44 protein-coding genes are annotated in these 44304 nt (G+C 41.1%); 22 read left to right on the top strand and 22 right to left on the bottom strand.

Features of this window, described 5'->3' with window-relative positions:
* Positions 1 to 117: 117 nt before the first annotated feature.
* The 7 genes from HMPREF9444_RS10035 to HMPREF9444_RS10005 all read right to left on the bottom strand — a co-directional run bounded on the left by HMPREF9444_RS10035 (position 118) and on the right by HMPREF9444_RS10005 (position 6449).
* Entirely contained in the window at positions 118 to 573 is a 456-nt protein-coding gene (locus tag HMPREF9444_RS10035; protein ID WP_009144333.1) for a NanQ anomerase/TabA/YiaL family protein, read from the bottom strand.
* A gap of 98 nt (positions 574 to 671) precedes the next feature.
* A complete protein-coding gene (yfcE, locus tag HMPREF9444_RS10030) occupies positions 672 to 1247 on the bottom strand; it encodes a phosphodiesterase (RefSeq protein ID WP_009144332.1) in 576 nt (191 codons plus the stop codon).
* Positions 1248 to 1265: 18 nt separating this feature from the next.
* Positions 1266 to 1748 (bottom strand): PTS sugar transporter subunit IIA, encoded by a 483-nt coding sequence (locus tag HMPREF9444_RS10025; protein ID WP_009144331.1) that lies wholly within the window; start codon positions 1746 to 1748, stop codon positions 1266 to 1268.
* Positions 1749 to 1894: 146 nt separating this feature from the next.
* Complete coding sequence (locus HMPREF9444_RS10020; protein ID WP_009144330.1) at positions 1895 to 2755, bottom strand: L-ribulose-5-phosphate 3-epimerase; 861 nt, start codon at positions 2753 to 2755, stop codon at positions 1895 to 1897.
* A 27-nt stretch (positions 2756 to 2782) separates the two neighbouring features.
* Positions 2783 to 3790: a galactose ABC transporter substrate-binding protein gene (locus HMPREF9444_RS10015; protein WP_009144329.1), complete on the bottom strand. Its 1008-nt coding sequence runs from the start codon at positions 3788 to 3790 to the stop codon at positions 2783 to 2785.
* 152 nt (positions 3791 to 3942) lie between these two features.
* On the bottom strand, positions 3943 to 5016 hold the full coding sequence (locus HMPREF9444_RS10010) for an alcohol dehydrogenase catalytic domain-containing protein (protein WP_040909536.1): 1074 nt from the start codon (positions 5014 to 5016) through the stop codon (positions 3943 to 3945).
* A 431-nt stretch (positions 5017 to 5447) separates the two neighbouring features.
* Complete coding sequence (locus HMPREF9444_RS10005) at positions 5448 to 6449, bottom strand: LacI family DNA-binding transcriptional regulator (RefSeq protein WP_009144325.1); 1002 nt, start codon at positions 6447 to 6449, stop codon at positions 5448 to 5450.
* A gap of 406 nt (positions 6450 to 6855) precedes the next feature.
* Here HMPREF9444_RS10005 and HMPREF9444_RS10000 point away from each other — a divergent pair, with 406 nt between their 5' ends.
* The 4 genes from HMPREF9444_RS10000 to HMPREF9444_RS09985 all read left to right on the top strand — a co-directional run bounded on the left by HMPREF9444_RS10000 (position 6856) and on the right by HMPREF9444_RS09985 (position 11871).
* Positions 6856 to 7773, top strand: a complete 918-nt coding sequence (locus HMPREF9444_RS10000) for an ABC transporter substrate-binding protein (RefSeq protein WP_009144324.1) — start codon at positions 6856 to 6858, stop codon at positions 7771 to 7773.
* Positions 7774 to 7852: 79 nt separating this feature from the next.
* A complete protein-coding gene (locus HMPREF9444_RS09995; protein WP_009144323.1) occupies positions 7853 to 9349 on the top strand; it encodes a sugar ABC transporter ATP-binding protein in 1497 nt (498 codons plus the stop codon).
* A 2-nt stretch (positions 9350 to 9351) separates the two neighbouring features.
* Positions 9352 to 10329, top strand: a complete 978-nt coding sequence (locus HMPREF9444_RS09990) for an ABC transporter permease (protein WP_009144322.1) — start codon at positions 9352 to 9354, stop codon at positions 10327 to 10329.
* Between the two features lie 72 nt (positions 10330 to 10401).
* Positions 10402 to 11871, top strand: a complete 1470-nt coding sequence (locus HMPREF9444_RS09985; protein WP_009144321.1) for an FGGY-family carbohydrate kinase — start codon at positions 10402 to 10404, stop codon at positions 11869 to 11871.
* A gap of 69 nt (positions 11872 to 11940) precedes the next feature.
* On the opposite strand, the gene HMPREF9444_RS09980 is transcribed toward HMPREF9444_RS09985, so the two are convergent.
* Entirely contained in the window at positions 11941 to 12447 is a 507-nt protein-coding gene (locus tag HMPREF9444_RS09980; protein ID WP_009144320.1) for an HD domain-containing protein, read from the bottom strand.
* Positions 12448 to 12595: 148 nt separating this feature from the next.
* On the opposite strand from HMPREF9444_RS09980, the gene HMPREF9444_RS09975 reads away from it, so the two are divergent.
* The gene (locus HMPREF9444_RS09975) at positions 12596 to 13222 is read left to right on the top strand and encodes a histidine phosphatase family protein (RefSeq protein WP_009144319.1); all 627 of its coding nucleotides are present in this window, start codon (positions 12596 to 12598) and stop codon (positions 13220 to 13222) included.
* A 60-nt stretch (positions 13223 to 13282) separates the two neighbouring features.
* Here the strand turns inward: HMPREF9444_RS09975 and HMPREF9444_RS09970 are convergent, their stop codons facing one another.
* Positions 13283 to 14902 carry a TerC family protein gene (locus HMPREF9444_RS09970; RefSeq protein WP_009144317.1) on the bottom strand — a complete coding sequence of 540 codons (1620 nt, stop codon included), beginning with the start codon at positions 14900 to 14902 and terminating at the stop codon, positions 13283 to 13285.
* A gap of 165 nt (positions 14903 to 15067) precedes the next feature.
* Positions 15068 to 16090, bottom strand: a complete 1023-nt coding sequence (gene rluB, locus HMPREF9444_RS09965) for a 23S rRNA pseudouridine(2605) synthase RluB (RefSeq protein WP_009144316.1) — start codon at positions 16088 to 16090, stop codon at positions 15068 to 15070.
* Between the two features lie 313 nt (positions 16091 to 16403).
* On the opposite strand from rluB, the gene HMPREF9444_RS09960 reads away from it, so the two are divergent.
* Entirely contained in the window at positions 16404 to 17567 is a 1164-nt protein-coding gene (locus tag HMPREF9444_RS09960; RefSeq protein WP_009144315.1) for an MFS transporter, read from the top strand.
* 29 nt (positions 17568 to 17596) lie between these two features.
* Positions 17597 to 18472: a LysR family transcriptional regulator gene (locus HMPREF9444_RS09955; RefSeq protein ID WP_009144314.1), complete on the top strand. Its 876-nt coding sequence runs from the start codon at positions 17597 to 17599 to the stop codon at positions 18470 to 18472.
* A gap of 149 nt (positions 18473 to 18621) precedes the next feature.
* Here the strand turns inward: HMPREF9444_RS09955 and HMPREF9444_RS09950 are convergent, their stop codons facing one another.
* Positions 18622 to 19233, bottom strand: a complete 612-nt coding sequence (locus HMPREF9444_RS09950) for a hypothetical protein (RefSeq protein WP_009144313.1) — start codon at positions 19231 to 19233, stop codon at positions 18622 to 18624.
* Positions 19234 to 19720: 487 nt separating this feature from the next.
* Between HMPREF9444_RS09950 and HMPREF9444_RS09945 the strand changes: the two genes are divergently transcribed.
* The 4 genes from HMPREF9444_RS09945 (at position 19721) to HMPREF9444_RS09930 (ending at position 21750) form a co-directional block, all read left to right on the top strand.
* A complete protein-coding gene (locus tag HMPREF9444_RS09945) occupies positions 19721 to 20125 on the top strand; it encodes a Fur family transcriptional regulator (protein WP_009144312.1) in 405 nt (134 codons plus the stop codon).
* 27 nt (positions 20126 to 20152) lie between these two features.
* Positions 20153 to 20719 carry a 6-pyruvoyl trahydropterin synthase family protein gene (locus HMPREF9444_RS09940; protein WP_009144311.1) on the top strand — a complete coding sequence of 189 codons (567 nt, stop codon included), beginning with the start codon at positions 20153 to 20155 and terminating at the stop codon, positions 20717 to 20719.
* A gap of 139 nt (positions 20720 to 20858) precedes the next feature.
* On the top strand, positions 20859 to 21167 hold the full coding sequence (zapA, locus tag HMPREF9444_RS09935; protein ID WP_009144310.1) for a cell division protein ZapA: 309 nt from the start codon (positions 20859 to 20861) through the stop codon (positions 21165 to 21167).
* Entirely contained in the window at positions 21151 to 21750 is a 600-nt protein-coding gene (locus HMPREF9444_RS09930) for a 5-formyltetrahydrofolate cyclo-ligase (RefSeq protein WP_009144309.1), read from the top strand. Before zapA ends, HMPREF9444_RS09930 begins: the two co-directional genes overlap by 17 nt.
* Positions 21751 to 21805: 55 nt before the next feature.
* Here HMPREF9444_RS09930 and secG read toward each other — a convergent pair whose 3' ends face one another.
* The 5 genes from secG to rlmE all read right to left on the bottom strand — a co-directional run bounded on the left by secG (position 21806) and on the right by rlmE (position 27204).
* Positions 21806 to 22159: a preprotein translocase subunit SecG gene (gene secG, locus HMPREF9444_RS09925; protein WP_009144308.1), complete on the bottom strand. Its 354-nt coding sequence runs from the start codon at positions 22157 to 22159 to the stop codon at positions 21806 to 21808.
* 70 nt (positions 22160 to 22229) lie between these two features.
* Positions 22230 to 23573, bottom strand: a complete 1344-nt coding sequence (gene glmM / locus HMPREF9444_RS09920; RefSeq protein ID WP_009144307.1) for a phosphoglucosamine mutase — start codon at positions 23571 to 23573, stop codon at positions 22230 to 22232.
* A 29-nt stretch (positions 23574 to 23602) separates the two neighbouring features.
* The gene (locus HMPREF9444_RS09915) at positions 23603 to 24445 is read right to left on the bottom strand and encodes a dihydropteroate synthase (protein ID WP_009144306.1); all 843 of its coding nucleotides are present in this window, start codon (positions 24443 to 24445) and stop codon (positions 23603 to 23605) included.
* A 62-nt stretch (positions 24446 to 24507) separates the two neighbouring features.
* Positions 24508 to 26505: an ATP-dependent zinc metalloprotease FtsH gene (ftsH, locus tag HMPREF9444_RS09910; protein WP_009144305.1), complete on the bottom strand. Its 1998-nt coding sequence runs from the start codon at positions 26503 to 26505 to the stop codon at positions 24508 to 24510.
* 12 nt (positions 26506 to 26517) lie between these two features.
* Positions 26518 to 27204, bottom strand: coding sequence for a 23S rRNA (uridine(2552)-2'-O)-methyltransferase RlmE (gene rlmE / locus HMPREF9444_RS09905; protein ID WP_009144304.1), 687 nt, complete (start codon positions 27202 to 27204; stop codon positions 26518 to 26520).
* A gap of 132 nt (positions 27205 to 27336) precedes the next feature.
* Between rlmE and yhbY the strand changes: the two genes are divergently transcribed.
* Positions 27337 to 27627, top strand: coding sequence for a ribosome assembly RNA-binding protein YhbY (gene yhbY / locus HMPREF9444_RS09900; RefSeq protein ID WP_009144303.1), 291 nt, complete (start codon positions 27337 to 27339; stop codon positions 27625 to 27627).
* Between the two features lie 40 nt (positions 27628 to 27667).
* Here yhbY and HMPREF9444_RS09895 read toward each other — a convergent pair whose 3' ends face one another.
* From HMPREF9444_RS09895 to grpE, 5 genes are all read right to left on the bottom strand, one after another.
* Positions 27668 to 27979 carry a 7(1) septoil knot domain-containing protein gene (locus HMPREF9444_RS09895; protein ID WP_009144302.1) on the bottom strand — a complete coding sequence of 104 codons (312 nt, stop codon included), beginning with the start codon at positions 27977 to 27979 and terminating at the stop codon, positions 27668 to 27670.
* 40 nt (positions 27980 to 28019) lie between these two features.
* Complete coding sequence (gene greA, locus HMPREF9444_RS09890) at positions 28020 to 28511, bottom strand: transcription elongation factor GreA (RefSeq protein WP_040909542.1); 492 nt, start codon at positions 28509 to 28511, stop codon at positions 28020 to 28022.
* Positions 28512 to 28644: 133 nt separating this feature from the next.
* A complete protein-coding gene (dnaJ, locus tag HMPREF9444_RS09885; protein ID WP_009144300.1) occupies positions 28645 to 29826 on the bottom strand; it encodes a molecular chaperone DnaJ in 1182 nt (393 codons plus the stop codon).
* A gap of 186 nt (positions 29827 to 30012) precedes the next feature.
* On the bottom strand, positions 30013 to 31947 hold the full coding sequence (gene dnaK / locus HMPREF9444_RS09880) for a molecular chaperone DnaK (RefSeq protein ID WP_009144299.1): 1935 nt from the start codon (positions 31945 to 31947) through the stop codon (positions 30013 to 30015).
* A gap of 118 nt (positions 31948 to 32065) precedes the next feature.
* Positions 32066 to 32737 carry a nucleotide exchange factor GrpE gene (gene grpE, locus HMPREF9444_RS09875; protein ID WP_009144298.1) on the bottom strand — a complete coding sequence of 224 codons (672 nt, stop codon included), beginning with the start codon at positions 32735 to 32737 and terminating at the stop codon, positions 32066 to 32068.
* Positions 32738 to 32965: 228 nt separating this feature from the next.
* Between grpE and HMPREF9444_RS09870 the strand changes: the two genes are divergently transcribed.
* The 4 genes from HMPREF9444_RS09870 (at position 32966) to HMPREF9444_RS09855 (ending at position 37665) form a co-directional block, all read left to right on the top strand.
* Positions 32966 to 33400, top strand: a complete 435-nt coding sequence (locus HMPREF9444_RS09870; RefSeq protein ID WP_083801158.1) for an outer membrane protein assembly factor BamE — start codon at positions 32966 to 32968, stop codon at positions 33398 to 33400.
* Positions 33401 to 33406: 6 nt separating this feature from the next.
* Positions 33407 to 34126 (top strand): hypothetical protein, encoded by a 720-nt coding sequence (locus tag HMPREF9444_RS09865; protein WP_009144296.1) that lies wholly within the window; start codon positions 33407 to 33409, stop codon positions 34124 to 34126.
* Between the two features lie 131 nt (positions 34127 to 34257).
* Positions 34258 to 36372: a polyphosphate kinase 1 gene (gene ppk1 / locus HMPREF9444_RS09860; RefSeq protein WP_009144295.1), complete on the top strand. Its 2115-nt coding sequence runs from the start codon at positions 34258 to 34260 to the stop codon at positions 36370 to 36372.
* A 324-nt stretch (positions 36373 to 36696) separates the two neighbouring features.
* Positions 36697 to 37665 (top strand): C-terminal binding protein, encoded by a 969-nt coding sequence (locus HMPREF9444_RS09855; protein ID WP_009144294.1) that lies wholly within the window; start codon positions 36697 to 36699, stop codon positions 37663 to 37665.
* Positions 37666 to 37754: 89 nt separating this feature from the next.
* Here the strand turns inward: HMPREF9444_RS09855 and HMPREF9444_RS09850 are convergent, their stop codons facing one another.
* On the bottom strand, positions 37755 to 38465 hold the full coding sequence (locus HMPREF9444_RS09850; protein WP_009144293.1) for a FadR/GntR family transcriptional regulator: 711 nt from the start codon (positions 38463 to 38465) through the stop codon (positions 37755 to 37757).
* A gap of 506 nt (positions 38466 to 38971) precedes the next feature.
* Here HMPREF9444_RS09850 and HMPREF9444_RS09845 point away from each other — a divergent pair.
* The 6 genes from HMPREF9444_RS09845 to HMPREF9444_RS11355 form a co-directional block, all read left to right on the top strand.
* Complete coding sequence (locus HMPREF9444_RS09845; RefSeq protein ID WP_009144291.1) at positions 38972 to 39970, top strand: DctP family TRAP transporter solute-binding subunit; 999 nt, start codon at positions 38972 to 38974, stop codon at positions 39968 to 39970.
* A 70-nt stretch (positions 39971 to 40040) separates the two neighbouring features.
* Complete coding sequence (locus HMPREF9444_RS09840) at positions 40041 to 40556, top strand: TRAP transporter small permease (RefSeq protein WP_187363668.1); 516 nt, start codon at positions 40041 to 40043, stop codon at positions 40554 to 40556.
* A gap of 12 nt (positions 40557 to 40568) precedes the next feature.
* A complete protein-coding gene (locus HMPREF9444_RS09835) occupies positions 40569 to 41849 on the top strand; it encodes a TRAP transporter large permease (protein ID WP_009144289.1) in 1281 nt (426 codons plus the stop codon).
* A gap of 68 nt (positions 41850 to 41917) precedes the next feature.
* Positions 41918 to 43588 (top strand): dihydroxy-acid dehydratase, encoded by a 1671-nt coding sequence (ilvD, locus tag HMPREF9444_RS09830; RefSeq protein ID WP_009144288.1) that lies wholly within the window; start codon positions 41918 to 41920, stop codon positions 43586 to 43588.
* 88 nt (positions 43589 to 43676) lie between these two features.
* Positions 43677 to 43991 carry a PD-(D/E)XK nuclease family transposase gene (locus HMPREF9444_RS11360; protein ID WP_009144287.1) on the top strand — a complete coding sequence of 105 codons (315 nt, stop codon included), beginning with the start codon at positions 43677 to 43679 and terminating at the stop codon, positions 43989 to 43991.
* The coding region (locus HMPREF9444_RS11355) for a PD-(D/E)XK nuclease family transposase (protein ID WP_009144286.1) at positions 43985 to 44304 on the top strand (320 nt) is incomplete at its 3' end. The genes HMPREF9444_RS11360 and HMPREF9444_RS11355, both read left to right, overlap by 7 nt.

Genomic DNA, 44304 nt, shown 5'->3' with positions numbered 1-44304 from the left:
GTATTGACACCGGTCACTTCATATCAGTTTTTAATCTTTTTGGCTCTAGCTTATATTTTTACAAATAAAAAAAGCCCGGAGACCAAACCGAGCTTTTCTAAAGAAAACCAGCAATAATTATTTAACTGCTACTTTTACTACTACTTTTACAACCGGCATTTCTTTACCCTGATAAGCAGCACGCGGCTGGTGAACCTCTTCTGGAGGAACAACGACGAAATCGCCTTTCTTAAGATTTACCGGAGTATAGAACTTAGGAGCCTTGAAGAAAATGCAATCATTTTCAAGTTTCTCTTCTTCTACTTCGCAGTCAGAACGCAGGGCAACGCCAAAAGACTCTTCACCTTCTGCAATATACTGAATATCAAAATAATCGTTATGGGCTTCAAAACGAGCCTTTTCAAACGGCATGGTGGTATAACGCTGAACTAAAGCGAACACTCCATCACAAATATCATAACGACCATCTTCCATCTTGGTAACGTCATTGTTGGCAAGCCAGTCATAAGCTTTAGTGAACTTTTCGGCAAGATAATCATATTTTTTAGCCAAGGCAATATTTGACGCGAACATTTTATTCTCCTAAATTAATCAGATGAGTTGATAATACCCGATCTGGTATTTTTGAAAACAAGAAAAATTCAAAAATACTATTTACTTCTCAAAAACATTTACCAAAGCTTAAATTCTTTGATTTTTGTACCGTTTAATTCATATAAAGAGATCTGATCATTATCAATAACACCAAAGCCTGCAGCGGTCCCTCCTTTAGGAATTGAAATAGAACCAGGATTGATATTAATGATACCGTTCGCATATTCAAAAACGCCTGAGATATGAGTATGTCCGGACAAAACAATATCTCCGCGCTTTAAACCTAATTTTTTTATTCCATCTTCAGTCTTAAAATCATAAAGATGTCCGTGAGTATAAAAAATTCTGCGAATTTTTCCGTCTTTTTCTATAAACAAATAACCGTAAGGGGCATTACACGGGAAGGAAAACATCATTCCGTCAACCTCCCCGTCACAATTACCCCTTACTGCTACAATCTTGTCCTTATAAAGATCTAAAAGTGTAGTTACTTCCATCGGCGCGTAACTGCCGGGAATTTTATTACGCGGACCATGATTTAAAAGGTCACCTAAAAGGACAATTGCATCACAGGAAAACTTTTTATAAAACTCTAAAGCAAGAGCAGTTTCCTCTGCTCCGCCGTGAATATCAGATAAAACTAAATAGCGCATATTTAAACCCGTTATTGACTATCTTACGACATAACGCATGCACACAGTTTCTCCTGCCACTGCCTGTCCGGTTCTTAAAGTTAAACGCTTAATTCTGTCAACAGAGCCTGATGTAATAATCAGCGGAGAGGTGATATCAAAACGCTTCTGTCTTAAAAAATCCAAATCAACTTTACAAATAGGCTGACCTGCCTGAACTCTCTCACCCTTTTTTACTAATGGAGTAAAACCGTTTCCTTCAAGCTTAACAGTATCAATACCAATATGCAGCAAAACTTCAATACCGTTATCTCCGGTAATACCGTATGAATGTTTTTGATCTGAGATAAACGAAATAACACCTGAAATCGGAGCTACAGCATCACCGTCAGCAGGGATGATCGCAACACCGTCACCTACGACTTTTCCTGCAAAAATCGGCTCATCAACATCACCTATAGATACGACATGACCGCTCATCGCTGCATATATGGGCTCGCCTTTATCTTTTACAAAAAACATGACCGACTCCTAAAATTTACTATTTGACTTAATTTTCACTACTGAATTATACCAATTTGCATAGCAACAAAAGGATACTCAATACGTAAAAAAGCCGAATGAGACTCCCGTTCGGCTTAGTACTTAATCGTAAAACAAATTTAAAATCAAGGCTGGTAATTTGCCTCAGCCATCTTCTGTTCAATATACTCGCGGGCTTTTACTATCTTACCGATAGGGTCATCAACTTTGTCCCCCCACATCTCAAGCATAAAGCTGCCGCGATAATTTAATTTCTTTAATATCTTAAAAATATTAACAAAATCAACAGTACCTTCACCGAATTGCAAATCTCTAAACTGTCCTTTGCAAGTATTGCTTACCGGTAAAGTTTCTTTCAAATGAATAGCCGTGATCTTGTCAATTCCGCTTGAAAGTTCCTGATCCAAATCATTATTCCAAGCAGTTAAATTACCGACATCAGGATAAACACCGAACCACGGTGAATTAAGCATTTTATTCCAGCGCTGCCACTTGGTAATTGAACTCATAAAAGGAGTATCCATAATTTCTGTAGCAAGCATAACTTGAGCACCTGCAGCCATTTCAACTGCTTTACGCATACCTTCGTCATAACGTTCCAAAGTACCCTCATCCTGTTCTTCGTAATAAACATCATAACCTGCAAGCTGAATATTGCGAATACCTAAATCATTGGCAAGCTCAATAGCTTTAGCCATGATGTCATACGCTCTTTGACGGATTTTAGGATCATGACTGCCAAAAGGATATTTTCTATGACCGGAAAGACACATTGACGGGGTCAAAATACCGCAATCAATCTTGGTTGACACGAAATCTTTACGCTGTTGTTTAGTCCAATCAAGGCGCGATAACCGTTCATCAGTTTCATCAACTGACATTTCAACATAGTCAAAACCTGATTGTTTTGCGATTTCAAAACGCTCTTTCCATGTCAAATCTTTAGGCAGCGCTTTTTCATATATACCAAGCGGATGAATTCTCATGGATAAACTCCTCATGCAAATTTAATATTATTGCGCATTGCAAATCTTGTGATACGGAATTGAGATCCTTTTATCTAAAACAGGCAATCCGATTGCTTTAGATATTTCCTCTGAGTCTTTAGTATCAAGCTTTACCATCGTTACCAATACTTCGCTTAACTTGGTCGCATCATTGCACACTGTCCCGAGCATTCTTCCTTCCTCTACGGCTTTTCTTGCTTCAGGAATAGCGTCAATACCCAGAACCGGAATATATTTGTTTGCATCTTCAAGATTGTAACCGTACTGGTTAAGATCGGTGATTGCTCCCATGGCCATTGCATCATTGTTGCAGACTACAGCCTCAATATTATTGAAAGTAAGAGAACTTACCGCCTGGTCCATAAAATCAAAGCCTTTTTGGAACTGCCAATTTGCGTTAGCACTAAATACTACTTTATATTTAATTCCCTGTTCGTTTAGAACCTTCAAAACCTCCTGGGTTCTCAACACAGCATCAAGATGGGTCTGCTCACCTTTTAACATCACCAAATCCAAAACCCCATTCTTATTTTTGTCATAGTCAGGGTGGGCTTTTAAATAAGAAACCAAGATTTCTGCCTGATAACGACCTGACTCACGCGGAGAGGTTCCGACAAACCACGCATTATCATATGAAGCTAAAACTGCGTCACTTACATTACGATTAAAGAAAATAATCTGGCGAGTAGTATCTTTAGGTAAAGATGCCAAAAATTCACCAGCGTAAGAAGAATCAACCAAATTAATTAAAAGGGGAGTATTTTTTTTATCGGCAAGCGCAATATCCAAAGTTTCACTTTGCGCATAGGCATCATCTGCCGCGTTATATTTTTTTAAATTTATTCCCTGCTCTGATCCTTCCTGTGTCAGAATCTTGTCAAGATTTGCTATGAAAGAATCGGTTAAATTGTAATAAAAAACATCGGCAGATTTAGATTCTGCAGCAAAAACTGAAGAGGCAAGCAAAAGTTGAGAACAAACGACGGTTACTTTTAAAGCATTATTTACTTTCATAACAAACCTTCTTAAAAATGTTGATAAAGACCGGATCTGATACAAAAAAGCCTATATGACAGTGCTGTTTTCACTCCCATATAGGCAATACATTTTACTTCAGATAAATAAAACGCTTGTTGAGAAACACTGATTTCCTCAACATTTCTCAATTACGGCTTAAGAATTACTTTAATTGCATCCTTGCCGTGAGCGGTCTCGAAGCCTTCCTTCCAATGATCAAGATCGAAAGTATGAGTTACGATGCCCTTAGAAGTAATCAAGCCTCTTTCAAGTAAAGAGATTACGGTGTCGTAGCAATAAGGTCCTAAGTGAGCGCCCAAAATATCAAGTTCCTTACGATCACCGATAATTGACCAGTCGGCAGTTACGTCAGCACCGAATACGCTCATCTCAACGAAGCGGCCTAACTTTCTGGTCATTTCAAGACCCTGAACCGCGCCTCTCGGATTGCCGGTGGCTTCAATATAAACATCGCAGCCATAGCCGTCAGTCATATCAAGAATTGCCTTCAAAGCGTCTTCTTTTGCCGGGTTAATGACAACATCGGCACCGAACTTCTTGGCAAGTTCCAAACGAGCCTCAATAGTATCAAGAACAACTAGCTTCTTAGGATGCTTCAATGCTGCAGCCTGAACAATACCGAGACCTAAAGTACCGGCACCTGCCAAAACTACGACGTCTTCAAATTGAATGTTAGCTCTTTCGGTAGTATGCATTGAGCAAGCCATCGGCTCAATAAAAGCTGCGTCTTCAAGAGACAAAGCATCAGGAATCTTATGAATAACTGAATTCGGATGGAAAAGCATGTACTCAGCCATACCACCGTCGGCGATCTTACCCTGATAACCGTACATGTCATGAGGCTGGCACATCCAATACTGGCCTGATTTGCAGAATCTGCACTTACCGCAAGGAAGAATCTGCTCGGCAAGAATGCGTTCACCCATCTTAACGCCGAAATGCTCTTCTGCGCCTTCGCCCATAGCTACTACGGTACCGAAAAACTCATGGCCAGGGACTACCGGGGTCTTAACCCAAGGATTCTCTCCCCAGAACATCTTTGCGCCTGCTTCGCACTTGATGTCACCGGCACAGATACCGCATGCGCCGACTTTAATCAAAACTTCATTAGGACCGGGCATAGGAGTGTCAATCATTTCCAAACGATAATCGTGCGGACCGTGATTTACCAGTGCCTTCATCTTTGCCGGAATTTGAGCCATATTTTTTGTCCTCATGTTTTAATAAGCCACGAAAATGTAGCTTTTGTCTTTAAATGATAACGTTATCATTATTGTTTTAAAAAAATAAAAAGATAGTGATCTATGTTGCAAACTTGTTCAATAAAAAAAATTGAAGCTTTATTTTGAGAATTACGACATATTTTTGGCTGAATTTTGCTTTTCTTATAAAGAGCTACGATTACGCCCCGTAAAATCACATCGAAGAATGTTTCTATAAACAACCATTTGATATATAATGTAAAAATATTTGATTACAGCTTAATATTCCTTACTTTTAGTTCTTTTTACTTTAAAGTTTATAGAATTTGTATAGATCTTTTACCCTATCATGCTGCTGCAAACTGCACCCACAAAACGGCTGCAGACAGAGTTCCGACCATAATAGACTTTACCCATTATTCCTTTTGCTATTAAGCAATTACTTTTCCTAATACATATAGTCTTTCATTAAACTTAGACGAATTATTGTTCTCTATAAGATTAAACAGCAATTCCGAGATCTTCTGCCCCCATTCAAAAGGACTTGAATAGACGCAAGGAATATCAAAACCGAAGTCCTTAGCATAAGGAACCTCATCAATTGAAAAATAATCCACGTCTTTTATGCCGTATTGCCTGCACATACCGATAAAGGCAAGAGAAATGAGTCCGTTAATTCCTACAAAATGAGAAGGGGGATTAGGAAGCGTCTTAAAATAAGTCTTTAAGTTTTCCTTTGCTTTATCATAAGCATAATCCGCATAAACGATTTCATAATCGACTTGCTTTGTTTCAAGAATCGATAAAATTCCTTTAATACGCTCCTGAGTAATCAAAGATTCCTCAGGTCCGCCTACAATCAGCAACTTTTTAATTTCCTTTTGAGCCAAATAATTGCCGCACTTCACCCCTATTTCATAATTATTCAAAAACACACCGGGCAAGCGATAACCGTCTATATCACGATCCAAAAGCACCAAGGGAATGTTATAGCCACGGGCCCGCTGTACGTAAGACGGCTTGTACCCTTTTATATCATGAACTACCGATAACACGATTCCGGCTACTTTATAACTGAATAAGGCATCAAGCGCTCTTTCTTCATTGATTGAGCTGCCAGCGGTTTCAAACATCATTAAGGTATATCCGTTCTTGTCTGCTTTCTCGCACAATTCTTTCACAACTTGAGCATACACGGGATTATACGTACTGTCGGTAATAACCCCGATTAATTTACTTGAATTGGTCTTTAAACTGCGGGCAAAAGCATTTGGACGATACTTCAGTTTGGCGGCTGTTTCATAAATCAATTCTCTGGTTTCTTGCTTTACAAGCTGAGGATTTGAGAATGCGCGTGATACCGTAATATTCGACAGTTGCAGATACTTAGCTATATCAACGATAGTAACTTCTTTTTCTTTATTATTTTTCATAAGTATCCTCAGAAACACAGAAAAAATTTTCTAAAAACATAATAAATATATAATATTAAATGCCTTTATTTAATGTGTAAGTTCGGTCTCAAAAAATTGAGAAACTATCGCTAGGACTCTTGCCTTAAGCTACAGATACTGTTCGACATTAAAATACAAACACTTTATAAAACAAACAATTAAAAATTAATAAATTCTTTACACGGATTATTTTTTTGTACTTTATTTATTTTTATAAATTCTATACATGTCACATAAATTATATATTTATTACTAAAATGTCGATTTTTTAGTCCCCGATCACGAAAAGCATGCACCAAAATTAATATATTAAATTCATGTTAACGTTGTCATTGCCCTATTTTATTAGGCAGCGTTGCATGTAAAAAAACTTAAGGAGTTGTCTATGAAATTAACCAAAACCATTTTAGCTGTAGCTACCACTGCTGCCATTGCTTCTTTTTCCTTTGGCGCAAATGCAGCCGACAAGCTGAAAATCGGTATGTCTTTCCAGGAAATGAATAACCCTTACTTCGTCACCATGAAGGAAGCTTTGGAAGAAGCTTGCGCATCAGTTGGTGCTGAAGTCGTTATTACCGACGCTCGTCACGACATTTCAAAACAGATTAGTGACGTTGAAGATATGCTCCAGAAAGATATTGACATTCTGCTGCTTAACCCGACCGACTCTGTAGGCATCCAGTCAGCAGTTATTGACGCCAACAAGGCCGGCGTAGTCACTGTTGCAATTGACGCTCAAGCAGAAGGCCCTATCGATTCATTCGTCGGTTCAAAGAACTATGATGCAGGTTTGAAAGCTTGCAAGTTCTTAGCTGACTCCATCGGCGGCGAAGGCGATGTTGCAATTCTTGACGGTATCCCTGTAGTTCCTATTTTGGAACGTGTCCGCGGCTGTAAAGATGCTCTGAAGGATTATCCTAAGATCAAGATTGTAACCGTCCAGAACGGACAGCAAGACCGCGCTATCGCTATGAACGTTACTGAGAACATTCTCCAGTCTGCTCCTAACCTCAAGGGTATGTTCTCCGTAAACGATGAAGGTTCACTTGGCGCCCTGTCAGCAATTCAGTCCTCAGGCCGCGATATCAAACTTACCTCCGTTGACGGTAACCCGCAGGCTGTTGAAGAAATCGCAAAAGGCAACTCCCCATTCATCGGTACTTCAGCACAGTATCCTCGTGACCAGGTCCGCGTAGGTATCGGTATCGCCCTCGCTAAATACTGGGGCGCCAATGTTCCTAAAGAAATCCCTATTGATGTTACTTTGATCACCAAAGAAAATGCTAAGGGCTTCTCCTGGTAATTCTTTGTTTTCATAAGTAAATAATTAATTCTTGCCATCCTTATTACTAGTTAATAAGGATGGTTTTATAGGGGTTACTATGGAAAGACTATTAGAATTACAAGGAATTAGTAAATCTTTCCCAGGTGTAAAAGCACTTGATAACATTTCTTTGACCTTGGACAAAGGTGAAATTCACGCGCTTCTGGGAGAAAACGGAGCGGGCAAATCGACCTTAATGAAGATTTTGTGCGGTATTTACAGTAATGATGAAGGCAAAATTTTCGTTGAAGGTAAAGAAGTCAAGTTCGGCAATTATAAAGATGCCATTGACGCAGGCATCGGCATTATTTTCCAAGAATTATCCTTAATTCCTTACTTAAACGCAGTAGAAAACATTTTCTTAAATCGCGAAATCAAAAATGCATTCGGATTAATTGATTTTGCAAAAATGCGCGTCGAAACATTAAAGATCCTTGACCGACTCGACGTTCATATTAATGTTGACGTTCCTGTAGAACAACTTAGTGTCGCAGAGCAGCAATTCGTTGAAATCGTAAAGGCTTTGTCACTTAACGCCAAAATCTTAGTACTTGACGAGCCTACTTCAACTCTTACGCCAAAAGAAGCCGATCACTTGTTCGACATCATGCGCGAACTTAAGCAAAAAGGCGTTGGAATGTTCTTCATTTCGCACCACCTTGATGAGATTTTCGAAATTTGCGACACCATTTCCGTTTTGCGCGACGGAACCTATGTCGGCACGAAACCGGTTAAAGATTCCAATGTCGACGAATTGGTCGAAATGATGGTCGGACGCAAAGTTGAAAACAATTATCCTCCTAAACCAGAAGTTCCTCCTCACGAAAAAGTTATTCTTGAAGTTAACAACCTTATTCGTGAAAAGCACGGTAAACCGAGTTCATTCAAACTTTACAAAGGCGAAATTTTAGGTTTCTTCGGCTTGGTCGGAGCCGGTCGTACTGAGACTGCCCGCGCTTTAATCGGAGCCGATCCGGTTTACTCTAAAGAAGTAATTCTTGACGGCAAAAAAGAGACTCTAGGCTCTCCTGACGTGGCCTTGCAAAAAGGAATAGGTTTGCTGCCTGAAGATCGTAAAGCCGAAGGTCTGATTTTACCTTTTTCCATCACTGAGAATATTGCCATGAACAACTACTCCAAGTGGATAGTCGGCAAAATATTCATCGATGATAAAAAAGAAGTGGAAACCGCAAAAGATTTGATTAAAAAGGTCAGAGTTAAAACCCCTAGCCATGAGACCGCAGTTCAAAATCTTAGCGGCGGAAACCAGCAGAAAGTAGTCATCGGCAGATGGTTAAACAATGACTGCAAAGTGCTCATTTTCGATGAGCCGACTCGCGGCATTGACGTTGGCGCTAAAGCTGAAATTTACGAGCTGATGCGCAAGCTTACCGAACAAGGCATTTCGATCATCATGATCTCATCCGAGCTGCCGGAAATTATCGGTGTATGTGACCGAGTTGAAGTTTTCAGGGAAGGCGCAATCGTCGCCGATTTAACCGGTGAAGACATTAACTCCAATACCATCATGTTATACGCTACAGGAAACAAATAAGAATGAACACTCAAGTTTCTCAAGACTCTAAAGCCATGAGCACCTTTAAAGCTCTTAGCAAACAACCGATTTTCTATCCGTTAATCGGATTCCTGCTCGTTTTCATTATTATGACCGTTGTAAGCGACAGCTTCCTTACCTACAACAACCTGTCAAATATCGGTCGTCAGGTGTCAATTAACGCCATTATCGCCGTCGGTATGACTTTCGCTATTTTAACGGGCGGTATCGACCTTGCCGTAGGTTCAGTAATGGCATTGTCCGGCACTATTATGGCAGGTCTTATGGCCGGCGGCATGCCGATGACCGTTGCTATCGTAGCCGGTATTGCCTTGGGCTGCGTTTTAGGCGGCTTAAACGGTATGATGGTTGCATACGCTAAGATGCCTCCTTTCATCGTTACTTTGGCAATGATGACTATTGCCCGCGGTCTAGCCCTCATCTATACCGGCGGTTACCCGATTGCTGGCATTGATCAGGCATTTGCTTTCTTCGGCCGCGGCAGTGTTCTCGGCATTGAAACTCCGATCATTATCACCGTAATCGTTTATGCCATCGCTTATATCGTATTGAATCATACTCCGTTCGGCCGTCACGTATATGCAACCGGCGGTAACTATGAAGCATCACGCTTAAGCGGTATTAAAGTTTCACGTATTCTGTTCCTAGTTTACACTATTTCAGGCTTAACTTCTGCTTTAGCAGGCTTAATCATCACCTCCCGTTTGATGTCCGGTCAGCCTAACGCAGGTGTTGCTTTTGAATTGGACGCCATCGCTGCAGTAGTATTAGGCGGTGCTGCTATGAACGGAGGTAAAGGAACTATTCTCGGCACTCTGATGGGCGCATTGCTCCTTGGCGTATTGAATAACGGTTTGAACTTAATCGGCATCAACCCTTACGTTCAGAACGTTATCAAGGGCATCATCATTCTCTTTGCAATTTACGTCGGTACTGAAAAGAAGAAAGCCCGCAGCTAACAAGATATTTCTTTCAATTCCGGAGAACATAAGTTCTCCGGTTTTTCAGTCAAGATTTCGGAGTATAAATCCATGAGTTATTTCCTTGGAGTTGACTTAGGCGGCACTGTCATCAAAGCCGGAATTTATAATCTTGCCGGTGAAGAAATCGCAGTATGCGAGCATACCGCAAATCTTTTAAGCGAAGCCGAAGGTTTTGCCGAAAGAAACATGGATGAGATGTGGAAAGCCGTCTGTATCGTCACTGGCGGTGCTGTTAAAAAAGCCGGTATTGATAAGGCAGACATCAAAGGCGTATCTTTCTCCTCCCACGGTAAAGGTTTATATGCAATTGACAAAGCCGGAAATCCGGTTCGTAACGGCATCATCTCCTCAGATACACGTTCTGTAGATATCGTTTTAAAATGGCTTGCCGACGGCACTGCTGATAAAGCATATCCTTACGGCATGCAGCAAATCTGGACGGGACATCCTGTCTCACTTTTAAGTTGGTTAAAGCAAAACGAAAGAACAAATTACGATAAAATTGCAGCCATCTTAATGGTGCACGACTACGTTCGTTTCCGTATGACCGGAGAGATCGGTGCTGAAATCACCAATATCTCCGGCAGTAATATGTATAACATTCAAACGGGACAATACGATCCTAAATTAATGTCCTTATTCGGCGTTGAAGAATGTGAGAACAAAACTGCACCTATCGTAGGATCTTCAGAAGAATGCGGCAAAATTACCGCAAAAGCTGCTGAAGAATTAGGACTTGCTGCAGGAACCCCGGTATTCGGCGGATTCTTTGACGTAGTATCAGCTGCAATTGCCTCAGGTGTCGTTGATGATACCGCAATAAGTGCCGCAGCTGGTACCTGGTCAATTGCAACAGCCGTAAGTAAATCAATACCTAAAAAAGCTCATCACTACGTTTGGGGTCGCTACTGCATCCCGGGATTGTTCTTCGTCCATGAAGGCTCTCCTACCTCGGCATCAAACCTCTCTTGGTGGCGTGATAATGTCATTTCTCACTTAAGCCTTGACGAGTGCAATAAGTATGTTGACGAGATACAAAAAGCATTTAAGAAAACCAGTTTATTCTTCCTGCCTTATCTGTTCGGTTCAAATTACCAGATAGGCATGAATGCCAATCTTTACGGTCTGCAGGCTCACCATACGATTAAAGATGTGGTTTATGCTATTTACGAGGGTATTGTTTTCTCCCATACCTTAAATCAGGACAAGATTTTACAAATAACCCCCAACGCCACGACCATTCGTATGAACGGCGGTCCGACCAACTCAGAGCCGTGGATGAAGATCTACGCATCAACTGCCAATATGCCGATTGAAATTTCAACGGTAAAACAAACAGGATGCAAGGCTGCTGCTATTTGTGCGGCTGTAGGCGCCGGATATTATTCCGACTACTATGATGCAATCAAGCAGACATTGCAGCCAATGAAAATTATTGAGCCGGATCTTAAACTCAATGCATATCTGCGCGAAAGGTATGCTGAGTTCCTAGAGATAAACGAAAAATTGGCAAAATAACGTTTTCCTTATAAATACTCCTCTCCATAGTACCTTTACTCCGTAACGTATGTTACGGAGTTTTTTCTTTTAAACGTTCTCTAAAGCGTACATTGTTTTTAACAAACGAATGCCGGTTCTTGTTTTAAATATTTTGAATAAAATGCTTGCTGCCGAACTTTTAGGCAAGGAATCCTCGTAAATATTCACTAAAAAGTCCGCCTCAACCAAAATTTGATAATCAATGCCGTCAATAGCTTTATAAGTGTGATGATGTCCGACTAAATAACAGACTCTATCAATTATCTGTGCGTCAATATTAAGAGTCTCCAGAAGTTTTTTAGCTTCAGAAGGTCCCTCTTTTTCCTGATATTTACCCATGCTGGAGTGGTATTTAATTTCAGCGTTTTTAATACCGATATCATGAACTAATGCAGCGATTTCTATAACAAAAACCTCATTTTCGGATAAATTTTCTTTTTCTGCTATTAACTTAGCAAAAGCATGAACCTTCACAAAATGTTGAATTCTTTTAGGATCACCTGAATAGTAATCAATCATTGCCTGACAAACTGCAGAAATTTTCTCAGCGTTCATTTTTAACTCTCTAATTATCTATCTCAACATTAACCAAACAGTTTAAAAATATTATGTGCGGAAATCCTGCTTTTTTCTTAAAACTGCGTAAAAAGCACCATTTTTGCATTTAAAATTATTTCTAACATTAACAAACTAGGAATTTTGCATGAAACTTTATTTTATGCGTCACGGAATGACCGACTGGAACCTTGAAGACAAAATTCAGGGACAAGCAGATATTCCGCTTAATGATTTTGGTAAAAATCAAGCTGAACAGGCAAGCCTTGCCATTTCTAACATTAACTTTGACAAATGCTATTACAGTCCGCTCATTCGTACCAAAGAAACAGCATTACGAGCCTTAAAGGGTCAGAAAAATTGTCCTCTTTTCAAATATGATCGGGTAATTGAAATATCTTACGGTGTTTGTGAAGGAGATTTTATTCCGGATATACGCAAAAACCCGCATCATCCATTACATAATTACTTGATGAATCCGGAATTTTTTATTCCTCCTGAAAGAGGTGAATCAATTCCTAGCATTGTCAAAAGAGCACAAATATTTTTAGATGAAATAAAAAACGAAGCAGACGGCAACAAAAACATTTTAATCGTTAGTCACGGAGGTTTTATCCGCGCAGTGATCATGGCTGTACAAAAACTTCCGCCCCAGTTTTTCAGAAAAACCCGTGAACAGAAAAACTGTGCCGTAACCGTATTTGAATTTAAGGACGGGAAATGGAAGCTGCTTCAGGATGCCGTAGATATCCTTGCAGGAGAAAAATTACAGTAAGCAAAAGCAAAAAGGGTGACATTTAATTTGCCACCCCTTTCCATAAACATCGTTTTTAGCTTAAGCTTTTTTTACTTCACCGGCTTTTGCAGCTTGCGCCAAGTTAGTAAGGCGTACGGCTTCAATTGAATTACCGTCAACCTTGATGACCTCAATTGACCATTTAGCAAGAGCGATCTTTTCACCAAGCTCCGGCATTCTTTGTAAATAATCAAGAATAAATCCGGCCATAGTATGATATTGATCGTTTGCCGGCACGGTAAATCCGGTAACACGGGTTATGTCAGTCAATATGGCATCACCCTCAATTCTGAAAACGCCGGGACGAATTCTGACGATTTCAGGTATTTCGGTTTGATCAGGAAGTTCACCTGCGATTTCTTCCATAATGTCGTGAAGTGACGCGACACCTTCAAAATTACCGAACTCATCAAAAATAAAGGCGATGTTTTTCTTTGCTTTTCTAAACTCTTCAAGAGCCTTTAAAATATTTACAGTCTCAGGCAAATAAAGCGGCTGACGAACCTTCTGAGAAAGAGGCAGCTGATTCTTCCCAAGGGACAAGCCCTGAGTCAGAATGTCAATTCTTCTGATATAGCCTAAAGGCTGATCTTTTTGTCCGTCTTTATAGGCGACCAAACGAGAATGAGTTAAAGACAAAGCCTCTTTTTTCAATGATTCATAATCATCATCAAGATCTACCATTTCAAGATCGGGACGCGCGGTCATTACGGCTTTTACCGGCAGTGAAGATAACTGCAATACGCGTGACACCATCTCTTTTTCCTGGGTGTTAAAAACAGAAGATCCTGTTTTTGAAACGATAGCTTCTTTTAAGGTTTGAACCTGATTCTGATTAGAACCAAGAAGCCTCAGCACTAAGTTAGCGGCGATTTCTCGGCTTTGCATTGAGTTAACGCCAGAACCCAAATTTAGGGTATTCTTACGCGCGACCTGATTAAAGATTTCAATGAGGATCGAGAAACCGATTGCGGCATAGAGGTATCCCTTAGGAACATGGAAATGCAAAGCTTCCATGATAAGGCTGAAACCGATAAGCAAGAGGAAGCCTAAACAGAGAATAACCAAAGTCGGATGATGGCTTACGAATTCGGTTATAGCCTTACTTGCCAATGTCATGATGCCCATAGCTATAACTACGGCAAATATCATGATAAAGACATGGTCAATCATACCTACGGCTGTAATGATGGCATCAAGCGAGAATACCGCGTCTAATACCATGATCTGAAGCACAACCAAACCGAAGGCGTGACCGGCCGCTTTACTTGCAGACAGTTCTTCGTCAAAACCTTCAAGTTTTGAATGAAGCTCATGCGTTGCTTTATATAAAAGGAAAATACCGCCTATCATCATTACGATATCACGTCCTGACACTGCAAAATCGCCTAAATTGAAAAGCGGTTTAGTCATAGACACGATATACGAAATGAATGTCAACAAAATGAGACGAATGACTAAAGCACCGCCCAAACCGGCATAACGAGCTTTCGCCTGCTGATGCTTTGGCAATTTTGCCGACAGAATAGCGATAAATACTAAGTTATCAATACCTAAAACGATTTCGATAACAACCAGAGTTAAAAGACCCAACCATGCAGTCGGATCATTTACCCACGCCATGTCAAACATGACATGATGAGCGACTACAGGATCCATAGCTTTACTTCTTTAACGGTTAAAAGAAAGGAAAATAAATTTATAAAAGAGAAACAACTGTCAGGTGACACTTTTTTTAATACTTTATCGACTTATGCCTTATGGCAGTAATAAAAATATACACTATTATGCGCATATTGCAAGATATGCGCATTCCTAAGAATATTAACGGTCGTTTTTACTAAAGCGTTTTGCAAACCTGCCGTTATCCTTTCTTCCGTAAGATGAACGCTTGGCGTCTCCGTAAACATACTTTCCGGAACGGGAGCCGTACGGATTTCGATCTTTGTCATCAGCTCTTCCTTTTCTGAAAGGATTATGCGATGCATTTAAAGCTTTACGACCTGCGGCTTTAATATTGGCTTTATGTTTGGCAAATTTTTCAAGGGCATGCTTTTTATCATTGCTCATTGAAGCTAAAGAAGTACGGGCAATCTCGCTGCTTTCAAGAGCTTTAAGACCGACTGCCGCTCTTAAATTATTAATCTCGCTTAAAGTAAGCTCACGATATTTTCCTGCTCTTAATTTATTATCAAGATCCACTCCGGCATAGCGAATACGGATAAGACGACTGACCTGTAAGCCCACAGCTTCCCATAAACGACGTACCTCACGATTACGTCCTTCTTTTAAAGAAACGTGATACCACTGATTACGTCCCTCACCACCTACAAAAACAACTTTATCAAAAGAAGCTTTTCCGTCTTCAAGCATCACACCTTGTTTCAATGCGGCAATTTGCTTATCGGTTACCTCACCGTAAATACGTGCAGCGTAAACACGCTCAATTTCCTTTGAAGGATGCATCAAAGCATTTGCAAGCTCACCATCCGTAGTAAACAGCAGTAAACCTGACGTATTTAAATCAAGACGACCTACATAAATCCAGCGGCCTCCGTCAGGACGGGGTAAATGATCAAAAACCGTAGGACGATCTTCAGGATCTTTATAAGTAGTGACTTCACCTTCTGGCTTATAGTACATAAGCACACGGCATTTAGGTTTTTCCGATAACGGCGTTAATACTACTTTACCGTCAATCTTTACTGTCAAAGGTCCTTCTACCCGATCGCCAACCGCTGCGACTTTTCCGTTAACCTCAACTCTTCCGGCTGCAATCAATGCGTCTAATTCACGACGTGATCCGAGGCCTTGTCTTGCCAAGACTTTTTGCAGTTTTTCGCTCACATTACACCTTCAAAAAAAATCCTCCGCATTTTAGGAGGAATCTACAACGTTACGACCGTGCAGAAACACAATTGAATTCTTCACACAATCGTAAATTAAATCAGCATTAAAGCTTAATAAGATATTTTAACATACTGACTTTTTTCTATGAAAGAAATCATCGCAGCAGGCATCGTACCTTACTGAAAAAACAGCCAAAAAAACATTAAATCTTTTATAGCTTCATCCATCAGAATTCTGATGAAAACTAACTTTTTTATAATTAAATTTTGATTGATAATATATATACGGAAACATCAACAGGAGGTTAGTTATGTTCTGCGCTAATCGTCCTGCAGGAACAGTATTTGCGGCACGCGCCGCTTTTGCACTTGCAGGATTTGCAATTGCGTCATGGGCACCTTTAGTGCCTTATATTAAAGAAGAGCTTTCTTTAACTCATTTAGAGCTCTCACGCATCATTCTTTTGATGGGCACCGGCTCAATCATAGGAATGCTTCTTATTTCGTTTTTTATAAGTTTTGCCGGCATCCAGAATGCGCTGTCACTTTCGGTGGCTGCGCTTACGGGATCTTTATTGCTGCTTGCAGCAATGCCCCCGATTCATCTGCTTGCCCCAACAGTATTTATTTTCGGTTTAACGTTAGGATGCGTTGAAGTCGGTGGAAATATTTACGGAACACATCTTGAGAAAACGACAAAAAGGATATTGCTGCCGTCAATGCACGGATGTTATTCATTAGGAGAAATCATAGCTCTTGCCATTATCTGCGCTTTAATTTTCTTAAAATTCAGTATTTTTGCAGCAATAGCTATTCCGTCCGTAATTTTAACCGGAATAACATTAAATGCCTTACGCAACATAGGCAGCGTAGCGATCTTTAACTCTGATAAAAAGCACAAAGAGAAAATGTTCGTACTGCCCAAAGGTGCCGTAATTTTCTTTGCATTTATTTCAAGCCTTATTTATATGGTTGAAGGCGGAATGCTTGATTGGTCAGGTCTTTTCTTATTGCAAAAAACCGATATCAGTATCGGATTTGCCAGCTCCGCCTATATTGTCCTAATTATCGCTATGGCCGCCGGTCGTTTTTCAGGAGCTTATTTAATCGGTAAATTTAAAAACTACAAAGTCGTGTTGGGCGGAGTAAGCCTCTGCGCTACCGCACTTATAGCCGTATACTTTGCGCAAAATTTAATTATTATCTACGCCTGCTTTATGGTTTTGGGTTTTGCTCTAGCCAATATTATGCCTATCTGCATTTCGCTTGCTGGAAAGCAACAGAGCATGCCGGTCATAGCGGCCGTATCGTCAATTTCAACTTGCGGGTACGGAGCTTTGATTTTAGGCCCTGCTTTAATCGGCTTCATGTCTGAGCTCATAACCTTAAACGGAGCATTCGGCGCATTAGGCTTGATGTCATTAGCATTGTCATTCATTATTATTTATAAAAGAAGACTATTTGCTATAGCTTAGAAAATACTCCTCACTTAAAAGGAGAAAAAATGGACTTTAACTTCAACCAGCTTCAAGCCTTCGTTTTAGCCGCCAAATTAGGATCTTTTTCCCAAACTGCGCGGCATATGGGCAAAGCTCAATCGGTAATTTCAGGATATATCCGTGATTTAGAGGACGATCTTAATTATCAACTGTTTAAACGCGGACATAAAATTGAACTTACCGAGCGCGGCGCCCTACTTTTAAAACATGTAAAAAAGCTGGTTGAAGACGGCGAAATCTTTTACGAACGAGCTATGGCACTTCATGACACGGCCCAGCCAAGTCTTCATTTCGGAATTGATTTTTCTATATATGATGCAGAGCTTTTCCATGTCTTACGCCAATATGCAGAGGCATTTCCTCATCTTGCTTTGCGCTTGTCCCCGATTTCTTCTTTTGAAGTAAAAGAGCTCATGCTTGAATACGATCTGGATGTTGCTCTTTATTTTAATCATAACGAGACCCTGCCGTTTAATTTCACCCATTTACGTCAGGTTCCCAATCGTATTATTGTAGGAAAACATCATCCGCTTGCAGATCAAAAAGAGATAACGCGTGATCTTTTAGCTAAACATCGCCAAATCGTTATCTGCTCAAATCTAAGTCGTGATGCCAAGGGAATTACCATATCTCCCAATGCATGGGAGGTCGATAATTATTATTATGCCTTATCATTAGTATCTCATAATGTCGGTTTTGCGATTGTTCCTGAACTGTTGACCGATCTTGATTACGAATTCACAAAAAGCATCATTACTCTTAATGATGATAACCTTAACTTTCCTGATGCAACTTTATCATTAGTATGGAAAGACGGATTATCTGAACTTAAACATTTTAATTTTTTAAAAGAAAAGATCTGTAAAGCCTATTCAATCTGATTTTCTAAAAAAATTTACTCTATCTTAAGTTAGGGCAAAGACAAACTTAAAAAAACAAAAGAATATATAAACAAAAACCTCATTGATAAGCCTTAATAGCAACCAATGAGGAACCTACGATTTAAAAAAAGATAGAGAAAATTTTTGCCTTATTTTCTCTTGTACTCAATAAGACAAACCAAAGCTGAAGCCATAATTATGAAATAACCCCATAATTCAGCGGTTTCTTCAACAAGTCTCTTCATATCCACATGAAAATTAGGACCTAAAGCATTCTCCCAGAATACTTTCATTCCGAACATACGCGAAAAAATCAAAACTACCGTAACGCCGGCAAACAGCCAGTAAAATGAATACTTTTCCAAGCTGGAGCTAATATCATCAATAACCTTTTTATATCCTGAACGCAGACTTGAGTAAACGAACAAAGCCGTAGCAGCTAAAGCAAAATAAACCCAGCTGCCATGAAATAAATAAGTGTCAAAAAAGGCATCAAGCTCTCTAATCATAAGACAGACAAGAAAACCGCTTATCAATATATAAAATTTATTGGGAGCCTGTCTTCCTATAAAACAATAAATTGCAGCAGAGGCCAAAAGAAGAAAAGTTTGCGTGTTTTCCACAAGACCTTGCTCTGAAAACTTGTCTTCAGGAAACAAAATAGTATCTGCAAAAGCCACTCCAAAAGTAATAAAACAAGTTAAAGATGCTCCGATAAAACATCCAAAAGCTTTTAAAATAACAAGACTGTCTTTACTCATGACTTTTTCCGCTATTAATTTTCTTCTTTATCCGTGAAAACTTTACTCAAAATTAGGAGTTTTGAGTTTTGTTGCATCCTGATATCACGAATTAAAGCTTGATAATTTCAGCTTTAAAAATTTCATGCAACATGGGCTTGTAGCCGTACTCCATATATTTAAGGGAACAAATTTTATACGTTATTTTTTTCGTTATAAAAACATTTCTTGACCAAATGTCCGTATATATGAGGCTTTTCAAAAAAATTTTACATAAAATTTACATTTAAATATTCACTAGGTTTAAAACTTAATCTACCAATCAGTTTCTCTTTTTAAGAGAGCCAAAAAGCTGCTCTATGAGTATATTTAACGTTTCTTTTTTTAAATACCCAATACACAAAAACACAGGAAATAGGATTTTTCTTTGAGATCATTTATCAACTAAGTTGCAAACTATTACTTAATAATATTTAATATCAATAAAGAATAATTATTAGGAATAATTATGAAAAACCGCAACACCATTCAAGGCGCCCTAATTTTAGAAAAGGTAAAAAACCTTAAAGGTCATGCCTGCGCCGAGGAAATTTACGAAGCGGTGACCCATGAGCATCCTAATATAAGCAAGGCTACCGTATACCGGAATCTGAACAGACTTTCTGAACAAGGTCAAATCCATAAGATTGAGGTTCCCGGAAGCCCAGATAATTTTGAATTCCGTACCGTCCTGCATTACCACGTAAAATGCGAACGCTGCGGTCGAATTTTTGATGTGGACATGCCCTATAACCACCACCTTGAAGATCATATCGCTAATAAACACGGATTCATCTTCACGGGGCACGACATTATATTCAAAGGTTTTTGTCCTGATTGTCAAAAAGATTTACATAAAAAACATAATTATTAATGCCGATACGGCAAAAGGAGATATATCATGCGCAGTATTACCAAAATCGATCTTCAGTACGCTCACCGTTTCTACGGATTCCAAGGTGAAGCTCAATATCTGCACGGACATACCGGTGTTTTAACTATTGAAGTTGAAGACACTATTGAACCCGGAGTTAACATGGTATTTCCTTGCAACGAAATTCAAAAAACCGCTTGGGCTGTCCTTAAAAACTTCGATCATGCATTAATTTTGCGTGAAGACGACCCGCTTTTACCGGCCATTCTTGACGTTTACGAAAAACAAGGCATTAAAAACGGCGCTCCTTCTAATAAAATGAAAGGTGATGCTTTTAAAACCGAACTTGCAACTGCCTATCCTGATTGCCGCTTGGTTGTAACTAAAGAAACTATGACGGTCGAAGGCATGATTAAAATTGTCTATGATCTGCTTAAAGACAAACTTAACATCGTCAAACTCACCTTCACTAGCGGGGTAAATGCCGCCTGTGCAGAATTTCCTGCTCAAGAAAGCAGAGCACGTTGCCCTCTTTGCGGGGTCGCTCTTAATGAAAACGGCGTTTGTCCTAAATGCGGATGGCGTAAAGCCTAAGGTTTTAAACCAGTAATCTTGTAATTACCATAAGAAAGAGCGCACAGCTCTTTCTTTTTTTTGTAAAAAGATTTTTTGCTAAATTCCTGTCTTCAATAGCAGATGCTAAAATGTTCTTAAATCTTTAAGGAGTAACACGATGGAAGATCAGGTAAGCGGTAATGAATTAACCTCCATAACCTTCACGATTATGGGGAATAAATTTACTTTGCGCTGCGCCAAAAAGCAGGAAAACGATCTAAAAAAATCCATCGAACAAGTACAAAATATCAGCGCCGATATCTTAAGAAAAACCCCTAATTTATCTATAACCCAAGCGGCAATCTTAACTGCCATTGAAAGTCAAAACCGCCTACAAAGTTATCTTGGGGCCTCTACTCCTTTTCAAAGAGAAGCCAAAAGTCTTATCCGCATCATAAAGAAAAATTTAAATGACTCTCGAGACTAAGTTAAAGCGTGACGCTTTAAGAAAACGCATGCGTACATCACGGCTTATGCTGTCGGAAAAAGCATTACGTGATGCCGAATCCCATATTTTTGAGAAAGTTATTACTCTTTCTTTACTTAAAGAAAGAAGAACAATCGGCTCTTATGTCGGGCTTAACGGCGAAATAAACACTATGCTTTTAAATAATTATCTAAAAGCTAAAAAGCACACCGTAGCTCTGCCTGTCATTCACCCGACAGAAAAAGGCCAAATGCAATTTTATACTTATGATGACGAAAGTTGTTTAGTTAAAAACCGCTTTGGGATCCTTGAACCTTTAACCTACCGCGACAAATTAATCACCCCGGATCTTTTTGAAGTGCTGCTAATTCCGTTACTGGCTTTTGATGTTAAAGGTAATCGCTTGGGAATGGGCGGCGGTTATTATGATCGATTATTAAAAAAGGTCAGTGCCAACTGCGTTCTTATCGGACTTGCACATGACTTTCAATATGTAGATGAAGTCCCCTCAGAAGATTGGGATATGCCGCTTGATGAAATCATAACCCCAACCCGGCACCTAGTGTTTATCAAAAAGTACTAGATATAAAAAACCCCGTACTTAAAGTACAGGGTTAATAGTATCTTTAACTTAAAAATTATTCGCCGACAGACGGAACGTCACCATCAACAGTCGGAACATCAGCGGGAGTCTTATTCTCAACCGGAGTTGAAATTTCACTCTCACTTGAAATATTGGTAAAAGAATCATTCTGCACGGAATGATCTTTCTGCAACCAACCGATAAATAAGCAGATGGCAAAAAACACGATTGCCAAAAGCCATGTGCTGCGGGTTAAAAAATTACCAGAACCGACTGCACCGAATACAGTATTAGAAGCACCGGCACCGAAAGATGCCCCCATGCCTGCGCCTTTACCTTGCTGAACCAAAATTAAAGCAACCATGGCAACGGCGACTAAAAGAAAAACAACAATAACAATCTCGTACATTTTAATGACCTGTTAAAAGATCTTACTTGTGGGCATGCATGATACTAGTTCTGCGCCTATTTGTAAAGATCTATGCTTCTTCCGCCTGATGGCGAATCACATTGGAAATTCTTTGAGCCAAGCGATGCACATATTCACGATCTTCGCCTTCAACCATGACACGGACCACCGGCTCTGTCCCGGACTTACGCAACAACACGCGTCCGCGAGAACCAAGTTCATTTTCCACAGCTTTAACTTCAGATAAAACTTTTTCATCCGACAAAGCATCAAAACCTGCCGACAAACGCAGATTAACAAGCTCCTGCGGGAACATATCAAGAGATCTTACCAGATCCTCAAGAGACTTGCCCTGACGAATTGCTGCCTTTAATACCTGCAAAGCCGACACAATGCCATCGCCGGTAGAAACATAATTAAGACAGATGATGTGACCGCTGTTTTCTCCGCCTAAATTCCATTTTTTGTCAAGCAGAGTTTCCATTACGTAACGATCACCCACTGCAGATCTGGTAAATTCGATGCCTTCACGTTTTAATGCCAATTCAAGACCTAAATTTGACATTAAGGTACCGACGACTCCGCCGTGTAATTTATTTTGAACAAAACGATCTTTTGCGATGATATATAAAAGTGCATCACCATCTAAAAGATGACCGTGAGAATCGACCATCATCACTCGATCACCGTCACCGTCAAAAGCAATACCCAAATCGGCCTTCGTCGCTAAAACTTTCTCTATTAAAGCCTCAGGATGAGTGGATCCGACACCGTCGTTAATATTGATGCCATCAGGACGATCTCCAATGGTAATAACTTTAGCGCCTAACTCTCTAAATACCATCGGAGCTACATGATAGGTAGCTCCGTTGGCACAATCGATAACAATCTTTAATCCGCTTAAGCTCATATGATTAGCAAATGAACTCTTGCAAAACTCTATATAACGTCCCGGAGCATCTTCCTGACGATAAGCGCGGCCGAATTCAGCAGAATCGGCCAGCACAATATCGCTTTCCAGTATTTTCTCAATCTCAAGCTCCACCTCATCAGGAAGCTTAGTTCCCTCTCGGGAAAAGAACTTTATTCCATTATCATAATAGGGATTATGCGAAGCGCTTATCACAACACCTAAATCAGCTCTGAAAGCTTTAGTAAGATAAGAAATAGCAGGGGTGGGCATCGGTCCTAACAGAACGGTAGAAACACCTGCTGCACTAAATCCCGACTCTAAAGCTGCTTCAAGCATATAGCCTGAAAGACGGGTATCCTTGCCGATAATAACCTTGCCGCCTTTTTTCCTTGAAAGGACTTTTCCTGCAGCCATACCCAGTTTTAAGACAAAATCAGGGGTTATAGGATATTGTCCGACACGCCCGCGTACACCGTCGGTACCGAAATACTTACGCTTCACTTATTTTTTCCTTTTTGATTTTAAAACCGTTAATTTGCATGCTTACGCTTGAATCTTGAAGCAATAGCCTTAGTAAGCTTAAACGGACGAGCACTTTTATTAACTGCCTGCCAAGTGTCAAGTGCCAAAGCCATCTCCGCAACTCTCTCAGTTCTTATAATATTAACTCCGGAGTTAACGCAAAAAAGACAAGCTGCCACTGCAGCAGAAAAATGCTCATTTAAATAATTATCCGCATGCGGAATGGAGCGAGGCATTGCCATTGTCATCGGAAGAGCAAAGCTTTTAAGCGTCTCAAGACGTCCTATAAGTTTTAATTTAGATTCAATCGGAGCTGACTGACTTAAAGAAGGATCTATTAACAAATTACGTCTATCGATTCCGGCATTAAGGCAGGCATCAATTCTTTCGTATAAATACGCAGAGATGTCACCCATAGGATCAAGAGATCCTTCTGTGTCAAAATCTATATTGTGATCAAAAACCAGACATACCGGAACTTTAAGCATTGCAACAGTCTCAAGAGCTCCTTTAGCTTTTAATGCATCAGGATCGATGATAAGACATGCTCCCGCACCTACAGCCGACTTCATCACTGACGGATACTTTGTTGTAATTGCCACATATAAAGACGTATTTTGCGCTACGGCTTTAACAATTGGAACGAGTTTTGTAAGTTCATCAGCTTCTTCAGGAATACCTTCCTCTACCTGCAGACCGATTTCGATAAAATCAGCACCATCCTCCTGCATTTCCTTAGCTTTTCTAACAAAATCCTCTACGGATCCTATCTCTCCGGGATGAACTACAAGGGCCCCCATAATACGGGGAGAATAAAGTTCAAGATCCTCGCCTTTAAGATGAAGCTTCATAGAAAAGTCCTCGCCTATGCCGAATGTGCAAAAGCCGTCTAAAAAACGGCTTTAGTTCATTTTTAATTCTGAGAAGGGTTTTCCTTATCTCCAGCGCCTTCTTCATTGATTTTAGGAACATCGCTGTTATTTGAAGAATCGCCGTTTTGTGTTCCTTCTTCTTTAGGAGGCTGTGATGTTTGCCCCTGATTGGAAGACGACGCATTACCTGCATTCGGAGTCTGTCCGCCTACATTATCCTTGGAACTTGATGACGGTGCTCGGCACGGACGACGCGCCATTAAATCATCAATCTGCTCGGCATCCAAAGTTTCGTATTTTAATAAGGCTTCTTTCATAGCCTCTAAAATGTCTTTGTTTTCCTGAAGCAGTTTTTCCGCTTTTTCATAGCAGGAATTGATGATCTTGCTGACTTCCTCATCAATTATCAAAGTAGTCTTATCCGACAACGGCATCGTCTGAGTAGTACCGCCGCCCAGGAACATACTGCGCTCACTATCTTGATCAAACTGCATCGGCGGCAAACGCTTACTCATGCCCCAGCGTGTAACCATACGACGTGCAATGTCCGTTGCACGTTCAATATCATTTGAGGCCCCTGTAGTTACCGCAGCTTCGCCGAACATCATCTCTTCAGCAATACGACCTGCAAATAAAGTAGAAATATTTGATAAAAGGTATTGCTTGGACTGGCTGTAGCGATCCTGTTCCGGAAGGTACATTGTCACGCCTAAAGCTCTGCCTCTGGGAATAATCGATACTTTATACACCGGGTCATGTTCGGGAACCAAGCGTCCGACAATCGTATGCCCTGCTTCATGATAAGCAGTATTGGCCTTTTCATGATCGTTCATTACAAGAGAGCGACGCTCCGCACCCATTAAGAGCTTATCTTTAGCCTCTTCAAACTGCTGCATGGAAACGACGCGCAAATTAGCGCGAGCTGCAGCCAATGCTGCCTCGTTTACTAAGTTAGCCAAATCCGCACCGGAGAAGCCGGGAGTTCCGCGAGCAAGAACTGCGGCGTCAACGTCAGATCCCAAAGGAACTTTACGCATATGAACTTTCAAAATCTGTTCACGACCGCGGACATCAGGCAAACCTACAACGACCTGGCGATCAAAACGTCCCGGACGCAGCAAAGCAGGATCCAAAACGTCAGGACGGTTTGTTGCTGCAATAACGATAACCGCCTCAAATCCCTCAAAACCGTCCATTTCAACAAGCAGCTGGTTTAAGGTCTGTTCACGTTCATCATGTCCGCCGCCTAAACCGACGCCGCGCTTACGACCTACGGCATCAATTTCATCGATAAAAATGATGCAAGGGGCATTCTTTTTGGCTGTTTGGAACATGTCACGAACACGTGAAGCACCGACACCAACGAACATTTCAACGAAATCAGATCCGGAAATCGAGAAGAACGGTACTTTGGCTTCACCGGCAATTGCTCTTGCCAACAAAGTCTTACCGGTACCGGGAGGCCCTACCATCAAAACACCGCGAGGAATACGTCCGCCTAATTTTTGATACTTTGACGGATCTTTTAAGAAATCAACCAACTCCTCGACATCTTCTTTAGCCTCATCGCAGCCTGCAACATCGGCAAACGTGGTTTTAATCTGATTTTCGCCTAAAAGCTTCGCCTTACTCTTACCGAAAGACAAAGGATTGCCCTTTCCTCCGCCCTGCATTTGACGCGAGAAATAAATCCACACGCCGATTAACAGCAGCATCGGGAACCAGGAAATCAAAATAGAAGTAAGAAGACTGGTTTCCTCCGGCTTGGTACCTGAAGTTCTCACATTATGAGAAATCAAAGTATTTAAAATAGCGTTATCGTGAATAGGCATAACGGTAACGAAAGTTTCACCGCTGCGCCTTATACCGTTAATAACCTGACCGTCAAAAACAGCTTCCTGAATTTGATCTTGTTCGACCTCACGTACGAAAGTCGTGTAATCCATAGTCCGTCCGGTCGACTCTCTTGTCGTAAAAGAATCAAAGAGAGACATCAAAATAACGGCAATAACAAGCCACAATATAAGGTTCTTGGCCATAATTCCCCTTTATTAATTACCGATTTTGGCATCGGTTTCATCAAATTTGTCAGGAGCCACTCCGTTTAAAGGATGACCTTTAAAACCGGTCGCCACCATATATACCTCACGCGAACGATCACGTGACGCATCAGGTTTTCTTACTTTAACCGTGGAAAAATCTTTTCTTAATTCGGCAAGATATTCCTGAGAGCCGCTTCCCGTGAAAACTTTTACAACAAAAGAGCCGCCGATTCTTAACACGCGTCGAGCCATATCAAGAGCAAGCTCCGATAGAAGCATAGCGCGCGGCTGATCGATTGCCGTAGTTCCCGACATGTTAGGAGCCATATCAGACAACACGACATCAGCACCGACACCTATCATGGAATAAAGCTTTAAAAACACGGCTTCATCTCTAAAATCGCCTTGTAAAAAGGTTACATTGCGGATCGGTCTTATCGGCAAAATATCACAGGCTATGACTTTGCCTTTTTCTCCGACGCATTTAACTGCAAACTCCGACCAACCGCCGGGGGCTGCTCCTAAATCAACCACTATATTTCCTGCTTTTATAAGTCGATCTCGCTGCTGCAGTTCTTCAAGCTTAAAACTGGCACGAGACCTTAATCCGCGCTTATGCGCTTCTTTTACATAAGGGTCGGAAAAATGCTCCTTAAGCCATCTGGTCTGACTTGCGGTTCTTTTACGTGCCGGCATGAAAATCCTTAATCTAAAAATATAAAGTCGTAAGACAATTTACTTATTATACAAATAATGATGATTTAATATAATAATAAGACTGACTTTTGTGTACAATACGCTTAATTTTTTCATATCAGGGTTAAAAATATGCCTTTAAATTCACGTCAGCGCCAATTTTTAAAAGCTCAAGCTCATGCTTTAAATCCTCTTATCCTTTTGGGAAATGACGGATTATCCGAGGCTGTCATCAAAGAGCTCGACAGCACGATTGAGCACCACGAGCTTGTTAAAATCAAACTTAATGCAGGAGACGGACGCAAAGAACAAGCCGCTAAAGCCGCTGAAGCCGTCAACGCCGAATTGGTCCAAGTCGTAGGAAGAATCGCAACTTTATTTAGACAAAGAAAAGAAGAAAGCAGATTCATCCTTCCTCGCTAAAAAAGTTTTTTCCTCTTAAATTAAAACCCGATTACGGGTTTTAATTTACTCCCGGAAATGACGAAACTTCTTTAATACTGACATCCTCAAAAGCATTAACGAACTGCACTGTAAAATCCGGAAACGAATTAACTATCTGCCACTTTCCGCATGAATCAGGAAAAGCCGACACGAATTTAACCTTTAAATCGGGAAAAGAATTTACCTTTTTTACTTTAATATCGGCAAAAGCATTGACTATTTTTACTTTTCCGTACAGAGGAATACCGTTAAAGGTACAATTTGCTCCCACATCGGCAAATGACGCTAACGGAAGCAAGAGACATAATAAAGATAAAATAATTTTTTGCATATGAAAAAAGCGCCGGTAAAAACAGCGCCTTTTATAAAAATTAATTTTCGTATTTTATTTCGGCAATTTCATAAGTAACTTGTCCGCGCGGAATATTAATTTGCGCTTCGTCACCTTCAATCTTGCCTAAAAGACCTTTAGCAATTGGTGTCTTATAAGAAATTAAATTTGACTGAATATCAGCCTCATCCTCACCTACTATCTTATAAGTCACTTCTTTATCGGTATCTACATCAATTACCGTAACCGTACATCCGAACACGACTTTTAACGGGGCACCGCCTGCAGGCTTTAATTTTGTTACATCAATGATGTTGGCAGTAGCCAGCTTAGCTTCGATATCTTTAATACGAGCTTCGCACAATCCCTGTTCTTCTTTTGCTGCATCATATTCCGCATTTTCACTTAAATCACCGTGACTGCGAGCCTCAGCAATTGCAGCGACGATACGCGGGCGCTCGACCAGCTTCAAACGCTCCAGCTCTTTACGCAAGAGCATCTCACCGCGAGCGGTCATCGGAGTTTGTTCCATTGCTTTTTCCTTAAAAATAAAGCGTCCCTTTAAGGACGCCGTAAAAAAACATAAAACTTTAAGATTGAACTCAATCTTCTGCAATTAAGTCTATCATTTTCCCTTACCCATATCAAAGGTATTAGGAAAAGGATCATTTTGCTATATCATCAAAGAATTTCTTAACTTTATTTAAGAATCCTTCACTTTTAGGAGTATGCGAAGAACGAGCCGCAGCCTGAGCCTGCGGATCAATTTCCTTCCCGTTTTCTTCTCCGTTTAAAGATGCCTCAAATTTTGCTAACAAATCCTTTTGGTACGAAGTAAGATTGACCGGAGTTTCAACGATGATCCTACAATATAAATTACCTTTCGTACTGCTGCGCACCGATTTTACGCCTTTGCCGGCAAGACGCATAACCGTGCCTGTTTGAGTTCCCGGACGAACGGAAATCGTAACGCGTCCGTCCAATGTCGGGACTTCTACTTTCCCGCCTAATGCAGCAGTGGTAAAACTTACAGGAACCTCACATGAAAGATCGTTTCCGTCACGCTCGAAAATGTTATGCGGTTTAACATCGACGACAACGTACAAGTCTCCTGCCGGAGCCCCGTTAAGACCAGCCTCACCCTCACCCTGAAGACGGATACGATCTCCTACGTCAACCCCCGCCGGAATATTGACGCTTAGCATCTTAGTCTTTTCAACTCTTCCGGTTCCGTGACACTCGGTGCACGGATTTTCGATTATCTCACCGGTTCCATGACATTGCGGGCAAATCTGAGCAATACTCATAAAGCCCTGACGCATGTGAACCTGTCCGCTTCCGTGGCAAGTAGGACAAGTTTTCTTACCGGTTCCTCCCGTGCCGTTACACTTTTCACAACGCACGCGAGTTTTAATATTAATCTTCTTTGTGACTCCGCGAACCGCTTCTTCAAGAGTAAGAGTCAAACGGACACGTAAGTCATTTCCAGGAACCACTTGAGGTCCGCGTCTTGCTCTCCCTCCGGCGGCTCCGCCGAAAATGTCACCGAAAATATCGCCGAAATTTCCAAAGATGTCAGAAAAATCCGCATTGCTAAAACCGGCACCGCCTGCACCTTGACCGTTAATGCCTTCAAAGCCGAACTGATCATAAGCCTGGCGTTTTTGCGGATCGGATAAAACCTGATAGGCTTCGTTTATTTCACGGAATTTCTCTCCGGCATCAGGATCTTTGTTGTGATCGGGGTGATACTTGATGGCAAGGCGTTTGAACGCGCGCTTAATGGTTGCCTCATCAGCATCTTTTGCAACCCCCAGCACTTCATAATAATCACGTTTGTCTGCCATATATCCCTCATAAACTTATCGTTATCCAAATGTGGACAAGACTAAAAAATACCAAGAGATTAAAAGTTTCTGCTTTTCACTTAAAAAGATTTACAGAAGATTAAAAATTAAAATCTTTATTAAGAACATTGAAAGGCAGGAGCTTTACACTCCTGCCTTTAGTGTAGTCATCTATCTTTATACAGATTACTTCTTGTCGTCTTTTACTTCTTCAAACTCGGCGTCGACGACATCGTCTTTCTTTTGACCGTCCTGAGCGCCGGCACCTGCATTAGCTTGCTGCTGTGAAGCCTGCTGAGCCTGTGCCTGAGCCTGAGCTGCCTGCATTAAGGTCTGACCTGCCTGCAAAACTGCTTTTTCAGCATTCTCGATCTTATCCTTGTCATCACCGCGAATTGCAAGTTCAAGTTCGCTTAAAGCTTTCTCTACTTTTGCCTTATCATCAGCTGAGACATTGGCGCCTACATCCTGAAGCTGCTTACGCATTGCATGAGCGGTTGCATCGGCACGGTTACGTGCAGCAGCAAGCTCTTCAAACTTCTTGTCTTCTGCAGAGTGCTCTTCTGCTTCACGAACCATACGTTTGATATCTTCCTCAGACAAACCGGATGAAGACTTAATGGTAATCTTCTGCTCTTTACCGGTATTCTTATCTTTAGCTGATACGTGAATCAAGCCGTCGGCATCAATATCGAAAGTAACTTCAATCTGAGGAATTCCGCGCGGTGCAGGAGAAATGCCCTCAAGATTAAACTGACCTAAAGACTTGTTATCTGCAGCACGCTTACGCTCACCCTGCAGCACATGAATAGTTACGGCAGGCTGATTGTCTTCTGCGGTTGAAAACACCTGAGACTTCTTGGTCGGGATAGTGGTGTTCTTCTCAATAAGAGTAGTCATCACTCCGCCTAAAGTCTCAATACCCAAGGACAACGGAGTTACGTCAAGGAGCAAGACGTCTTTCTTGGTTCCTGACAAAACACCGCCCTGAATTGCAGCACCGATAGCAACCGCCTCATCCGGGTTAACGTCCTTACGCGGTTCTTTACCGAAGAAATCGGCTACAAGTTTCTGAACCATCGGCATTCTGGTCTGACCGCCGACAAGAAGAACGTCATCAACGTCGCTGGGAGACAAACCTGCATCTTTCAAAGCAGTACGAACCGGGTCCAAAGTCTTGTTAACCAAATCCTCAACCAAAGACTCGAGTTTGGCACGAGTGATCTTGATATTCATGTGCTTAGGGCCGGTTGCATCAGCAGTAATGTACGGCAAGTTGACATCAGTCTGCTGTGATGAAGACAACTCAATCTTAGCCTTTTCGGCAGCTTCCTTCAAACGCTGCAATGCAAGCTGATCCTGACGTAAGTCAACACCCTGCTCATTCTTGAACTCATCAACTAAATAATTGATGATGCGATTATCAAAATCTTCACCGCCTAAATGAGTATCACCGTTAGTAGCCAAAACTTCGAAGGTCTTTTCACCGTCTACTTCATCAATATCAATAATGGAGATATCAAAAGTACCGCCACCTAAGTCGTAAACAGCAATCTTCTGCTCACCCTTGGCTTTATCTTCACCATAAGCGATTGAAGCTGCAGTCGGCTCATTGATGATGCGCTTTACGTCAAGTCCGGCAATACGTCCGGCATCCTTAGTAGCCTGACGCTGTGAATCATTAAAGTAAGCCGGGCAGGTAATAACGGCTTCGGTAACTTCCTCACCTAAAATATCCTCAGCAGTTTTCTTCATCTTCTTCAAAACTTCGGCTGAAATCTGAGGAGGAGCTAATTTCTTGTCTCTTACGTCTACCCAAGCATCTCCGTTATCTGCTCTAATAATCTTAAACGGCATGATGGAAATGTCGCGCTGAACCTCGGCATCATCATAACGACGACCGATTAAACGCTTAATTGCAAACAAAGTGTTCTTAGGATTGGTAACAGCCTGACGCTTTGCCGCTTCACCAACCAAAATCTCTCCGTCTTCTGCGTATGCAACGATGGAAGGAGTTGTACGGCGACCTTCTGAATTCTCCAATACACGTACTTTATCACCGTCAAGCACGGCAACACATGAGTTGGTAGTACCTAAGTCAATACCGATAATCTTTCCCATAATTTAATTTCTCCGCTAATTAGTACCGTCTTTATTGTTTTATTTGGAGACGGATTAAAATCTTTCTGCTACTGAATATGGAGACTAAAAACTAAAATTCAAGTCCCCGTTACATTTTTTATTCTGCGGCTCTTGCCACCATCACCATTGCCGGACGAACCACACGACCGTTTAAGATAAAGCCCTTTTGCATCACGGAAACAATGCAGTTAGGCTTAACGTCCTTGCTCGGGATCATGGAAATTGCCTGATGAACGTTAGGATCAAAAGGCTCACCTACCGGATTGATTCTTTCAACACCGAAGGAAGAAAGTTCTTTTAAGAATAAACGTAAAGTCGCTTCTACACCTTGAACCATAGCATCTTCGGCATTTTCAGTTTTGCTCTTTCCCGCTTCAAGAGCCATATCAAGAGAATCAACGACCGGAATTAATGCTTTAACGAATTTCTCCAAAGCATATTTGCGTTCACGCTCAACATCAGCTTCAGCTCTCTTTCTTGAATTATCAGCCTCAGCAACAGCACGCAGCATTTTTTCTTTATCACTTAATGCCTGTTTGGCTAAAACTTCAAGCTGCGATTTAAGAGCCGCAATTGTGACATGAGGATCTTCTTCTTTTGCTTGAGCCTCTTCCTGTTCTGCATTTTGTGCTTGTGAAGAAGCATCAGATTTAGCTGTTTCTTCTCCTTGCTGCAAAACAACTTTTTCATCAGGCTGAGCATTTGTTGTCTCTTGAACTTGTGCTTCTGCGTTAACATTCATTTCTTCAGGCTGCTTTTCCTCGGTCATTTCAAATCCTCACGATGATTATTATCTTCATCAGTCTTAAACAAGACTTTTGCTGCAAAAATAAACTCCGTAAATTAAAAACTTAAAAATAAAATTCAAGTCAAATAAAAACGGACCAAATTTTGCAAAAATCATTTTGTTTAACAAATGGGGATGTGTTTTTTTAATTTCAAGAGACTGTCTTTATTTTTTGCTAAAATGCTGATAGTTAATTTAAGGTTTAATTTTATGCGTTCTCGTAAATTCTTATTAATTTCAAGTTTGATTGCCTCTTTGGCTGTTTTTTCCTCAGGTTGCGCCTATCGTGCCGATTTAGCTCAAGGCAATTTTGTCGAACAGGAAAACATCAATAAATTACATTACGGAATGTCCGCCGAACAGGTACGTTTTATTTTAGGAACTCCGATGCTCGTAGATCCTTTTGATAATTCAAGATGGTACTACGTGCATTATTTCAGAGAAGGCTGGGATGATCCGCAGATAAAAAATCTTATTGTTCTGTTCAACGGAGCAACCTTAGTTGATATTTCCGGTGATTTTGAAAAGCCTGCAAGCTTTAATGAACCGTCAACAGACGTAAGCAAAATTTCTCTTGATAAAATTCTTAAAACATCAAGCAGTAATGCCGTTAACGACAGTACGGAAACTGCCTCAGAAGAATAAGAACCGATGTTAAAAACTAAGACACAAACTGTTATTTCTGTCTTATTCGTTTGCGGAATGGGCATCCTTTCTGGATGCTCTATCCAAGATGAAACTAATGAAAATATTAAAAATAAAACCGAGAATGAAGAAATAACGCAAATAAGTGACTTAGAACAAACATTCATTGATGATGCCAATCTCTGTGTAAAAGGCGACATAAGTAATCTGCAGTCTATTATTGATCGCTATAAAAAAAGTTATCGGGATCAAAACTATCCTGAGCCCTATTCTCTTCAGAAAAAAAATGCCAACCGCGCTTTTGAAAAATGCGCGCAAAAAGCGCTGCGGCTAGGAGATTCTTCTGCGTTCAACGCTATGATCACCAGGCCCGGACAAGCAGCAAGAATTTCCAGAGGCTTTTATATTAACGGGAACTTAACCGAAGGTGCTTTCTGGCTGCAAAGAGTAATTAATATCGAAGGTCCCGAAAACGGCTATGAACGAGCCGGCAGAATCTTTATCCAAAAAAAAGAGACTCTTCCTATAGGCGCCAAACTGCTTGAATACTCCGCTCGTCTTGGCAGCATTACCGCAAGACAGTCGCTTTACAATCTTACAAATCCTTCTTCTTATGCGTTTTTACAACTTACAAAAGCTGAAGAAGAACAGGAAAAAGTCTCAAATAATTCAGAGCAAAACGAAACAAAAGTCGACAGCGGATCTTCAGATAAGAAAAATCCTTAATTTAATTTTTACTTAACAATCAATGTCTATAATGGATATGTTTTGTCTTACAAGCGTTAAAAGCTTTTAAGTACAGCAAAGTTTTATCTGTAACGCATCTTTATAATATAAGAACCGGAAATTTTACTGCTATGGAAAATATGAATACTTATATCCCTAAGGAAATCAGCTGGCTTTCCTTTAATGCCCGTGTTTTACAAGAAGCTTCCGATAAGTCGGTTCCTTTAATTGAGCGTGTCAGATTTTTAGGCATTTACTCAAGCAATCAGGATGAATTCTTCAAAGTAAGAGTTGCCGATTTAAAACGTCAAATCATTATCAATAAAGAAAAAGGCAACAGTGAAGAAACTGCCAAGCTTTTGCGCAAAGTCCAAAGTACGACCAGTGATTATCAAAAGGTCATGAACAAAATTTATAATGACCTTTTAGATGAACTGGCCAAAAAGAAAATTTTCTTAAAAGATGAAAACCAAATTAACGAAGAACAAAAAAAATGGATTAAATCCTATTTTAAGCGTCACGTTTTAAAGCATATAAGACCGGTTATCGTTACTGAAAGTATCGATCTTGTTTCATTTTTAAAAGACCAATATACCTATCTGCTGGTCAAGATGTTCAACAAAAAAGGCGATACTTACGCCTTAATCGAAATTCCGTCAGATACCGTTCCGCGCTTTATCCGTATGCCTTCGGATACCGAGGGTGAAACAACCCTCATGTTTCTTGATAACGTTATCCGCATCGGACTTGACACGATTTTTAAAGGATATTTTGATTACGACAATATCGAAGCTTACTCCATAAAGATGAATCGTGATGCAGAATACGATCTGCAAAGCTCGGTCGACAAAGGCGTGCTTGAAACCATGTCCGATTCGTTAAAACAGCGCCTTAACGCCAAACCGGTACGTTTTGCGTATGACAGGGCAATGCCCAAAGATATAGTGGAATTTATGGCGGGCAAATTAAAAATGAGTGAAATCGACTCGTTAATGCCCGGTAATCGCTATCATAATTTCAAAGACTTTTTATCATTCCCCAGCGTCGGCAGCGATGACATGGAAAATCCTTCCCTGCCGTCTATTCATTCGACAGCTTTTGATCTTGCCGCCACCCCTTTTGAAGCAATCGCTCAAAAGGACATCCTGCTTTATTATCCGTATTATTCTTTTGAATACTTCACCGAAGTACTGCGTCAGGCTTCATACGACCATAAAGTAAGATCGATAAAGATAAATATCTACCGTGTTGCATCAAACAGCCGTGTCATTGATTCTCTTATCGATGCTGCAAATAACGGCAAGCGCGTAACCGTAGTTGTCGAGTTAAAAGCTCGTTTTGACGAAGCCAATAACATTCAATGGGCATCTCGTCTAACTAACGCAGGAGTAAAAGTTCTTTTCGGCCTTCCTACTTTGAAGATACATTCAAAATTATGTCTTATCACAAGAAAGGAAAACGGAAAAACCGTACGTTATGCGCATATCGGAACCGGAAACTTCAATGAAAAAACTGCCAAAATCTATACCGATTTTGCCCTCTTTACCGTCAACCCGCAAATTACTGCAGAAGTTGAAAACGTCTTTGAATTCATTGAATATCCGTATACCCGTCCGCATTTTTCAAATCTGCTCGTATCTCCGATTAATGCCAGAAAGCGCATTTACGCCATGATTGACCGCGAGATTGAAAATGCTCTTACCGGTCTTCCTTCTTACATCAATTTCAAAGTAAATAACCTGGTAGATTTGGGAATAGTCGATCGTCTGTATAAAGCATCCCAGGCCGGGGTAAAAATTCGAGCCGTAGTCCGCGGCATGTGCTCATTGCGCCCGGGTATTGAGGGACTTTCCGACAACATCTACATTACATCAATCGTGGATAGGTTCTTAGAGCATCCGCGCGTTATGATTTTCTGCAATAACAATAATCCTGAGCTTTATATATCATCTGCAGATTGGATGACGCGCAACCTTGATTACCGAATTGAAGTCGGAGCCCCCGTGCTTGATGCGGATCTTAGAGATCGTATCAATACTATTTTCCGTATTCAGTGCAATGATAATCAAAAAGCCAGAATTATTGATAAAGATCAGAAAAATGAATACGTAAAAGCAGGAGAAAACGCCGTCCCGGTAAGAAGTCAAATTGCCATTCACACTTACCTGCAGCAGCTTGAATCAAAGCTTTATACGGAAAAAACAAAAAACCAAGATACTGCTTCTAATAAGAAAAATTCAAAGTAATTAATAACCGTACCGTAAGCCGCAACTGCAATTTTGTTGCGGCTTGTTCTTTTTTATATCATCAGATCTCTAGCTCCAAATTTTTTCACTTTTATTCTTAATTAAAAATCTTCGTATCTTCTAATCCTGTAGAAAACCATAAAAAAAGTGTGCATAAATCACAATTACAAAAGGATCTTGTCAAAATTGTCAATTTTTAATTAATAATATAACTCATCAGATCTATTAACGGTTTTAGAGTACTAAATTTCCGTTAATATCAGGCAATTACAGATTTAAAGCTGTATGTTTTAACCCAACTCCTTGATTTTTGAAGGTTTTATCATGGCAGATACTAAGATTTTCATTACTGATTGCGATCACGCCAACATCAACGAAGAAAAGGCAGTTTTCGACAAAGCCGGAATCGCTTACAAATTAGTTCAGTGCAAAACTGAAGATGACGTTATTGCTAATTGCCAAGGCGCAGTCGCAGTCTGCAACCAGTACGCTCCTTTGACCGATAAAGTCTTCTCCGCTATCCCGACCTTAAAGACCGTTGTACGTTACGGCGTAGGCGTTGACAATGTTGATCTCGTTGCCGCCACCAAGCACGGTGTTCAGGTCTGCAACGTCCCTGATTACGGTACCTTTGAAGTTGCCGATCAGGCTTTGGCCCTCATGATGGCTGTTACTCGTAAAGTTTGCCAGGCAAACTCCCAGGTTAAAGAAGGCAGATGGGATTATGCCGAAATGGCCCCTATTTCACGTTTATCAACTATAACCGTCGGTATTATCGGTTTAGGCCGTATCGGTCTTGCTTTTGCCCATCGTGTACACGCTTTAGGCTGCAAGGTAATCGGCTATGACATCTATACCGATCATGTTAAGAGCAACACTGAATACTCTTACATTACTTGCTGCTCTGAAGAAGAAGTTCTTAAGAATGCCGATGTAATTTCCCTGCACTGCGGATTAAATGCTGACAATGCCAAGATGATGAACGCAAAGACCTTCTCAGAAATGAAGAAAGGCGCCATGCTCATCAACGTAGCCCGCGGCGGTTTGGTTGACGAAGCCGCATTGGCTGATGCTTTGAAGTCAGGTCACTTAGGCGGTGCCGGCATTGACGTAACCTGCAAAGAGCCGCTTGAGGCCGACAGCCCGCTGCGCAGTGCTCCGAACATCGTTATCACTCCGCACATGGCATGGTATTCCGTACAGGCAGCTTCCGATCTTAAGACCAAGTGCGCTGAAGAAGCAGTACGCGGTGTTTTAGGTGAGAAAGCCCGTTGCCCGGTCAACAAGCTTTAATTACTAATTTTTGGTGTCCTTTGGCCCTCTTACCAAGAGGGCTTTTTTAGGAGAACGTTAAGTTCTCCTTTTTTATTTTTGAAAAGTTTTTAAAAATTTTCCTGCTCTAAGACCTTTAAAATAAAAATTTTATTATTAAGTAAATGCGCAACCATAGCATCGTTTGCATCTACTGATTTTCCGGATCTTATTGCATCAACTATAGCCCGATGCTCACCTATAGTGTCATGAGATAATTTTGATTGTGATAAATCAATAAACAGATCGATAGCCTTAAAAATTATCGGTTCAAGATTAGGTAAGACACTATTGCCGCTCATTTCCCCCAATAAAGAATGAAACTCAGAATCAGCCTGAGCATGCGATTTTCCCTGCTCAATCAACTCTTCAACAACAGCTGCCTGAGTTTCAAGTTTTATAAGCTGTTCTTTAGTGCGGTTCTGCGCGGCCAACGCGGCAACTCGCGGCTCAAGAATCATCCGAAACTCAACTAAATCATGAACAAGACGCTTTTTATCTTTTATAAAGGTAAAGCCTAAAGGATCCTGCGACACACCGGGCTTATCGCTTACATAAATCCCGGATCCGTGCTTAACTACTAAAATATTGCGCGAAGAAAGCATTCTTACAGCTTCACGCAAAGTAGAACGTCCGACGCCTAAAAGCTCGCAAAGAATCTTTTCGTTAGGTAACTTATCACCCTTGCCGAGTCCTTCGCTAACGATATGCTTGACAATTGTATCCGCCGTCACTTCAGACAAGGATTTAATACTGTCCATGTCCTCTTTTTTTATCTCCATATCTCTCCCTAAATATTTTGACGGTTTTTCTTATATAGTCTGATCATTTTATATTATCACCAGATGTACGGTAAATAATTATGCTGTTTACATTTAAATCAGATTTTTATGTGTTTTTGCATTTTATAAAAACACTAAAACATAAATAAAAATGATATAAATATATCTTTTTTTTATTTATAAAATATCCGGTTTGCATTGCCGCAAAAACAAAAAGCTTAAATAAAGATCTGATCTATCGGCTATCATAAAGAACAAAATACAATCTAACATACAAGACAAATTTATTTTGGTTTTGCCTTTAAATCGCGGGTTCTGATGTGCACAAACAATTTTTTTAAATATGATCAAACTCACAAATCAAATATCAAGATCTCATATCTATGATGCACAAGTCAAAATTTAGCTGTTAGTCAAAAATTTTTTTTCAAGATGTTTTTATAATCTACAACATTAAAGCGCAAGCCTTTAATGTTATAAAAATATCATTTACCGGAGTTTTGTATATGAAAAAAATGAAAATGTTAGGTTTAATGGCCAGCGTCGCAGTCGCCGTTATGACCGCAACCTCAGCAATGGCTGCCGACACCGTAACCTTACGTTTTGCTAACGTTACCAACCAGCCGTCAAAAGACGCTGCTCAAGTTTTGATCGATGTCGCTAACAAAGAATCCGGTGGTCGCCTTATCATCAAACACTTCCCTGACAATATGTTAGGTGATGACCGTGTCGTAACCGAATCCACCATTTTGGGTGATATCGACATGGTTCAGACTATGCCTTCAGTTTTGGCATCCATGATCCCCGACCTTTATGTTTGGGACGCTCCTTTCCTTTTCAATACCATGGATGAAGCTTGGAAGTGCATGGACAGCGAATTAGGTCTTTCAATCAATAAGCAGTCCGAAAAGAAAGGTCTTAAATATTTAGCAGCTCTTGAAAACGGCTTCCGTCACTACACCAACAATAAAGTTCCGGTAAAAGTTCCTGCCGATGTTAAAGGCCAGAAACTGCGCGTAATGGAGACCGAAATTCAGATCGCATTGTGGCGCACCTACGGTGCCAACCCGACCCCGATGGCCTTCACCGAAGTTATTTCCGCTTTGCAGCAAGGTACTATCGATGCTCAGGAAAACCCGCTTTCCATTATCGACTCCAACAAACTCTATGAAGTTCAGCACTACATTTCATTAACCGGCCACGTATTCAGCCCTCACTGCTTGTACATCAACCAGGAACGCTATGACTCTCTCGATCCTGAATTACAGCAGGCTTTGGATAAAGCAGCTGCCGCCTACCAGACTGCACAGCGTGCTCGTGCTACCGAACTTAACGCCTTGTCTGTCAAGAAATTCCAGGATGCAGGCTGCGAAGTTATCGAAGTTACCGATGCTGAAAAGGATCAGTGGCGTCAGATGGCCATCGACGGCAAAGTTTATGACTTAATCCGTGAAAAGATGGAACATCCTGAACTCTTGGACAAGATCCTCAATAAAGAGTATTAATCCATATTCTTGACTCCAAAAAAGTGGTCATTAAAAAATGGCCACTTTTTCTGTAACTCGGATAATAATTATGAAATTACTTAAGTTACTTGATGAGAAGCTTGAGATGTTCATCTGCATTACGCTGATGTCCGTTCTCACGATTGTTCTCGGCATCCAGGTATTCATGCGTTATGTAATGCAAGCTTCATTGTCCTGGTCCGAAGAATTAGCCCGCTATATGTTCGTATGGCTTGTTTACATTGGTATCAGCTACGGCGCTAAAGTTATGCGTCACATCAAAATTGATGCTGGACTTTATTTCTTCCCTAAAGCATGGCGCCGTTATGTAGTCATTATCGGTGACTGCATTTTCTTGATCTTCTCAATTGTTATTGTTTATTTTGCCTGGGGTCTTGCCGTTCGCCAGTATATGTTGGGCCAGCTTTCACCTGCAATGCAGATCCCGATGTGGATTGTTTACTCTGCGCCTTGCGTCGGTTTTGCCTTAACCGCCATCCGCGAACTGCAGACAATCATTTACCGTATTAAACACTTAGGCGATCCGTATGAAGATCCGGCAGAGCCTGACCTTGAGAATTTATAAGGAGAATAAATTATGGTAGGTCTGACTCTATTAATCGCCCTTATTGTTCTGTTAATTCTCAACGTGCCTGTCGGTATCGCCTTGGGCGTAGCCAGTATGTTTGCTTTGATGGTAGGCGACACTTTAAGCTTAACTTCCATTCCGCAGGCATTAATTACCAGCTGCGACTCTTTCCCGATCCTCGCCATTCCTTTGTTCATTCTGGCAGGCGACTTGATGGGTGCCGGCGGTGTTTCCCGTCGTATTCTTGATGTTTGCAACGTATTCTTCGGCCGCATCACCGGCGGTTTGGCCATTGTTACCGTTTTAGTCTGCATGTTCTTTGCTGCAGTATCAGGTTCAGGTCCTGCTACCGTAGCCGCAGTCGGTACCATGGTTATTCCGACCATGTTAAAACTAGGTTACGATAAGTCCTTCGTTCTGGCCTTGGTTGCTTGCGCTGGATCTATCGGTGTTATCATTCCGCCGTCAATTCCTATGGTTATTTTCGGCGTATCCACCGGTACTTCCGTTACCTCCCTCTTCATGGGCGGTTTCTTACCCGGCCTCTTAATCGGTTTTTCATTAATCGGTTACTGCTATTGGTTTGCCAAGAAACACGGCTACACCGGTTCAAAAGAGCCGTTTGACGGTAAAAAAGCTTGGGCTGCCACCTGGGAAGCAAAGTGGGCATTGATTAACCCGGTAATCATCTTAGGCGGTATTTACGCTGGTCTCTTCACTCCGACTGAAGCTGCTGCCGTAGCTGCAATTTACGCATACGTCTGCGGTGCTTTCATTTACCGCGAGCTTCCGCCTAAAAAGTTGATTAAGGCAATCGGAACATCTTGCTCCACCACCGCAACTACCATGGTTATCTTGGGATGCGCTACCGCATTTACCAAGATCATCACCATTGAGCAGATCCCGACTATGGTAACCCAGATGATGATGACTGTTTCCGACAGCCCGATCGTCATTCTGCTCCTTATCAACTTGATTTTGCTCATCGTCGGCTGCTTCATGGATACCACTCCTGCCATCTTGGTTTTGGCTCCGATCCTCTTGCCGGTAGCAACCTCTATCGGTCTTGATCCGATCCACTTCGGCCTTATCATGGTTACCAACTTGGCAATCGGCTTCATTACTCCGCCTTTGGGAATCAACCTCTTCGTGGCTTCACGAATTTCCGATTCACCAATGGAAGTTATTTTGAAAGGTATCGTAGCATTCATTATCATCATGCTCATCGATTTGATGCTTATTACCTTCATTCCGGAAATCGTTATGTTCTTACCGAACTTAATGAAGTAATGAACTTAACAACATCTAAATACATAAACAGCAGGCTCGACCTGCTGTTTTTTTCATAGGAGATAAAAATGCGTAGTCAAGATATTATGCAAGGTCCCGAGTGGGCCAATGTCCGCGCATTGTACAAAGCCGGCGGATTTACTGACGCAGAACTGAAAAAACCGCTTATAGGCGTAGTCAATGCCTTTAATGACATATGTCCCGGCCATGTAGTCCTAAAAGATATGACCAAACGCGTCAAAGAAGGAATTTATGCAGCAGGCGGAACCCCGCTTGAGTTCGGAACCATCGGTGCCTGTGACGGAATCGCCATGGCGCATGACGGCATGAAATATATTCTTCCGGGACGTGAAGATATCGCCAATGATATTGAAACCATGGTTCAGGCGCACCGTCTTGACGGACTTGTGCTGTTGGGCTCTTGCGACAAAATCGTTCCCGGTATGCTTCTTGGTGCTCTTCGCGTTAATATCCCGTCGGTTTTCGTCAACGGCGGACCTGCCTTGCCGGGGCGTATGAAGCAGAATAATCCTTACGGCGGCGAATACATCGATCACTCGATTATTCAGCAATCCGAAGGCGCCTTAAAGTCAGGAAAAATCACCCAAAAGGAATTTGATTGGCTTGAAAATAATGCCGTTCCCACCATCGGATCCTGCGCTATGCTCGGTACCGCAAACACTATGTGCTGTCTAGCTGAAGCCATGGGCATGGCTCTTCCCGGTACTGCAGCAATTCCTGCCGTATACTCACAAAGAATGCAGGCTGCATTCAACTCAGGATATGCAGTTGTAGACTTGGTTAAAAAAGATATTAAGCCGCGAGATGTAGTAAATCGTAAGACAATCGAAAACGCCATTCGCGTTAACTCGGCAATCGGCGGATCCACCAACGCCGTTTTGCATATGCTTGCTATCGCCTATGAAGCACGAGTCGACTTTACCATTGATGATTTCGGAAAAACAGCTCTCGAAGCTCCGCACCTGGTAGCAATGATTCCGGCAGGCGCATATACCCTGCTTGATTTCTATGAAGCAGGCGGTGTTCCTGCAGTCATGAAAGAAATGCAGTCGGTTTTATATCTGGACAATGTCACCTGCACCGGCAAGACCTTAAAAGAAAATCTTGAACACTTTGAAAACCGCAACCGCGATGTTATTCATGCTATTGACAATCCGGTTCACAAATGGGGCGGCATTGCCATTTTGCACGGCAACTTAGCTCCTGAAGGCGCAGTTACCAAACCTTCGGCCATTCCTGCAGAAGCCCACAAATTTACGGGTAAAGCCGTTATTTTTGAAAATGAGCAGGATGCATTGGACGGTATTCGAGCCCTCAAAGTTCATGAAGGCGATGTCGTTGTTATCCGCAATGCCGGCCCGCGCGGCGGTCCCGGAATGCCGGAGCAGTACAAAGCAATGAAACTTTTAGTCGGCATGAATTTAGGCAGCAAGGTTTGCGTTATCACCGACGGACGTTTCTCCGGTTCTAACAACGGCTGCTTTGTCGGACACATCACACCTGAAGCTTACGATGACGGTCCTATAAAATATCTAAGAAACGGCGATGAAATCTCCATTGACGTTGATAAAGGTATTATCGAAGCTAAAGTTGACTTTGAAGCTCGCCGTAAGGAAGGTGCTTCGATGCCTGACAACAAGGTTGAAGGCTATCTCTACCACTATCGTAGAAATGTTGCATCATCATCCTTAGGAGCTATCATTAAGACTCGCGATTAATTTTAAGTGTTTCTTTTTTACAACCGGGGTTAATATCCCGGTTTTTTATTTTTTATCTTGTTATTCTTCTCAATACTAAGGAAAAAGCGTGATACAACATAACAATAAAGAGCGCATTCTCAAAAATCGTCTCAATGACAGATTCTTTAAGGCTCTTTTCGGCGTTGAGGGCCATGAAAAATATCTTATTTCTCTTCTAAACTCACTTTTTGAATCATATGACAAAGGTCGATCCATTGTCATCAACAAGCGTACATTCCTTAACCGTGAGATTGATTCCGTTAAGGATGACGGTAAAGCCTGCCGTATGGATATTCTTGCCCAAATAGATGACGGCAGCATTATTGATTCGGTAAACTTTACACCGAAAGGCTTAAAACCTAAGAAAGCTGCCATGTGCTAAGACCGTGCATAATAGTCAACCTGCTTAATTTTAATTTATTTGATGATGTGGATGCCTATCTGACCCGTTATCAGCTGCAAGAGCTTACCTATGGTAAAATTTATACGGATGATGCTGATATCTTCACGGTAGAGCTTCCCAAATGGAAAGAATGGATAAAGAAGCAAAACACGCAGGATATAAAGAGTGTCAATCGTTTCTGCAGATGGCTTTCTTATCTGACAAGCAGCGATCTTGAGCTTATACACAGACTTGCCGAACATAATCGTCTCATACAGAAGGCATTGATGATAGAGAAAAGGTATACAATGGA

The sequence above is a fragment of the Succinatimonas hippei YIT 12066 genome, assembly GCF_000188195.1.
GTDB classification, from domain to species: Bacteria; Pseudomonadota; Gammaproteobacteria; order Enterobacterales; family Succinivibrionaceae; genus Succinatimonas; species Succinatimonas hippei.
The sequence above is the reverse complement of the archived record's forward strand: the minus strand, read 5'-3'. Positions and strand labels throughout refer to the sequence as shown.

What these genes read in the sequence shown, in the direction of transcription:
- HMPREF9444_RS10035 (WP_009144333.1), bottom strand. Translation starts at nt 573, where the DNA reads ATGTTCGCGTCAAATATTGCCTTGGCTAAAAAATATGATTATCTTGCC.
- yfcE (WP_009144332.1), bottom strand. Translation starts at nt 1,247, where the DNA reads ATGCGCTATTTAGTTTTATCTGATATTCACGGCGGAGCAGAGGAAACT.
- HMPREF9444_RS10025 (WP_009144331.1), bottom strand. Translation starts at nt 1,748, where the DNA reads ATGTTTTTTGTAAAAGATAAAGGCGAGCCCATATATGCAGCGATGAGC.
- HMPREF9444_RS10020 (WP_009144330.1), bottom strand. Translation starts at nt 2,755, where the DNA reads ATGAGAATTCATCCGCTTGGTATATATGAAAAAGCGCTGCCTAAAGAT.
- HMPREF9444_RS10015 (WP_009144329.1), bottom strand. Translation starts at nt 3,790, where the DNA reads ATGAAAGTAAATAATGCTTTAAAAGTAACCGTCGTTTGTTCTCAACTT.
- HMPREF9444_RS10010 (WP_040909536.1), bottom strand. Translation starts at nt 5,016, where the DNA reads ATGGCTCAAATTCCGGCAAAGATGAAGGCACTGGTAAATCACGGTCCG.
- HMPREF9444_RS10005 (WP_009144325.1), bottom strand. Translation starts at nt 6,449, where the DNA reads ATGAAAAATAATAAAGAAAAAGAAGTTACTATCGTTGATATAGCTAAG.
- HMPREF9444_RS10000 (WP_009144324.1), top strand. Translation starts at nt 6,856, where the DNA reads ATGAAATTAACCAAAACCATTTTAGCTGTAGCTACCACTGCTGCCATT.
- HMPREF9444_RS09995 (WP_009144323.1), top strand. Translation starts at nt 7,853, where the DNA reads ATGGAAAGACTATTAGAATTACAAGGAATTAGTAAATCTTTCCCAGGT.
- HMPREF9444_RS09990 (WP_009144322.1), top strand. Translation starts at nt 9,352, where the DNA reads ATGAACACTCAAGTTTCTCAAGACTCTAAAGCCATGAGCACCTTTAAA.
- HMPREF9444_RS09985 (WP_009144321.1), top strand. Translation starts at nt 10,402, where the DNA reads ATGAGTTATTTCCTTGGAGTTGACTTAGGCGGCACTGTCATCAAAGCC.
- HMPREF9444_RS09980 (WP_009144320.1), bottom strand. Translation starts at nt 12,447, where the DNA reads ATGAACGCTGAGAAAATTTCTGCAGTTTGTCAGGCAATGATTGATTAC.
- HMPREF9444_RS09975 (WP_009144319.1), top strand. Translation starts at nt 12,596, where the DNA reads ATGAAACTTTATTTTATGCGTCACGGAATGACCGACTGGAACCTTGAA.
- HMPREF9444_RS09970 (WP_009144317.1), bottom strand. Translation starts at nt 14,902, where the DNA reads ATGGATCCTGTAGTCGCTCATCATGTCATGTTTGACATGGCGTGGGTA.
- HMPREF9444_RS09960 (WP_009144315.1), top strand. Translation starts at nt 16,404, where the DNA reads ATGTTCTGCGCTAATCGTCCTGCAGGAACAGTATTTGCGGCACGCGCC.
- HMPREF9444_RS09955 (WP_009144314.1), top strand. Translation starts at nt 17,597, where the DNA reads ATGGACTTTAACTTCAACCAGCTTCAAGCCTTCGTTTTAGCCGCCAAA.
- HMPREF9444_RS09950 (WP_009144313.1), bottom strand. Translation starts at nt 19,233, where the DNA reads ATGAGTAAAGACAGTCTTGTTATTTTAAAAGCTTTTGGATGTTTTATC.
- HMPREF9444_RS09945 (WP_009144312.1), top strand. Translation starts at nt 19,721, where the DNA reads ATGAAAAACCGCAACACCATTCAAGGCGCCCTAATTTTAGAAAAGGTA.
- HMPREF9444_RS09940 (WP_009144311.1), top strand. Translation starts at nt 20,153, where the DNA reads ATGCGCAGTATTACCAAAATCGATCTTCAGTACGCTCACCGTTTCTAC.
- zapA (WP_009144310.1), top strand. Translation starts at nt 20,859, where the DNA reads ATGGAAGATCAGGTAAGCGGTAATGAATTAACCTCCATAACCTTCACG.
- HMPREF9444_RS09930 (WP_009144309.1), top strand. Translation starts at nt 21,151, where the DNA reads ATGACTCTCGAGACTAAGTTAAAGCGTGACGCTTTAAGAAAACGCATG.
- secG (WP_009144308.1), bottom strand. Translation starts at nt 22,159, where the DNA reads ATGTACGAGATTGTTATTGTTGTTTTTCTTTTAGTCGCCGTTGCCATG.
- HMPREF9444_RS09915 (WP_009144306.1), bottom strand. Translation starts at nt 24,445, where the DNA reads ATGAAGCTTCATCTTAAAGGCGAGGATCTTGAACTTTATTCTCCCCGT.
- ftsH (WP_009144305.1), bottom strand. Translation starts at nt 26,505, where the DNA reads ATGGCCAAGAACCTTATATTGTGGCTTGTTATTGCCGTTATTTTGATG.
- rlmE (WP_009144304.1), bottom strand. Translation starts at nt 27,204, where the DNA reads ATGCCGGCACGTAAAAGAACCGCAAGTCAGACCAGATGGCTTAAGGAG.
- yhbY (WP_009144303.1), top strand. Translation starts at nt 27,337, where the DNA reads ATGCCTTTAAATTCACGTCAGCGCCAATTTTTAAAAGCTCAAGCTCAT.
- HMPREF9444_RS09895 (WP_009144302.1), bottom strand. Translation starts at nt 27,979, where the DNA reads ATGCAAAAAATTATTTTATCTTTATTATGTCTCTTGCTTCCGTTAGCG.
- greA (WP_040909542.1), bottom strand. Translation starts at nt 28,511, where the DNA reads ATGGAACAAACTCCGATGACCGCTCGCGGTGAGATGCTCTTGCGTAAA.
- dnaJ (WP_009144300.1), bottom strand. Translation starts at nt 29,826, where the DNA reads ATGGCAGACAAACGTGATTATTATGAAGTGCTGGGGGTTGCAAAAGAT.
- dnaK (WP_009144299.1), bottom strand. Translation starts at nt 31,947, where the DNA reads ATGGGAAAGATTATCGGTATTGACTTAGGTACTACCAACTCATGTGTT.
- grpE (WP_009144298.1), bottom strand. Translation starts at nt 32,737, where the DNA reads ATGACCGAGGAAAAGCAGCCTGAAGAAATGAATGTTAACGCAGAAGCA.
- HMPREF9444_RS09870 (WP_083801158.1), top strand. Translation starts at nt 32,966, where the DNA reads ATGCGTTCTCGTAAATTCTTATTAATTTCAAGTTTGATTGCCTCTTTG.
- HMPREF9444_RS09865 (WP_009144296.1), top strand. Translation starts at nt 33,407, where the DNA reads ATGTTAAAAACTAAGACACAAACTGTTATTTCTGTCTTATTCGTTTGC.
- ppk1 (WP_009144295.1), top strand. Translation starts at nt 34,258, where the DNA reads ATGGAAAATATGAATACTTATATCCCTAAGGAAATCAGCTGGCTTTCC.
- HMPREF9444_RS09855 (WP_009144294.1), top strand. Translation starts at nt 36,697, where the DNA reads ATGGCAGATACTAAGATTTTCATTACTGATTGCGATCACGCCAACATC.
- HMPREF9444_RS09850 (WP_009144293.1), bottom strand. Translation starts at nt 38,465, where the DNA reads ATGGAGATAAAAAAAGAGGACATGGACAGTATTAAATCCTTGTCTGAA.
- HMPREF9444_RS09845 (WP_009144291.1), top strand. Translation starts at nt 38,972, where the DNA reads ATGAAAAAAATGAAAATGTTAGGTTTAATGGCCAGCGTCGCAGTCGCC.
- HMPREF9444_RS09840 (WP_187363668.1), top strand. Translation starts at nt 40,041, where the DNA reads ATGAAATTACTTAAGTTACTTGATGAGAAGCTTGAGATGTTCATCTGC.
- HMPREF9444_RS09835 (WP_009144289.1), top strand. Translation starts at nt 40,569, where the DNA reads ATGGTAGGTCTGACTCTATTAATCGCCCTTATTGTTCTGTTAATTCTC.
- ilvD (WP_009144288.1), top strand. Translation starts at nt 41,918, where the DNA reads ATGCGTAGTCAAGATATTATGCAAGGTCCCGAGTGGGCCAATGTCCGC.